This window comes from Ruegeria sp. CDSA241, assembly GCF_059611265.1.
The window spans coordinates 171,032-218,738 of the sequence record NZ_JBXWPF010000005.1; the positions used below are offsets into that span (position 1 = coordinate 171,032).

General features: G+C 54.6%; 45 protein-coding genes, 1 tRNA gene and 3 pseudogenes (1 of these 49 only partly in view). 22 read left to right on the top strand and 27 right to left on the bottom strand.

Features of this window, described 5'->3' with window-relative positions; translation table 11 throughout:
* The 5 genes from AC2FJV_RS06615 to AC2FJV_RS06635 form a co-directional block, all read right to left on the bottom strand.
* Positions 1–605 carry the 5' portion of a phytanoyl-CoA dioxygenase family protein gene (locus tag AC2FJV_RS06615; protein ID WP_142634772.1) on the bottom strand. It extends 346 nt beyond the left edge of the window, so only the first 605 of its 951 coding nucleotides appear in the window; the start codon lies at positions 603–605; its stop codon lies off the left edge, out of view.
* Positions 606–615: 10 nt separating this feature from the next.
* Positions 616–2,238 (bottom strand): TRAP transporter large permease, encoded by a 1,623-nt coding sequence (locus AC2FJV_RS06620; protein WP_142634770.1) that lies wholly within the window; start codon positions 2,236–2,238, stop codon positions 616–618.
* On the bottom strand, positions 2,238–3,080 hold the full coding sequence (locus AC2FJV_RS06625; protein WP_282027517.1) for a TRAP transporter small permease subunit: 843 nt from the start codon (positions 3,078–3,080) through the stop codon (positions 2,238–2,240). Before AC2FJV_RS06625 ends, AC2FJV_RS06620 begins: the two co-directional genes overlap by 1 nt.
* 16 nt (positions 3,081–3,096) lie before the next feature.
* Positions 3,097–4,266, bottom strand: a complete 1,170-nt coding sequence (locus AC2FJV_RS06630) for a mandelate racemase/muconate lactonizing enzyme family protein (RefSeq protein WP_142634768.1) — start codon at positions 4,264–4,266, stop codon at positions 3,097–3,099.
* 79 nt (positions 4,267–4,345) lie between these two features.
* A complete protein-coding gene (locus tag AC2FJV_RS06635) occupies positions 4,346–5,359 on the bottom strand; it encodes a TRAP transporter substrate-binding protein (RefSeq protein ID WP_142635164.1) in 1,014 nt (337 codons plus the stop codon).
* 198 nt (positions 5,360–5,557) lie between these two features.
* Here AC2FJV_RS06635 and AC2FJV_RS06640 point away from each other — a divergent pair, with 198 nt between their 5' ends.
* Positions 5,558–6,208 carry a GntR family transcriptional regulator gene (locus AC2FJV_RS06640; RefSeq protein WP_142634766.1) on the top strand — a complete coding sequence of 217 codons (651 nt, stop codon included), beginning with the start codon at positions 5,558–5,560 and terminating at the stop codon, positions 6,206–6,208.
* Here AC2FJV_RS06640 and denD read toward each other — a convergent pair.
* Complete coding sequence (denD, locus tag AC2FJV_RS06645; RefSeq protein WP_496713125.1) at positions 6,205–7,140, bottom strand: D-erythronate dehydrogenase; 936 nt, start codon at positions 7,138–7,140, stop codon at positions 6,205–6,207. The genes AC2FJV_RS06640 and denD overlap by 4 nt on opposite strands.
* A gap of 29 nt (positions 7,141–7,169) precedes the next feature.
* Complete coding sequence (locus tag AC2FJV_RS06650; RefSeq protein WP_496713127.1) at positions 7,170–8,054, bottom strand: NAD(P)-dependent oxidoreductase; 885 nt, start codon at positions 8,052–8,054, stop codon at positions 7,170–7,172.
* A gap of 190 nt (positions 8,055–8,244) precedes the next feature.
* Here AC2FJV_RS06650 and AC2FJV_RS06655 point away from each other — a divergent pair, with 190 nt between their 5' ends.
* From AC2FJV_RS06655 to AC2FJV_RS06675, 5 genes are read left to right on the top strand one after another with little or no spacing between them, the layout of a single operon-like run.
* Positions 8,245–9,003 carry an SDR family oxidoreductase gene (locus AC2FJV_RS06655; RefSeq protein ID WP_142634760.1) on the top strand — a complete coding sequence of 253 codons (759 nt, stop codon included), beginning with the start codon at positions 8,245–8,247 and terminating at the stop codon, positions 9,001–9,003.
* Positions 9,000–10,796 (top strand): IlvD/Edd family dehydratase, encoded by a 1,797-nt coding sequence (locus AC2FJV_RS06660; protein ID WP_496713129.1) that lies wholly within the window; start codon positions 9,000–9,002, stop codon positions 10,794–10,796. Before AC2FJV_RS06655 ends, AC2FJV_RS06660 begins: the two co-directional genes overlap by 4 nt.
* Before the next feature lie 11 nt (positions 10,797–10,807).
* Positions 10,808–11,656 (top strand): fumarylacetoacetate hydrolase family protein, encoded by an 849-nt coding sequence (locus tag AC2FJV_RS06665; RefSeq protein WP_496693907.1) that lies wholly within the window; start codon positions 10,808–10,810, stop codon positions 11,654–11,656.
* 31 nt (positions 11,657–11,687) lie between these two features.
* Complete coding sequence (locus tag AC2FJV_RS06670) at positions 11,688–12,572, top strand: 2-hydroxyacid dehydrogenase (protein WP_496713131.1); 885 nt, start codon at positions 11,688–11,690, stop codon at positions 12,570–12,572.
* Between the two features lie 16 nt (positions 12,573–12,588).
* Positions 12,589–13,179 carry a LysE family translocator gene (locus tag AC2FJV_RS06675; protein WP_271946164.1) on the top strand — a complete coding sequence of 197 codons (591 nt, stop codon included), beginning with the start codon at positions 12,589–12,591 and terminating at the stop codon, positions 13,177–13,179.
* 47 nt (positions 13,180–13,226) lie between these two features.
* Here AC2FJV_RS06675 and AC2FJV_RS06680 read toward each other — a convergent pair whose 3' ends face one another.
* Complete coding sequence (locus AC2FJV_RS06680; RefSeq protein WP_496713133.1) at positions 13,227–13,994, bottom strand: SDR family oxidoreductase; 768 nt, start codon at positions 13,992–13,994, stop codon at positions 13,227–13,229.
* A gap of 69 nt (positions 13,995–14,063) precedes the next feature.
* Here AC2FJV_RS06680 and AC2FJV_RS06685 point away from each other — a divergent pair, with 69 nt between their 5' ends.
* The 3 genes and pseudogenes from AC2FJV_RS06685 (at position 14,064) to AC2FJV_RS06695 (ending at position 16,712) form a co-directional block, all read left to right on the top strand.
* Positions 14,064–15,122, top strand: a complete 1,059-nt coding sequence (locus tag AC2FJV_RS06685) for an L-idonate 5-dehydrogenase (RefSeq protein ID WP_496689789.1) — start codon at positions 14,064–14,066, stop codon at positions 15,120–15,122.
* Positions 15,123–15,126: 4 nt separating this feature from the next.
* Complete coding sequence (locus AC2FJV_RS06690) at positions 15,127–15,936, top strand: phytanoyl-CoA dioxygenase family protein (RefSeq protein WP_496713135.1); 810 nt, start codon at positions 15,127–15,129, stop codon at positions 15,934–15,936.
* 68 nt (positions 15,937–16,004) lie between these two features.
* Positions 16,005–16,712, top strand: a pseudogene (locus tag AC2FJV_RS06695) (IS6 family transposase).
* Positions 16,713–17,030: 318 nt separating this feature from the next.
* On the opposite strand, the gene AC2FJV_RS06700 reads toward AC2FJV_RS06695, so the two are convergent.
* Entirely contained in the window at positions 17,031–17,465 is a 435-nt protein-coding gene (locus AC2FJV_RS06700) for a hypothetical protein (protein ID WP_496706434.1), read from the bottom strand.
* 313 nt (positions 17,466–17,778) lie between these two features.
* On the opposite strand from AC2FJV_RS06700, the pseudogene AC2FJV_RS06705 reads away from it, so the two are divergent.
* Positions 17,779–18,083 (top strand): annotated as a pseudogene (locus AC2FJV_RS06705) (transposase); the annotation flags it as partial.
* Here the strand turns inward: AC2FJV_RS06705 and AC2FJV_RS06710 are convergent.
* From AC2FJV_RS06710 to AC2FJV_RS06750, 9 genes are all read right to left on the bottom strand, one after another.
* Positions 18,074–19,195, bottom strand: coding sequence for a Gfo/Idh/MocA family protein (locus tag AC2FJV_RS06710; protein ID WP_496689790.1), 1,122 nt, complete (start codon positions 19,193–19,195; stop codon positions 18,074–18,076). The pseudogene AC2FJV_RS06705 and the gene AC2FJV_RS06710 overlap by 10 nt on opposite strands.
* Positions 19,192–20,268, bottom strand: coding sequence for a Gfo/Idh/MocA family protein (locus AC2FJV_RS06715; RefSeq protein WP_496689791.1), 1,077 nt, complete (start codon positions 20,266–20,268; stop codon positions 19,192–19,194). The genes AC2FJV_RS06710 and AC2FJV_RS06715 overlap by 4 nt, the downstream gene beginning before the upstream one ends.
* A 12-nt stretch (positions 20,269–20,280) precedes the next feature.
* Entirely contained in the window at positions 20,281–21,288 is a 1,008-nt protein-coding gene (locus tag AC2FJV_RS06720; protein ID WP_496713137.1) for an ABC transporter permease, read from the bottom strand.
* A complete protein-coding gene (locus AC2FJV_RS06725; RefSeq protein ID WP_496713139.1) occupies positions 21,285–22,226 on the bottom strand; it encodes an ABC transporter permease in 942 nt (313 codons plus the stop codon). Before AC2FJV_RS06725 ends, AC2FJV_RS06720 begins: the two co-directional genes overlap by 4 nt.
* Positions 22,223–23,707 (bottom strand): sugar ABC transporter ATP-binding protein, encoded by a 1,485-nt coding sequence (locus tag AC2FJV_RS06730; protein ID WP_496693904.1) that lies wholly within the window; start codon positions 23,705–23,707, stop codon positions 22,223–22,225. Before AC2FJV_RS06730 ends, AC2FJV_RS06725 begins: the two co-directional genes overlap by 4 nt.
* Before the next feature lie 73 nt (positions 23,708–23,780).
* Positions 23,781–24,818 carry an ABC transporter substrate-binding protein gene (locus AC2FJV_RS06735; protein WP_496713150.1) on the bottom strand — a complete coding sequence of 346 codons (1,038 nt, stop codon included), beginning with the start codon at positions 24,816–24,818 and terminating at the stop codon, positions 23,781–23,783.
* Between the two features lie 45 nt (positions 24,819–24,863).
* Complete coding sequence (locus tag AC2FJV_RS06740) at positions 24,864–25,778, bottom strand: sugar phosphate isomerase/epimerase family protein (RefSeq protein ID WP_496689795.1); 915 nt, start codon at positions 25,776–25,778, stop codon at positions 24,864–24,866.
* A 10-nt stretch (positions 25,779–25,788) separates the two neighbouring features.
* Positions 25,789–26,943 (bottom strand): Gfo/Idh/MocA family protein, encoded by a 1,155-nt coding sequence (locus AC2FJV_RS06745; protein ID WP_496689796.1) that lies wholly within the window; start codon positions 26,941–26,943, stop codon positions 25,789–25,791.
* 12 nt (positions 26,944–26,955) lie between these two features.
* Positions 26,956–27,684: an SDR family NAD(P)-dependent oxidoreductase gene (locus AC2FJV_RS06750; protein WP_496713152.1), complete on the bottom strand. Its 729-nt coding sequence runs from the start codon at positions 27,682–27,684 to the stop codon at positions 26,956–26,958.
* 177 nt (positions 27,685–27,861) lie between these two features.
* Between AC2FJV_RS06750 and AC2FJV_RS06755 the strand changes: the two genes are divergently transcribed.
* From AC2FJV_RS06755 to AC2FJV_RS06775, 5 genes and pseudogenes are all read left to right on the top strand, one after another.
* Positions 27,862–28,890 (top strand): LacI family DNA-binding transcriptional regulator, encoded by a 1,029-nt coding sequence (locus AC2FJV_RS06755; protein WP_281972354.1) that lies wholly within the window; start codon positions 27,862–27,864, stop codon positions 28,888–28,890.
* Positions 28,891–28,966: 76 nt separating this feature from the next.
* A complete protein-coding gene (locus AC2FJV_RS06760) occupies positions 28,967–30,127 on the top strand; it encodes a fatty acid desaturase family protein (protein ID WP_281994830.1) in 1,161 nt (386 codons plus the stop codon).
* Positions 30,127–30,438 (top strand): MocE family 2Fe-2S type ferredoxin, encoded by a 312-nt coding sequence (locus tag AC2FJV_RS06765; RefSeq protein WP_271946204.1) that lies wholly within the window; start codon positions 30,127–30,129, stop codon positions 30,436–30,438. The genes AC2FJV_RS06760 and AC2FJV_RS06765 overlap by 1 nt, the downstream gene beginning before the upstream one ends.
* A gap of 22 nt (positions 30,439–30,460) precedes the next feature.
* Entirely contained in the window at positions 30,461–31,510 is a 1,050-nt protein-coding gene (locus tag AC2FJV_RS06770) for a hypothetical protein (RefSeq protein ID WP_496713154.1), read from the top strand.
* A 105-nt stretch (positions 31,511–31,615) separates the two neighbouring features.
* Positions 31,616–32,160: pseudogene (locus AC2FJV_RS06775) on the top strand (DDE-type integrase/transposase/recombinase).
* Between the two features lie 217 nt (positions 32,161–32,377).
* Here the strand turns inward: AC2FJV_RS06775 and AC2FJV_RS06780 are convergent.
* The 8 genes from AC2FJV_RS06780 to AC2FJV_RS06815 all read right to left on the bottom strand — a co-directional run bounded on the left by AC2FJV_RS06780 (position 32,378) and on the right by AC2FJV_RS06815 (position 39,919).
* Entirely contained in the window at positions 32,378–33,475 is a 1,098-nt protein-coding gene (locus AC2FJV_RS06780) for a M56 family metallopeptidase (RefSeq protein WP_496713156.1), read from the bottom strand.
* The gene (locus tag AC2FJV_RS06785) at positions 33,462–33,857 is read right to left on the bottom strand and encodes a BlaI/MecI/CopY family transcriptional regulator (protein ID WP_496713158.1); all 396 of its coding nucleotides are present in this window, start codon (positions 33,855–33,857) and stop codon (positions 33,462–33,464) included. The genes AC2FJV_RS06780 and AC2FJV_RS06785 overlap by 14 nt, the downstream gene beginning before the upstream one ends.
* 65 nt (positions 33,858–33,922) lie before the next feature.
* On the bottom strand, positions 33,923–34,327 hold the full coding sequence (locus tag AC2FJV_RS06790) for a DUF2160 domain-containing protein (protein ID WP_142634713.1): 405 nt from the start codon (positions 34,325–34,327) through the stop codon (positions 33,923–33,925).
* 8 nt (positions 34,328–34,335) lie between these two features.
* Positions 34,336–35,133, bottom strand: coding sequence for a carbohydrate ABC transporter permease (locus AC2FJV_RS06795; protein ID WP_496713160.1), 798 nt, complete (start codon positions 35,131–35,133; stop codon positions 34,336–34,338).
* A complete protein-coding gene (locus tag AC2FJV_RS06800; RefSeq protein ID WP_142634709.1) occupies positions 35,130–35,993 on the bottom strand; it encodes a carbohydrate ABC transporter permease in 864 nt (287 codons plus the stop codon). Before AC2FJV_RS06800 ends, AC2FJV_RS06795 begins: the two co-directional genes overlap by 4 nt.
* Positions 35,990–37,066 (bottom strand): ABC transporter ATP-binding protein, encoded by a 1,077-nt coding sequence (locus tag AC2FJV_RS06805; protein ID WP_496713162.1) that lies wholly within the window; start codon positions 37,064–37,066, stop codon positions 35,990–35,992. Before AC2FJV_RS06805 ends, AC2FJV_RS06800 begins: the two co-directional genes overlap by 4 nt.
* A 1-nt stretch (position 37,067) precedes the next feature.
* Positions 37,068–38,117, bottom strand: a complete 1,050-nt coding sequence (locus AC2FJV_RS06810) for an ABC transporter ATP-binding protein (RefSeq protein WP_142634705.1) — start codon at positions 38,115–38,117, stop codon at positions 37,068–37,070.
* A 62-nt stretch (positions 38,118–38,179) separates the two neighbouring features.
* A complete protein-coding gene (locus tag AC2FJV_RS06815) occupies positions 38,180–39,919 on the bottom strand; it encodes an ABC transporter substrate-binding protein (protein WP_271946219.1) in 1,740 nt (579 codons plus the stop codon).
* A gap of 319 nt (positions 39,920–40,238) precedes the next feature.
* Here AC2FJV_RS06815 and AC2FJV_RS06820 point away from each other — a divergent pair, with 319 nt between their 5' ends.
* Genes AC2FJV_RS06820 through AC2FJV_RS06850 form a run of 7 tightly spaced genes read left to right on the top strand, consistent with a single transcriptional unit; the run spans position 40,239 to position 47,625 of the window.
* Complete coding sequence (locus AC2FJV_RS06820; protein ID WP_282021390.1) at positions 40,239–41,600, top strand: V-type ATP synthase subunit B; 1,362 nt, start codon at positions 40,239–40,241, stop codon at positions 41,598–41,600.
* Positions 41,578–42,183, top strand: coding sequence for a V-type ATP synthase subunit D (locus AC2FJV_RS06825; RefSeq protein WP_271946224.1), 606 nt, complete (start codon positions 41,578–41,580; stop codon positions 42,181–42,183). The genes AC2FJV_RS06820 and AC2FJV_RS06825 overlap by 23 nt, the downstream gene beginning before the upstream one ends.
* Entirely contained in the window at positions 42,180–43,976 is a 1,797-nt protein-coding gene (locus tag AC2FJV_RS06830) for a V-type ATP synthase subunit I (RefSeq protein ID WP_496713164.1), read from the top strand. The genes AC2FJV_RS06825 and AC2FJV_RS06830 overlap by 4 nt, the downstream gene beginning before the upstream one ends.
* The gene (locus AC2FJV_RS06835; protein ID WP_281972343.1) at positions 43,973–44,416 is read left to right on the top strand and encodes an ATP synthase subunit C; all 444 of its coding nucleotides are present in this window, start codon (positions 43,973–43,975) and stop codon (positions 44,414–44,416) included. The genes AC2FJV_RS06830 and AC2FJV_RS06835 overlap by 4 nt, the downstream gene beginning before the upstream one ends.
* Complete coding sequence (locus AC2FJV_RS06840) at positions 44,416–45,093, top strand: hypothetical protein (protein WP_496693897.1); 678 nt, start codon at positions 44,416–44,418, stop codon at positions 45,091–45,093. Before AC2FJV_RS06835 ends, AC2FJV_RS06840 begins: the two co-directional genes overlap by 1 nt.
* Position 45,094: 1 nt before the next feature.
* On the top strand, positions 45,095–45,787 hold the full coding sequence (locus tag AC2FJV_RS06845) for a hypothetical protein (protein ID WP_496689807.1): 693 nt from the start codon (positions 45,095–45,097) through the stop codon (positions 45,785–45,787).
* On the top strand, positions 45,784–47,625 hold the full coding sequence (locus AC2FJV_RS06850) for a V-type ATP synthase subunit A (RefSeq protein ID WP_496713166.1): 1,842 nt from the start codon (positions 45,784–45,786) through the stop codon (positions 47,623–47,625). Before AC2FJV_RS06845 ends, AC2FJV_RS06850 begins: the two co-directional genes overlap by 4 nt.
* Positions 47,626–47,630: 5 nt before the next feature.
* Here AC2FJV_RS06850 and AC2FJV_RS06855 read toward each other — a convergent pair.
* A tRNA-Glu gene (locus tag AC2FJV_RS06855) sits at positions 47,631–47,705 on the bottom strand.
* Positions 47,706–47,707 lie beyond the last annotated feature (2 nt).

Genomic DNA, 47,707 nt, shown 5'->3' on the forward strand with positions numbered 1-47,707 from the left:
GTCCGCGCGCAATGCGGCAGGATGGATTGGTCTTGTGCCTTTGGCAGCACTTGCAAGCAGCCGTTTTCAACCGTTGCATCGTTGACGGCAATCCAAACCGTGACCATGTCGGTCTGGTCCGCATCCTCCAACGCAACCGCCCGGTCCTGATGCCAGTCCGTTGCGGTGATATGCGCGCGCACCTCGTCCTTGCACAGCTTAAGGGCAGGGGGCTTCAGCCGAACGTGCTGGATCGGATTGCTGACCAACTCTGGCCCGATCAACTGCTCGACAACGTCAAGCATGGGCTGGGCCGTCAGCAAGTCGAACACTGCGGGCCCAATATGTAACGGTGTGTCCGCCATGATCCGATCACCGGGCAGCGAGATGTCCAGCGGCTGGAAATAGTCGCAACCGGCCTGATAGGCGGACAGAAGTTTGTCCCAGAAGGTCATTCTCGACGGCTCGTTCTTGACCAGCCCTTTGTTGTACCAACCGTCATAGAGCCGGTTCAGGACATCCGAGTATTCGGCCTGTACCCGATCCAGGACATCGCCGGGAATTACATCCTCGACCACGAGGTATCCGTCCGTCCGGAACTTGCCAATCTGATCTTGTGTCAGCATGGGTGCAACCTCACAACAGCAGCGCGATGATGCCCGGCCAGATCAGAAGAACGGAAAGCGCCAGCAACTGGATCCCGATGAATGGCAGGAAGCCGCGGAAGATATCCGTCAGGCTGATATGCGGCGGGGCTACCGACTTCAGGTAGAACGCGGCCGGTCCGAAAGGTGGCGAGAGGAAGCTGACCTGCATGTTCATACAGAACACGACGCCGAACCAGATGGCGACATGACTCGGCTCTAGCTGGCCAAAGACCCCGATTTCCTCAATGGGAAGGCGCAGGACGATCGGTAAAAAGACCGGAATGATCAACAGAACGATGCCGACCCAATCCATGAATGCGCCCATGAACAGCAAGATCAGCATCATCACCAGAATGACCAGCATGGTCGGCAGCTCCTGGCCGACGATCAGGTCGGCCACGTATTGGGGCCCGCCAGCAATGGTGTAGGCACCCGCCAGCGCGGCGGCCCCGATCGTAACCCAGATAATGGTACCTGTGGATTTTAACGTCCGCATCAAGCTGTCCCAAACCAGCTCAAACGATCCCTCGCCCCGCAGGATAGCGATGATCAGGACGGCGAAGGCGCCCATGCCTGCTGCCTCGGTGATGCCTGTGATCCCGCCATAGATCGAGCCGAGAACGACGCCGATGACGACCAGCGGTGCAACGAGGCCTTTGCCCATTTCCCACCCTATTTTGGCGCGCTCTCTGCCAAAGACGAAGAAGATCAGCAGTAGGGCGACGATCGTGATGCCGGCAAACCAGGGCAGGTAGTCAGCTGTCCCCAGCCGCGCTGGTTCACCCTGGCTGGCAGCGTTTGATCCGGAAAGCTCGAAGAACGCAGCCCGGATAAACAGAACGGTGGAAAATCCAGCGACGACGATGCTCATGAAAGCCCCAAACAGTTTGCGTTTTTCAGCCGGTTCGGGGTCGTTCGGGTCCGGCTCCGGCAGCGGAGCGTGATGAGGATTCAACTGCGTGCGGATGATGATGTACAGGATGATCATTGAGGCCAACATGAAGCCGGGAATGAAAGACGCGGTGAACAGCGACTTGATCGAGGTTTCGGTGATCAGCCCATAGATGATCAGAACGATCGAGGGAGGGATCATAGTGCCAAGCGACCCCGAGGCGCAGATGACGCCGATCGCGAGATTCTGATCGTAGCCGAGGCGCAGCATCTGGGGCAGGGCGATAAGGCCCAGCAGGACAACCTCACCGCCGATGATGCCGGACATGGCCGCCATGATCACCGCCATGATCGAGGTCACGATTGCGATGCCGCCGCGTGTTCTGGACAGCCAGACATTCAACGACGAATACATGTCCCGCGCGATCCCGGACCGCTCTAGCAGCGACGCCATGAAGATAAACAATGGAACTGATATGAGCACGTAGTCCGTTAAGAGCCCGTATATCTTCTGCGCCAGGATATAGAGCGGCCCAGTGCCTGGCCGACCGGTGAGAACCCCGTCGCCGAATGAAAACGGGTTCAAAAGCAGTGTCGGTTCAAACTTCAGGACCAGAACCAGAACAGCAAGAGAAGCCGAGGCCAGACCCAAGGGCATTCCGATCGCCAGAAGCACGATCAGGGCGACCATCAGGATGAGTGAGATTGTTCCAATATCCATCAGTCTTGTCCCACCGCTCGTTTGATCATTTCAATTTCGTCTTCGTCCGGTTCATCTGTGTGGATTTCCGGTTCTTTGTTCCAATCCGCGATCAAGTTCAAAATTGCTTGCATTGCGACGAGCGTAATCACGATCAGCACCATCGGCTGCAACGTCGCCGGGATCGGAGGATTGAAGGCGGAGCCATAAAGCTCCCATTTATAGAGCTTGTTGACGAACACCTGTTTGTAGCTGCCGTAGACCAGAAAGAAGGCAAACAGTACGATCAGGATTGTCGAAACCGTATCAAAAACACGCTGAAGCCAACGTGGAACTGCGTCGTACAGCAGGAATATTCGAATGTGACTGCGTTGTTGCATGGCGTAGTAGCCAGACATCAAAAACACAAAGCTGGCGAACCAGAGTGTCATTTCGTTGGCCCACTCGGTCGGCTTTTCCAGGATATAACGCATGAAGACTTCGTAGAGCATGACGACAGTCATGATTGCGATCATCATCATGGTAACTCGGCCTATGAACAGGGCGAAACGATCCATAACCGTCGAGCCTTCGAACTCCATTGTCGCTGGGCGCACGGTCTTGGTGCCAAACACTGCAAGAAACGGTAGAAGGACGAGCGCGGCCATGTCGATGATGTCGACATACCCCCCGAACACTCCAGGTAATTCGGGCGTGACGTCGCTGCGCAGATATATTTCCGTTACCTGGCTTTTGAGGGATTCAGAGGTGTAAGGCAGCCAATCCAATAGGAATGCCGGGAGATGCCAAACAAGCCAACTGGCAGTCGCGACGAAGGCCAACGGTATGAGCCATTCAATTGGTCCGCCTGAATTCTTGTGCATCGCGTAACCCTCGTCCCTATCCTTCGATCCTGTAGTGATCGATAAAGTCTCGATCCGGCTCGACCCCCAGTCCGGGGCCAGTCGGGATCATGACACGGCCGTTGTTGGCCTTGACCTGATTTTGAATTTCCAGCGGTACGGTCAGCAGATCGTCCCGAAACTTGTTGTCCGTCGTGTCGAACTCCAGCATAGGCTCCCAAGGATGCAAGCCGCCTGGAATTGGGGGCATGGCCGCCAGTAAATGCAGATTAGTTGCGACAGCGATGGCGCTACCCCAGACGTGATTTACGACCGGAGTGAAATGTGCGTGGCATAGTGCTAGTATCCTGAGATACTCTGAAACACCGCCCAAAGCGCATACTTCTGGCTGCGCTATATCGATGCCGCGATTTTCAAGAAGATTGCGCCAAGCCCAGCGATTGAAAACTGCCTCCCCGCCCGAGATGTTGACTTTCAGCGAAGTGCGCAATTCGCGGTACCCGTCAATGTCTTCTGGCGCGACAGGTTCTTCGAACCAATATACGTCCAGTTCTTCCAACGCCCGACCGACAAAAAATGCGTCCGAAGTCGTATAAGCATGGTTTGCATCGACCATATAAGGAAAGTCGTCACCAACTCCGCGTCGAACTGCTTCGCACAGCTTCACATCAGGCTTCGGGCCAAAGCCCGTTTTCATTTTGGTGGCGGTAAATCCCATTTCTTTGATCTTTGCGGCTTCCTCCTCAAAACGGCTGGCCAGACTAGAAATCGGTTCATCCCGAAGCATCATGCCGTAGCCGTAGCAAGGAACGCTTGTGCGATGCGCGCCGCCGACAAGCTTATGGAGGGGAAGGCCAGAGATTTTGCCGGTGATATCCCAAAGTGCGATGTCCACCCCGGACAAAGCCTGTATTGGCATTCCGCTTTGGCCATGGTCTCGCAGAAGGTTGTACACCTTGTGCCAGATCACGTCTTTGTCCAAAGGGTCCATGCCAAGGACCAATGGTTGGATTACCTTTTCTACGATAGACTTGTTGGCAATGGCTACGTTTCCGGGACCAAAACACTCCCCCCAACCGGTTACCCCTTCATCTGTCTGAATCTCGACCAGATGGGTTGTACGCTTGTCATAATACTGTTGCGAATAGCCCAAAACTTCCGGCATGTCGTACTGCAGTATGTGACTTATTATTCTGTTGATTTTCATGAAGTTCTGGATCCCGGCGCCAATCCGGAGGGGCCGCTAGTGCGGCCTCTCCGTGCGTCGTAATTCGGTCGAAGCCTGACTACTGCATTGCTCCCAGGTCACGCAGGAAGTTGATGTGGCTTTCCAAAAGCGCCTGTGCCTCAGGGGTCGTCGCGAATTCAGTCCAACCGACCTGAACGGCCGCGCGATACGCTGCCAGGTCTTCAGGCGACCATTCGTACAACTGAACACCTTTTGCTTTCAGGTCTTTTGCAGTCTGAGCGTTCTGCACTTCATTGATTGTGGCATTGTGCAAAGCCAAGCTATCCATTGCGACTTCCATGATCTTCTTGTGGTGCGCAGGCATAGCTTCCCAAACTTCTTTGCGACAGGCTAGGTGATCTGCCGGCATCGAGTGAAAACCGGGATAGTTTGTGTGACCTGCGATCTCGTACAGACCCAGTCCCACGTTGTTAGTCAGGTTCGCGGCATCCGCGCCATCAATGATACCGGTTTCCAAAGCCGTAAAGATTTCGTTGAAGTCCATAACGATCGGAGAAGCACCAAGTTCCGCGAACACTTTGGTCGCAAGGCCTGGAGGGGAGCGGAATTTCCAATCTTTGAAGTCGTCCACTTTTGCAATCGGCTTGGTCGAAGAAAGCGACTCCGGCCCGGGAATCCACCATCCGATGAACTCCATGTCGTAGCCGTTGTATAGATCATTCACAGCTTCTCTTCCGCCGCCATGAAGAAGCCAAGCCATTTGCTGATATGGGTTCTGATACCCGCCGAGCAGGTCGCCCGCAAACTGGAAGGCCGGATTTTTACCGGTCTGATAGCCGCCGCCCGTCATGTCGCAGTCCAAAATCCCCGTAGCAGCGGCATCGAAGGTTTCAACTGATTTGACCACCGAAGAGGAATAGAACATTTCAACTTCGATTTCGCCGTTCGACATCTCCTGAATGTCTTCAACGAATTTTGCAGCCATCTGACCAGAAAGAGTTTCGGGCGAAAAATGGGTTTGAATTCTAAGTTTCGTTGTTTCAGCCATCGCGAAACCGGCTGCCATTGTCGTGGCTACGGCCGCCACGGCCGCTGTCTTGACTATTTTCATGGTGTCCTCCCAGACGTTGAGCATTGCGCTTAGTGGGAGATCTTGTCGCCTCCGCTGCTGTCACGCAGATAGACGTTAAGCCGACGAATCGAATGCAACAAGAAAAATTTGAAATTTCTAAAAATTTCGAGATTATTGCATAAATTCGAAAAATTGCTTACGACGCTACTTGGACAAAAATTGAAGGCGCATACCTGGATGAAAGAAGAAATCGATATTTATCAAGACCTTAAAATGCGCCTAATCTCTAATGGATTTGAGCATGGAGCCAAGGTGAGAGCCGAAGAACTTCGTAATGAGTATGGCTGTTCTGCGAGTGCGGTTCGGGAAGTCCTTTTTCGTTTGGCCGCTGTTGGATTGGTGGACTTTCAGGAACAAAAAGGTTTCCGCGTGCCGATGCGTTCGCCGCAGAAGCTTATCGAATTGACACACGTCCGTGTTTTGTTGGAGGCCGAAGGCACTGCGATGTCGATCCGCAATGGCGGAGTGGATTGGGAAGCAAGATTGACGGCCGCTCATCACAAACTTAGCCATATCGAAAAACGCATACACTCCACAGACGACCCGAGCGGCCTTATCGAGATATGGTTTGCCTCGGAGAAGGAGTTTCACCAAACGCTTATTTCTGCCTGTGGCTCGGAAACCTTAAAACAAATGCATAGCCGAGTTTACGCGCAATTCAGACAGCAATTGATGGTGGCAGATCGGAACTTTGAGTTCATTTCTCAAAACATAAGACACCATGCCGATATACTTGAAGCAGCATTGTCAGGGGATGAGCAGTTAACACGAGAAAAGATTCACGATCATCTGAAACGCCACCTAACTGGAAAGACGATGGGCGACTAAAGCCGAAAATCGTCTTCCAAATACACCTGAATGATTTCGTCGAAGCTTGATTCCGCCTTGAACCCCAACTCCCGAGCGCGATCTGTTTGAAAGTCGCGCGGCCAATTCTTGACTATTCGTTCGATTGCCTCGTCGGGTTCTCGCCTGATGAGGCCAACTGCATCTTGACCGGCCACATCGCGCAGCGCTTCGATTTGTTCGGCGACGGTGCAACTTACGCCCGGCATGTTTAATGCGCGTCTGTCATTCAAAAGCTGCGTGTCCAGTGTTGCTGCATGGGTCAAAAAAGTCGCAGCGGCGCGGGGGCTGGCGTGCCAGTGGCGAACAGTTACGGCAACTGGTAAGACAGCCTCATCCCCATTCAGTGGCTCTCGGATTATACCTGAAAAGAAGGAAGAAGCGGCAGCGTTGGCCTTGCCCGGGCGTACACACAAAGTGGGCAAGCGCAAGGAAATACCGTCGATGTATCCTTTCCTGCTGAAATCCGTGATCATCAACTCAGACGCTGCTTTCTGCGCTCCGTAACTGGTCAAAGGTGCCGAGAGGAACTCATCGCCAATCTTTTCAGGGAACGGTGCTCCGAAAACTGCTATGGACGAGGCAAAAACCAGACGAGGCGTGTACTCGCCTCCTGATGCCGCGTGTTCATCTCTGAGTGCATTCAGCAGTGCCCAGGTCGCCATAAGGTTGACATCCCAGCCCAACGCAAAGTCTTTCTCAGCTTGGCCTGAAACGATAGCTGCAAGGTGGAATATGACGACCGGGCGCTGAGCTGCAACAGACTTGGCGATGCCTGGCGCAGTCAAGTTCGCCACAATTTGCTTACCTGGCGCACTGTCGAGCGGGAACGAGAGATCGAACAGTGAGATTTGGGCTTCTGGTCCAAAAGTTTCTTGGGTCGAAATTCTATGAGCCAGTTTCTGGCCCAGCATTCCTCCACCGCCTAACACAAGGATCCTCGTCACAGCATCCCGTTCCGTTTTTTAAGTTCCAAATACAAGGCCGAATGATCCAGCTCAGCCCCATCCATTTCGTCTATCAAATATTCGAAACGGTCGCGCACAGATTGGGTGCTGGGTAGCTCAACGCGAAGGCTGCGCGCTTCCTCTAGTGTGTTGTCCAAATCCTTTATTTGAAACTTAGACAAACCTCCGGGTACAAAATTTCCGTCAGACATGCGTTCGCCATGTTGTTGCAAAATAATGCTATCCGCAAAGCCCCCCTTCAGCGCGGCCCTCAACGCGGTTGGGTCTGCACCGCCTTGCTGAGCCAGTAGTGTCGCTTCGGCGACAGCAGATATTGTCACAGCGACAATTGTTTGATTGGCCAATTTGCACAATTGACCGGAACCACTTGGGCCAACATACACAGGCCGGCCTATTGCTGTCAGAACCGGTCGCATGCGCTCCATAACGTCCTTATCACCACCGACCATGATCGCAAGGGTGCCAGCTTCGGCACCTTTGGTGCCACCGGAAACCGGGGCGTCCAGATGCTGCACCCCCATCGAGGATAATTGCGCGGATTGCTCTCTGGCGTGTTCGGGTTTAGCGCTGGACATATCAATCCAGATCATCCCCGGTTTGAGTTGTTCGCGGAAAGCCTCGTCAGAAAGTAGCGCGCCGGTCGCGTACCCATCCGACAGCATGGTTACTATTACGTCTGCACCCGAAACCGCCAGCGGGGCAGTTTCCGCCAATGTCGCGCCTTCTGCCGTCAACGGTTTTGCCTTTTTCAAGCTGCGGTTCCATACGGTTAGCGGAAATTCGGCGCGCAAAATATTCCTCGCCATAGGAGCGCCCATCAGGCCGGTTCCCAATAGAGCTACTTTTAACTGCTTGCTCATAATCCTCTGTCCTTCCGAAGGTGCGCCACGCATGGTTATGGCCAAACCAAAATCTCTGTCATACGCTAACGGCTCTGGGCCCACATGCCAGAAGTCGTTGCAAATCCGCCAAGGTTTCTCTGCTTCTCGGTTGATCTGTGGGACGAAGTAACACTTGTCCAGTCGCCACTTTTAGGGTCGGAAAATATATATGTCAGAGAGACTTAAGGGAAAAAACGTCCTGGTCACAGCCGCCGCGCAAGGGATCGGACTTGCAAGCGTAATTGCGATGGCAAGAGAGGGTGCGAAAGTCTATGCGACGGATATTAACCCTGGAAATTTAAATTTGATTCGCGATCAGAATCACGAAAATCTCGAAATTTTCGAGATGGATGTGACGAATAATGACAGTATTCATCATGGGGTCGCGCGAGCGAAGCCGGACGTTTTGTTCAACTGCGCCGGGTTCGTGCATCACGGAACGATTCTGGATGCGACCGATGAAGAATGGGACTTCGCCATGGACCTTAATGTGCGCTCAATGGTGCGCACGACAAAGGCTGTATTGCCGGGGATGCTAGAGCGCGGAGGAGGCTCGATAATCAATATGTCTTCCGCACTGGGTTCCATAATCGGTGCGCCAAATCGTTGTGTATATGGAACGACAAAGGCTGCTGTTGTTGGGCTGACTAAATCAGTAGCCGTTGACTTCATAACACAAGGAATTCGGTGCAATTGCATTTGTCCGGGAACAGTCGACAGTCCCAGCTGGCGTGACCGCGTAGATGCGTTGGGAGAGCAACTGGGCAGCAGAGAAGAAGCCCTTGCACAATTTGTGGCGCGTCAGCCTATGGGGCGTGTGGCGAAGGCAGAAGAGATTGCCGCATTGGTCGTCTATCTGGCAAGCGATGAAAGTGCATTCACCACGGGACACACGCACATAATTGACGGGGGATGGTCAGGCCAATGACTAAAATATCAAAAAATGATCTGCGATCTCGCAAGTGGTTCATGAACTCTGAGAACCTTGAGATGACGGCATTGTATTTAGAGAGATACCTGAACTACGGGTTGACCCGCGCAGAACTGCAATCAGGCAAGCCGATCATTGGGATTGCTCAGACCGGCAGTGATTTGAGCCCCTGCAACCGGCATCATATCGAGTTGTCCAAACGCGTTCGCGACGGAATCATCGCCGCCGGGGGAACGTGCATCGAAATACCAGTCCACCCGATACAAGAGACCGGTAAACGGCCAACGGCCTCTCTCGACCGCAATCTAGCTTATCTGTCCCTCGTTGAGAGTCTATTCGGGTACCCGATTGATGGCGTTGTTCTGAACATTGGTTGCGACAAGACAACGCCCGCTCTTCTTATGGCCGCTGCGACCGTCAACATCCCAGCGATTGCGCTGTCGGTCGGCCCAATGCTCAACGGCTGGTGGAAAGGTGAGCGCGCCGGATCAGGAACGGTTATTTGGAAAGCGCGCGAAGACCTTGCGGCTGATGAAATCGACACCGATGAGTTCATGGAGATCGCAGCCGCCGCGGCACCTTCGGTGGGTTATTGCAATACGATGGGAACAGCAACGACCATGAATTCGCTTGCTGAAGCCTTGGGAATGCAATTGCCGGGATCAGCAGCCATACCTGCCCCGTATCGAGAGCGCGGTCAAATCAGTTATGAAACGGGTAAACGCATTGTGGACATGGTCTGGGAGGATTTACGCCCCAGCGATGTGATGACACGTCAGGCTTTTGAGAATGCGATTGTCATAAACTCGGCGATTGGCGGATCGACGAACGCGCCGATTCACCTGAATGCAATCGCCCGGCATCTTGGTATTCCATTGAACAACGATGACTGGCAGAAACTTGGCCACGAAGTTCCTCTGTTGGTTAACATGCAGCCTGCGGGCAAATATCTGGGCGAAGATTACCAGCAGGCCGGGGGTGTTCCCGCCGTTGTCGGAGAGCTTCTTGATGCTGGATTGCTGCCGCATCCCGATGCGATAACGGTGAACGGTATGACGATGGGCAATAACTGCTCGACGCGCCGGTCTCAGAATAGCGACGTAATCAAGCCTGTCAGTAGCCCGGTTAAGCAACAGGCGGGGTTCATCAATCTCTCGGGCAACTTGTTCGAGAGTGCGATTATGAAGACATCTGTGATCTCACAGGCATTTCGAGAGACCTACCTGTCGAACCCGGATGATCCTAATGCATTCGAGGGCAGGGCGGTTGTGTTTGATGGGCCCGAGGATTTTCACCATCGGATCGATGATCCCGCAGAAAAAATAGACGCAAACTGTATTCTGATTATGCGCGGAACAGGACCAAGAGGGTACCCAGGTGCCGCAGAGGTCGTGAACATGCGACCACCTGCATATTTGTTGAAACAAGGCATCGAAGCCCTTCCTTGCATCGGTGATGGCCGGCAATCCGGCACATCAGGAAGCCCGTCTATCCTGAATGCTTCACCCGAAGCAGCAGAGGGCGGTGGGTTGGCCTTGGTGCGAACTGGCGACCGACTGCGCATCGATCTAGGTAAAGGCACAGCAGATATGCTGGTTTCGCTTGAAGAACTGCATGAACGCGCCCGCGATCTGGAGGCAAAAGGTGGGTATTCAATGCCGCCCAACCAATCCCCGTGGCAGGAAATATTTCGCGAAAAAGTAGATCGGTTGGATCGCGGTATGACGCTCAAAGGTGCAGAAAACTACCGCGATATTGCGCGAGGCTTCATGCCACGCGACAATCACTAAAAGGAAAAGAAATGAAACTAGTTCGTTACGGAGCCGAGGGCTCGGAAAAGCCTGCCCTGGTCGACTCTGAGGGGCATTTGCGGGATCTGTCCGCTCACATCAATGATATCACCGGCGAGATTTTAGATGACGGAACTCTTGATAGTCTGCGCTCATTAGATCCGAGTAACCTGCCAATTGTGGAGGGTGATCCTCGTATCGCACCGTGTGTCGGCGACATCGGTAAATTTCTTTGCATCGGTTTGAACTACTCGGACCATGCTGCAGAAACCGGCGCAGATATTCCCGAGCATCCGATCCTTTTTTTCAAGGCTAACTCAGCGGTCATTGGGGCATATGACGAGGTTGTCATGCCGCGGGGATCTACACACACCGACTGGGAATGCGAACTGGGCGTCGTCATAGGCAAAACAGCCAAATACGTTTCCAAGGCCGACGCACTCGAATATGTTGCGGGCTATTGCATCGTAAATGACGTGTCGGAAAGGCATTTTCAAACTCAACTGACCGGTCAATGGACCAAAGGAAAATCGTGCGACACATTTGGCCCTACCGGCCCGTGGCTAGTGACCCGGGATGAGGTGCCTGATCCTCAAAGCCTTGGAATGTCACTGGATGTAAACGGTCAGCGCATGCAAACCGGGAATACTGCTACGATGATCTTTTCCGTTACCGAGATCATAGAGCATCTTAGCCAACTATTCACACTGCACCCCGGTGACGTAATTTCAACTGGAACACCGCCCGGTGTTGGAATGGGGATCAAACCGGAGCCAATTTATCTGAAAAAAGGCGACGTCATGGAGCTTCGCATCGATGGGCTTGGTGTTCAGCGGCAAAAGGTTGGTCAAGATGACTGACTTGTTGCAAATCGGAGGGATCACTGAACGGATGCGAGAGCGCCTGTCCGCAGCGTTCGACATTCATCAATTGGACAATTTCAACGCGGAAAGTGTTACGCATATTGTAACGAACGGACATGATGGTGTTCCCCATGACCTGATGACATCACTCAGTAACCTGAAGATGATCAGTGTCTATGGGGTCGGTTACGACGCTGTCGACGCAAATGCTGCGGTTGAGCGTGGGATTGTTGTTACGCACACACCCAATGTTTTGAACAAAGAAGTCGCAACCACCGCCGTTCTGCTGTTTCTGTCATGTTATCGAGAGCTCATACGTGACGATGATTACGTTCGGTCCGGACGGTGGGAAGTTGAAGGTAATGCCCCTTTGACGCGATCAGCGGACAATCAAAAGATAGGCATTCTTGGTCTTGGTCGCATTGGTCAGGCGATCGTTGATAAGTTGGAGCCGTGGGCCCCCGAAATTTCTTATCACACCCGCAATCAAAAGGATGTCCCGTACCCGTATTTCGACAATTTGGTTGAAATGGCAGAACATGTGGACGTCCTCATATGCATCACGCCCGGCGGTCCTTCGACCAACAAGTTGGTCAACGCTGAGGTGCTGCACGCGTTGGGGGCAGGCGGCACTCTGATAAACGTTAGTCGAGGTTCGATCGTCGACGAAACTGCCCTCATTAATGCATTGCAAAACGGTGAGCTCGGGTGGGCAGGGCTTGATGTTTTCGAGGACGAACCGCGTGTTCCAAAAGCATTGCGCGAGCTGTCCAATGTCGTTCTGCTCCCTCACGCTGGTAGCGCGACTATTGAGACGCGTGCAGCTATGGGTGACCTAACTGTCGACAATCTCCTGCAACACCTTAAGGACGGATCGGTGATCACAGCTGTGCCGGAATGCAGAGATCTGTAAAAGGTCAATCTGAAAAGTGTTTGAGTTTGCTGTTGCGGTTTTCTTTCTGCTGATTACGCCGGGCCCAGGTGTCTTAACAACTGCGGGCATTGGATCAGCATTTGGTTTTCGAGCTGGACTCGCTTTTGTGGCTGGTTTGATGCTGGGCGGGTTCATCAACATGATGTTGGTTGTTTCTGGAGTCGCTGCAGTAGCTTTGGCTATACCGGTACTTAGAACTTTGCTGCTATTTGCCTCTGTCGGGTATTTGGGATTTCTCGCCTGGCGTATTGCAAGCGCTGGCTCAAAGGTCGGGTTTTCCCCCGCGGTCTCGCCACTTGGTTTTGCGAACGGGCTGACACTTCAGTTCATTAATCCCAAGGCTTACGTGGTCGGCACTGCATTGTTTTCAGGGTTTGCCTTTATGCCCGATGCGCCCGTTTGGGAGGTCGTCATAAAAATCGTAGTATTCAATATGATTTGGGTGCCAGTTCACATGATCTGGCTGGGTGCTGGCGCAAAGCTGGGCAGCCTTGATTTAAGTGAGAGTTCACATCAAAGGATCAACTTTGCGATGGCGGCTTCATTGATGGTTGTTGTGGTGATTGCTTTGGCGTCGGCGCTTTAAACGAAACCTGCGTCAGTCGTACCTAGCAGACGGTTGAAAGACACAAATCAAAGTGACGCCGTTATTCCGCCATCAACGTAGAGAGTATGTCCATTGACGAAACTGGATGCAGGGGAGGCAAGGAATATGGCGGCGCCGACAAGTTCTTCTACATTGCCCCAGCGACCGGCTGGGGTGCGTTTCTCAAGCCATGCACTGAACTCTGGGTCAGCAACCAATGCGGCGTTCAAAGGTGTATCGAAATATCCAGGCGCAATGGCATTGCAGTTTAGACCATATTTAGCCCAATCAGTTGCCATTCCCTTTGTAAGGTTGGTCACGGCGCCTTTTGTCGCCGTGTAAGGCGCAATACCCGGTCTTGCTAATGCGGATTGAACCGAAGCAATGTTAATGATCTTGCCTGACTTTCTTTCAATCATGTGCCGCGCCACAGCCTGACCGACGTGAAAGACGGACGCAACATTTGTCTGTAGTAGGCGCTCGAACGCTTCAGCGGGGAAATCCTGTAACTCCGTCCTGTGTTGCATTCCGGCGTTGTTTATCAGGATGTCTATGGGGCCGGCGTGCTCTTCAAAGTTGTCCACGGCAGATCGGACACCTTCATGATCGGTTACATCGAACGAAAGTTCACGTACCGAGGCGCCTGTTTCCCTCAACTCGGATGCTGCTGCCGCTAGCTTCGCGGTGTCGCGCCCGTTCAAAACGACCTGAGCACCGGCGGCAGCCAAGCCACGGGCCAACGCAAATCCAATGCCTTGGCTAGAGCCTGTTACTAGTGCGCGTGTTCCCTTTAGGTTGAACATTTCAAGCGTCATGCAAAAACCCCTTGGTTGTCAGCACCGACTATCCGTATCTTTTGGCAATCTGTATAGGGAGTCTGTGCAATGTCTTCGGCCAGTGTTGCTGTTGTTATCCATGCCGCAAAAGATCTGAGGTTGGAAAACCGAGACGTACACGATGTGGGGCCAGACGAAGTCTTGATTGCCATGCGCGCGGGTGGGATTTGCGGATCTGACCTGCATTACTACAACCACGGTGGTTTCGGTGCGATAAAGTTGCGTCAACCGATGGTACTTGGACACGAAGTCGCCGGGGAAATCGTGAAAGTTGGGTCAAGTGTGCAGGGGGTGCACTCAGGTCAACTCGTTGCAGTTTCTCCATCCCGCCCTTGCCAAGCCTGCATTTATTGTCTGAACAGGCAGCAAAACCACTGTCTTGATATGAAGTTCTATGGCAGCGCGATGCCGTTCCCGCATATCCAAGGCGCTTTTCAAAGCAAACTCGTGGCAAAAGCAGGTCAATGTGTTCCGGCAGATGGGTTGAGCCCCGCGCAGGCCGCTATGGCCGAACCTCTGGCGGTCTGTTTGCACGCGATTAAACAAGCTGGGAGCCTCTTAGGTAAAACGGTACTTATCACGGGATGCGGTCCGATCGGCTGCCTCACGATCTTGGCAGCACGTCGTTCAGGGGCGGCCAGAATAGTGGCGACCGATATCTCGGACCAGACCCTCGCTTTGGCGCGTGAATGCGGGGCAGACGATGCCATCAACACTTACGCCGATCCGCAAAAACTGGAGACGTTTGAAAAGGACAAGGGCCAGATTGATGTCCAACTGGAGTGTTCCGGGGCTCAATCTGCTCTGGCTTCTGGAGTCGCATGCTTGCGACCGGGTGGAACATTGGTTCAGCTTGGTCTGGGCGGAGATATGACAGTGCCGATGCAAGCGTTGACTGCAAAAGAGATAGTGCTTCGCGGGTCTTTCCGTTTCCATTCCGAGTTCTCAGTCGCGGTCGAGATGATGAGAAGCGGACTAATAAACGTCGACCAGTTGGTGACGCATTCCTTCGAAGTTGGCGAGGTTGTCACTGCCTTTGAGGTCGCGTCTGATCGAAGCCAATCAATGAAGGTACAGTTAACGTTTCCGGAAAATGACGATGGATAGACGAATGCGTGATACTGCAAAGGCTTATGAAAGAGACGGTTTCGTAGCGCCGCTGGATATCCTGACAGCTTCCGAGGTCCAAACGCTGCGCGATGGTTTTGAGAAAGCAGAGCGCATTCTCAGAGACGACCCGGAGAAACTCAAGCTTCTATATTCTTATCCGGACAGGCTAATACCATCATTCGATGTACTTCTTCGCCATCCGAAGCTGATTGAGGCTGCTTCAACAGTGTTAGGGCCGGACCTCATGGTTTGGAGCGGAGCACTTTTCGTAAAAGAAGCGCGATCATCAAAGATAGTCTCGTGGCACCAAGACTTGACCTATTGGGGTTTGGATGATGCTGAAGAGGTAACCTGTTGGGTTGCGATTTCAGAAGCGTCTGAGCAAAGCGGGTGTATGAGGTTTGTTCCTGGCAGCCATAAAAGCCGTATCGTGCCTCACGTGGACACCTTCAGCGAAAACAACCTGTTGTCACGAGGGCAGGAAATCGCAGTCGATGTGAAGGAAAAAGATGCGGTCGCTGCCGAATTGCGTGCGGGGCAGGCATCCATGCATCACGGGCATCTCTTTCACGCATCAGGGCCCAATAACACAGACGATAGACGCATTGGTGCGGCGTTGCGTTTCATAAAGCCCTCAATGAAACAGCAAAACGGCGTGAAGACTTTGGTTGCGCTAGTCGCAGGCCGAGATGATTATGGGCATTTTTTAGTTGCGCCCTCCCCTCAGGGTTTTTTGCATGAGAACGATTTCGATTTGTGTCAAAGGGATGCAGATCGCAAGAAACAAATACTCTTCGCGGGAGTGAAGTGACACCCCTGGCAGGTCTTGTCAGAAGAACTTTGCTTGAGCGGGGCAGGGCGGTTGCGTAGTTTTTGCACATGACCAAACCTGCCTCTTTTAAAAACTTCAAGACCAGTCCCGATATCATCCGCCTTGCTGTGATGCTGTATATTCGATTTCCGCTCTCGCTTCGGAATGTCGAAGATCTGCTGCATGAACGAGGCATCGACGTGAACCACGAAACTGTCCGGTATTGGTGGAACAGGTTCGGCCCGATGTTTGCTGCTGAGATAAGGCGGAAGCGAGTCCAGCAACTGCGGGCATTTTCGAAATGGAAGTGGCACGTGGACGAAGTTTTTGTGAAGGTGAATGGCAAAAGGTACTACCTCTGGCGGGCCGTAGATCATGAAGGCGAGGTGCTGGAAGCCGTTGTCACCAAGCGCCGAAACAAAGCTGCAGCACTGAAATTCCTCAGGAAACTGATGAAGCGGCACGGTTGCGCCGAAGAGATCGTCACAGATCGCTTCGCTTCCTACAAGGCTGCGCTCAGAGAAATGGGCGCGCTCAAAAAACAACAGACGGGCAGGTGGCTCAACAACCGCGTCGAGAATTCGCATCTTCCGTTTCGACGACGCGAACGCGCGACGCAACGGTTCAGGCGCATGCGAAGTTTACAGAAATTCGCTGCCGTTCATTCTTCCGTCTAAAACCACTTCAACCAAGAAAGATCGCTCACCAGCCGAGACACCTTCAAGCTGACCCGCGCCGCCGCTCTTAGCGAGTGGCGTCAACTTTGTTCCGGATAAGAATTGCGGATCCCGCGGCACACTGAGACTGGTTCGAATTAGTCTGGCAGCACCGCCACTCATACCTGTCTCACTTCAGTTGTGTTTTCTGATCCGGAATTGAGTCGCAATTCCCGCGAGTTGGCGCATGCGCTTTCAATCAGAGACGGAGCAAACCGTACACTCAGAACGCAATTCAGGCCTCAGTCTCAGTGGCGCATTTTGGCGGGGTCGCTTTGGGAGGGATTTCCCTGATACCCGGCAATTTACAGGGAATTTTCGTGAGATGGGTCTGGAACCCAGAGTTTCTCCTCTCAGAAATGTATGTTTTTCAGAGGTCTATGCTGCAAATTCCCAAAAAGGTGGAGCAGGGAATTGTTCCCACAGATCAAGGAGGGCGAACCCTGTATCTGGGAGGCCGGTTCTTGAGGTGTCAAAAGTCGAACGACATTCCTGTTCGGCCCAATCAATTGCGTGGGTAACGCTGACCAGACGCTTGAGTGTGAGTTCGGGCGGCTGGGTGCTGTCGAGAATCGTGGCCTGAATCTTCGGTGAGAGAAAGGCAGTCAGGTCGCAACTCCCGATGAAGCGAGAGAAATCCTGGACTTGAATGGAGGGGACCGCGTCGCGTTTTGAGGATAGGATGACTGACATCAACTCCCATCGAGCAACATTTTTTTGGATTTCTGAAAACCCTAAGGAGATCGAACCATGCGAGTGAGTGTTTTGACATTCAGCGCGCTTCTTACAGGGTTTACTTCCGTTCAAGCTCATGCTCAGAACGCGGCTGAGGACATCACCAATCTTTTGCTCAGCAACCGGTCTGGAGACTGCGCGGACTATGCTGGAGTATATTCTGCTTCAGTGGAAGACATCACGCGACAACAACAATTTAGGCCCATTGATTTCCGTTTGGCTGCGTGAATCATCGCGCTCAAATGAGCGGTGCACATGTCTGATCGGGCGCACCAAGGGCGGCATGAACACATAGTTGCATGCGGTTTGTGACAGATGAGCCCCTTTGCGCTATTGGTTCAAGCACAATGGCGAATGAAGCCCCTGGGATCTGTCTGTCACTGCCGGATAGGTCAGCAACTACATTAGCGCGAGGGCATTGGTCAGCAGCCCGCCAAATGTCGAATGGTAGCTGGGTGAGCGCGGATATGATGCCGATTGGTTCAGAGAAGCGTTGAAAGACAAAGGGATACGCGCGTGCATCCCAGGCTGCAAACAGCGCAAGACAACTGTCCGATACGACAAGTGCCGCTACAAACGTCGCAATCGGATTGAGATCATGTTTGGCAGATTGAAGGACTGGCGACGCGGTTCGACAGGTGTCTCAAAGTCTTCCTCTCAGAAATCGCTCTCGCCGCTTTGGTCATCTATTCGCTATGTGTCCTGAGCCTAATGCTTCCTATCTCGACCTCCCTTTTGCGTTTAGACGAAGCAACCGCGGCGAGAACGATGGCCAATGATTTTAGGTTGGTTCTTGCAGATGTTGAGGGCTCTCGGTCGTCTTCAATTGAACAAAGAAGCTCCCCCATGGCGCCACGAAACCCGTCGTTGAACCATTGTCCTTCGAGTGCAGGCCGCGCAATGCCATGCGCTGTCTCAAGTGTCACAGATTGCGTCGACAGATCCGGTCCAACTGATGTCAGGCTACCGGTCGTACCTGCAACGTATGTTGTATCGCGAGGCCCAAAGGGAACGCCCCCGTCAAAAACCAGGCTTGCTTGGCCTTGGTCCAAACGAACCAGAGCCTGCGACATCAGAGGCACTTTGTTGGCCTGGCCGCGTGCAGATGTAGCAGCTGCAAAGACGCTTTCTGCTCTATCTCCGACAAGAGACGCAAGAAAGTCGAACCAGTGAATTCCAAAGTCGTAAAGTATCAGCTGGTCGATTTCGTCAAACGGGGTACCTGCAGTCCAGCTGTGATCCCAGTGAATTGAGATATGGGCCGACAGAACATCACCGATCAATCCGGCTGAAACCGCCTCACGCATCCAGGACAGGTGCGGGGCCCAACGACCGTTCTGGTTTACCGCTAGTTTAACGCCTTGATCATCTGCCAGCTTCACAAGGTCATTACCCAGATCGAGGTCGGTAACAAAAGGCTTCTGGCTGAGCACGTGTTTGCCTGCTTGCAGGGCAGCTCTGATGATTGGCACACGATGTTCGGGGTGCAGCGTGACATCGACAACGTCGATCTCGCTATCGGCAAGAAGCGCCTCCCAGTCATCTTCGATGCGTGCAGAGGGGCAGTATTCAGCAGCTTTCTCTTCAGCCTTTGAGCGCGTACGGTTCCAGATTGCGGCGACGTCCCAGCCTGCTGTTCGGTAGGCATCAAGATGGCTTGCAGAAATCCCACCCGTACCAATAACCCCGATCCGGGGTTCATAGCGTCGAGGCATTGGTGGAAGATACTGCAGATCCGGCGCATCGATTTCGTGCAGATGAGCAGATTTTAGTGCGTACTGGTCTGTATTGGCACTGTCTGAGGTCATGCGAGTAATCGAAGTGTTCGTTTTTCATATGCCGAGCGGAGCGCTGTATCGACGATCCGTTGCGCTGTCAGGCAAAGTGCTGGATCCAGTGGCCCTTTGACCGGGACTTCTCTGGATATGCAGTCAAGGACGTACTCAATCGCATTTCGTTCACCTAACGGTAGCGGAGTCACTGGTATCTCGTGCCGGTCAGGTCGTGTGCGGGTTTGAACCGTTATGTGATCGGCATAATCGGGCGATGAAATGGTGCCGTCTGTGCCCACAAAGACGAATCCGCAAGTTGGTTGAGGTTGCGTTGTCCACGGGTCGGTGAAGGTGCCCCAGCGCGTTTCCATTTTTGAGAGCCCGGTTTCATAACGGCAAACGGCAATGGCGTGTTGATCGACCTCAATCCCCGGTGTCTCATCGACTGTGCATGTCACCTCGATCGGCTCCTCGCCCCCCATATACCAGGTTCCAAGCGTCGCGCCGTAGCCAAGGTAATCCAACAGCGACCCACCGCCCGATGCACGCTTATACCACCATGAGTTCGGTTTCTGACGCTCAACCTCGTCCGGGGTGACTTCGACCTTGTCGGCCAGATGGTATAGAGGTCCGCGATTTCCGTCGTAGAAATGCACTTCGTGCAGGTCGCCGATCATCCCGTCATCAATCAACCGTTTGGCCGTCACATGGCTTTCGACCCATCGCAAAGGCCAGTTGATGATCAACTGCTTGTCGGTCCTATCCATTGCAGCCATCATGCGGCGCGCATCATCAGAAGATGCGGCAAAGGGCTTTTCGACAAAAACATGCAGGTCGTAAGAGGCCAGACGTTCGGTATATTCCGCATGCTGAGCCGTTGCCACACAAAGAATTGCCATGTCGTAGGGTCCCGCAGCCATGCATGTGTCGAAGTCGGTAAAGATCCGATCTTCGGGAACGCTGAAGGCCGTTGCCGCTGCCTTCATCTTGTCCCAATCAGGATCGAATATACCGGCGATTTCAGCGTCTGGATGATCGTGCACCATCCGAAGCAAGTCACCCATATGCATGTGATCGAAACTGATGCCGACGATCCGGAATTTGGCCATTGGAAACTCCCTTTAGCGCGTGCCGGTGATCCTGACGTAGAGTGCGGTAACTGCAAGAATGATCAGCCCAAACAGGGCCGTGCGCGCACCTTCCGGCATTTGCATCAATGTTAGCATAGTATCCAGCACACGCAGAATAAGTGCGCCCACAATCGCACCTGCGAAACTGCCACGACCTCCGAAGATTGATGTGCCGCCAATCACCGCCGCAGCGACAGAGGGTAACAATAAGGGGTTGGCAAGGCTCAGCGAAGTTTGACGGATCATGCCGAGATAGAGCAAGCCAGCCAGCGCAGCGATCAAACTTGAAAGCACGTAGAGCCCCAGATAGACCTGCCATGCTCGGACCCCGGACAGCTTAGCGGCCTGCTCATTGGAGCCTAGGGCGAACAGCAGCCGACCAAATCCTGTATAGCGCATCAGCCACAGGATAAAGAGCGCAAACGGGATGAATACAAAAAGGCCATTCGGCATTCCAGCGGTGCGGCCGGTTCCGAGCCAGGCAAGGAAGGCGGGTATTTCGGTGCCAGCATTGATAACGAGGCGTTGATAGACCTGCAGACATCCGGTGGCGATTAACCCCGATCCCAGTGTCATGATCAATGGATGGACCCGGACCAATCCCACACCGATGCCATTTACAACGCCCACAACTAGGCCAGCTGACAGCGCGATCAATACTGCAGGTGTCACGCCCCAAATCGTACTAAGTGTTGCGCAAACGAAGGCTGACACGGTGGCAACTACCCCGACCGAGAGATCAATTCCTGCGGTTAGCATTGTCAGCACCTGACAAGCCGCAAGCATCGCCAATGGAATTGCGAACTTGATCAGGTTGCCAACCCAAAAGGTTGAAATCAGCCCATCCCGACCTGCTCGGACCGGGGTAACGATACCTGGCCGCAATACTTCGAGCACAGCGATCATCAAGACAAGGAAGACCAATAGCGGGATGATCGGGTTGTCGCGCAGATAACGGCCAAAGCGGACCATCGGTGGATCTATGGTGTCCATGCTCATCGGCGGGCTCCTTTTAGTGAAGCCGCCGTGCCCAGCATAACGACGAGAACCATAATCGTGCCTTCGATAATCGTGGTCACGTTTGGATCGACGGCCAGCAATGTCAGGATCGTCCGAATGATCCGCAAAATGAACACCGCGATGATCGGCCCAAGCAGACCGCCTTTGCCACCGCCCAGCACGACACCGCCCAGAACTACGGCCGCGACCGAGGCCATAAGATATGGCCCCGGAACCGGCTCTCCAATCCCGGTCAGCGCAGCGAGGCTTAGACCGCCCATGGCGCAAAACAGCCCGCATAGCGCATAGGCCGTTATCTTTGTTCTTCCCACTGAAACGCCAGAGCGGAAGGCGGCAAGCTCGTCTGATCCGGTGGCGTAAATCGAGAGCCCGAGTTTGGAGCGCCGGATTGGCATCCAGACAACAGCGATGCCAAAGGCAATAATGAGCAGTGCTTTGGGCAGTCCGTTGAACAGAAAGTGACCGCGTATTGCCTGTTCCAGCCAATCTGCAGTCGCGCCGCCCGGTGTCTCTAGGATCAACAGCGCGACGCCTTCCCAGACAAACAGCATGCTGAGTGTCACAACGATGTCTGGCACGCGCGTTACAACGATCAAAAGACCATTGATCAACCCCATCAAAAACCCGACCCCCAACACGATAATCAAAGCCGGTACACCGGCCATGCGTTCCATCAGAACGGCAGCGGTCACGGCGCAGACCGCCATCATGGACGCAACAGACAGGTCGATACCGCCGACGATTACGACGATGGCCATTCCAGCGGTTGCGAAAGCAAAGGGCAGGGCGGCGCGGGCAATACTCTCCAGTCCTGACGCAGCGAAAGTCGGCTGTATCAATTTCGTGATGGTCAAAAGGACCATGAGAAGAACCGCTAACCCCATGACCCATGCGTGTTTTCGGATGGCCACGCTCACGCCGCGCCCTCCGTTTCGGTCAGGCCATAGGCCGCACGCATCAGTGTTTGTTCATCCGCGTCAGCGGCATCAATCACATCAACCACGCGACCGTTGAAGATTACGACCGCGCGGTCACAGGCAAGTGGGATTTCTTCCAACTCGGACGTGTAGAATAGAACCGCCGCTCCTTGATCTGCCAACTCACGGACAAGCGGGTAAATCTGGCGTTTTGTGCGCACATCGATGCCACGGGTCGGATCGAATAGAAGCAGGGTTTCGACACCTGTCGCGAGCCAGCGACCAATGGTGACTTTCTGTTGGTTGCCACCTGAAAGCCTTTGCACCTCGCCCTGCGCGCGTGTGTCGATCTGCAGCTTCTCAACCGCGTAAGCGACCCGATCGCGCTCATGCCGCAATTTTATTGGCCCCCAGTTCTTGAACCGGGCTGAAAATGGCAAAGCGATGTTTTCTTTAACTGACCTTTGCGCCAGCAGAGCGTCTGAACGATCGCCCGGAACGAAGGTTATCCCGACTGCAATGGCGTCGGCGGGGTGGGCGAAGTTTACGGGCTTTCCATCAACTTCCATCGATCCTGAAGACAGGCGATCAAAGCCCGCAAGAACCTCAAACAGTTCATCCTGCCCCTGACCCTCAAGCGCGACCACCCCTAGGACCTCGCCGGGGAATAAGTCGAACGAAACATCCGAAAAACTGGGCTCAAAAGCCAGTGACTTAATGGTCAGGCGCGGTGTCTTAGCCTGTGGTTTATTTGCTCGAAGGATCTGACGTGTTCCAATGTCAATCTTCTGACCCAGCATCAATTCGACCACGCGTTCTTCTACGCCGGGTTCAATGTCGAGATCTCCGACAGACATGCCATCCCGCAACACAGTGGCCCGATCGCACAGTTCCGAAATCTCGGTGAAACGGTGAGAAACATAGATCACACCCATCCCGTCATTTGCTTTGCGCCTTACGGTCTTCAATACGCGTTCAACCAGATCCGTCGGCAGCGCCGCGGTCATTTCGTCCAGCAAGAGGACATCTGGTTCAACAGCCAGCGCGCGCGCCAGATCAAGGATGCGCAGTGTAGCAAGTGGCAGGTCGCCAATCATTGCCGATAGTTTCAGACCTTCGATACCAAGTTCTGTAACCCAATTTTGAAACTGATCAACAGGTGTGTCTGTCAGCCGAAGATTGTCGGATACGTCGAGATCAGGTATGAGTGAGGGTTCTTGATAAACCGGCACCAAACCGGAACGGCGCGCCTCGGCGGGGCTTCCGACAAACGCATGTTTGCCTCTGATCAATACCTGTCCAGCGTCGGGTTTAAGGGCACCGGTAATGATCTTGACGAAAGTGGACTTGCCAGCACCATTTGCGCCCATCAAGGCGACGATCTCGCCTTCGGCAACCGTGAGGTGCGCATTGGTCAACGCCCGTACGGCGCCAAAACTTTTGGCCACGTCAGACGCGTCGAGAAGTGGTGTGCTGCTCATGGAAGTCCTTGAATGCCGAGTGGGTTGGTTTTGCCTTCCGCCCAGCTAAAGGCGGAAGGCCAGTCAATTCGGATCAACCTTCGCCGGGTCCCTTACAGTCGATGATTTGTTCCATCGTGTAGTCGGTCCAGCCGGGAACGGTCACTGATACGGGCCACTCTGGGTCAAGGTTAGGATTCTGAGCCGCTGTGATCGTTTCACGGCCTGCGTCCGTCGCATTCTCCCAAAGCACAGGATCTACAAGAACGGTTTTGTTCTCAGGTGCCTTGCCGTCAAGAATGTCGACAGCCAGAGCAATGCCTGCGCCGCCGACTGAGCCAGGATTTGTCACTGCCGCGCCGTTCAATCCCTCAACCTCGGTCAAGTATTGAACAAAGCCCGCGTTGTCTGCGCCGACGATCGGCACCAAAGGTGCCCCGGATTCGGTGAACGCATCGACGATTACGTTGTCGATGCCGCTGGTCCAGACACCGTCAAACGGGATGCCGGTGGCCAGGTAATCAAAGATCTGTTGCTTACCCTGGTCTTGCTGCCAGCCGGTGAAAACTTCATGCACCACATTGATATCGGGGTGTTCTGCCAACGCGCGTTTAAAGCCGTTGTCGCGGTCAGTATCGGCTGAGACGCCAGCAATGCCTCGCATATAGACAACGTCACCTTTGCCACCGAGCTGTTCAAATAACCACTTGGCGCCAAGATAGGCGTATTCTTCTTGATTGTTCGAAAGAATGTAGGCGCCTTCAGCCGAAACACCGGCATCCACGGCAACAATGACGATATCTTGCGCCATTGCTTTTTCCAGTGCCGAATTCAAAGCATCCGGGTTGGATGGGTTCAGCACGATGGCGTCTACACCCGCTTCGATGAGGTTGTTGATGTCTTCCAGTTGCCCGGCTGAATCAGTGTTGCGATGCGCGACGATCAGGTTTGTCACATCGGCTTCGACCAGAGCTTGGGCACGCATGGCGCAAATCATCTGTTCGCGCCAGCCATTGCCTTGAACGGTGTTGGACACTCCGATTGTGTATTGCTTGTGCCCGTCAGCCATCGCCACAGTTGAAAGAGACGCTGAAACTGCAAGAGCAGCAACACCATAAAGTAGGTTCTTCATTTTAGTTTCCTCCCAGTTTTAGTCATTTCAAATTTGATAATTTCTTCACTTGATGAATGGTGACAGGACATCCCGGGCCAGCAGAAAACCCCGCTTGACCTTTTCGTCAGTCCCTTCGAACAATCTGTCTTCATGTTCGATAATGATCGGACCGTCGTAACCGGCGCGGTACAGGCCGGAAAAGAAACCGGACCAATCCACATCGCCCAGCCCGCAAAGCCGTGGGATTTGCCATCCCATGCCGGTAGACATCACACCGTTGTCATAAAGCCCGTCCTCATCAACCATCACGTCCTTGGCATGGACATGAGCCATGTGAGAACCGAACTCCTTGATGAACCGTGTCTGATCGATGAACTGCCAGATCAGATGTGAAGGATCGAAGTTCATGCCAACCGCATCGCCCCATTCCTCGAATATTCGCCGCCAGATTCTTGGCGAGTAAGCAATGTTGTGACCCCCGGGCCATTCGTCATAGCTGAAGATCATCGGGCAGTTCTCAAAGCACAGACGCACACCAGAGTTTTGTGCATGCTTCACGATCGGATCGAAAATTTCGGTGGCACGCTCCCAGTTCGCGTCGAGATGCAGAGTGCGATCTCCGCCGACGAATGTGTTGACAACTTTGATGCCCATAACACCGGCGGCGGTGATTACTTTGTTAAGATGTCCAATAACTTCAACCCGATGCTCTTCATCGGCGTGGAGCGGATTGGGATAGTACCCCAGACCCGTAATCTCGACCCCCTGATCGCCGAGTTGCCCGACAATTTCATTGCCCTGATCCGCGGAAAGGCCATCTACGTTGATGTGGCTGGTTCCCGCATAGCGCCGTTGTTCGCCACCTGACGATGGCCAGCAGGCGACCTCCATCGCCGAAAACCCATTGGAACCAGCCCAGGCCGCCACCTCAGTCAAATGAAGGTTTTCGAATGGTGCAGTCAGTAAGCCCAGTTTCATGTCATCGCCCTCAAATCTCGCTCAAATCGACCCAGCGGCTCTCACTCGCCGACTTGACGACGGCATCGCAGAACTGCATCTCGTAGTGGCCGTCCTCAAATGTGGCCCATGTGCTGCCTTGTTGCCGCCCGCCTGCGATGACGTCGGCATAGACCGCCCGGAAAAAGTTGAAGAATGAATCTGCGAACCCTTCGACATGCCCGGGCGGCAAGGTGGCGGCTGCGATCCCCGGACCGTTCATCAAGGTGAAGTCACGCATCAGGGTCTGGTTGGGCGCGTCACGATGCCCAATGAACAGATGATCAGGAGTTTCACTGTCCCAAGCCGCGCTGGCATTTGCTCCGGCGATGTCCCATTGCAACGAGTTCTTTCGACCCATGTTCACCTGGGATGTGCTCATCACGGCCCGCGCTCCGTTCTCATATCGGATAAGGATCATCGCAGCATCGTCGGTGTCGATATGCACAGTTTCGGTTTCGCCGGTTCCGCTGGTAAATGTCTCAACCGGGCCAAGAGGTTTCTGGCGTTCCGGAAGGAAGGTTGTCAGCTCAGCAAAGACAGAGGTCGCCTTCAACCCGGTGACGAAGCTGGTCAGGTCAACCCAGTGCGTTCCGATGTCACCAACTGATCGCAGCGCGCCGCCCATTTCGCTTTCTAGCCGCCAGTTCCAGTCGCTAGGTTTGGCAAGCCAGTCCTGATGGTAGTGCCCGGTAACAAAACGGATATCACCCAGATCCCCGGCCATTACCATGCCGTGGGCTTGTTGGTTCAGCGGATAAAAGCGAATGTTGTAACAAACCGCTGCAACCTTGCCAGAAGCCTTGGCTAGGTCGACCATCTCGGCGCTTTCTACGGACGTCATGGCAAGTGGTTTCTCGCAGATGACGTGTTTGCCCGCAGCCAGGATCGATTTCACTTGCGGATAGTGTGCGTGGTTAGGGGTCGTTACGTGCACTATATCGATGTTTTCATCCGCCAAAAGATCCTCCAGAGAGTCATAAGCTCGGGCCACGTTCATTGCCCGCGCTCGTTCCCTTCCGCGCTCTGGCGATGACCCAAGAACACCTCTTACGTCCACGCCCAGACGCCGAAGCGCCTGAACGTGCACTGTTCCAATGAAGCCGGTCCCGATCACCGCAGCGCGGATTTTTGCGAAGTCACTCATCGTGCGCTCCTGTCAAACAACCGAATACCCTCCGTCCACGATCACGCAGGCACCGGTCACAAAGGCTGCCGCATCGGATGCGAGAAACAAGGCTGTTCCAGCGATATCTTCTGGGTGACCCCAGCGTGCCAAGGGTGTGCGTGCTTCTACAGCTGTTGAGAAATTGGCGTTTTTTCGGGCTTTCGCCGATTGCTCGGTCACGATGAACCCGGGCGCGATCGCATTCACCCGAATACCGTCTTTGGCCCACGCAATCGCCAGTGATTTTGTTAGTTGTTCCACGCCGGCTTTTGACGCGCCATAGGCTGGGTTGAGCGGTGAACCAAAGCGCGCATACATGGAGGCCACATTTATGACGCGCCCTTTCGCGACCGAAAGGGCAGGGTGCAGCGCTTCGGCGCAGCGAAAAGACCCGGTCAGATTTACGTCCAGCACGTGGGAAAAGAACTTAGGTGCCATTTCTTCACCGCGTCGAGTCACCGCCGCACAGTTTACCAAGACGTCAATATGGCCCCGTTCACCTGCAAATTTGTAGACTTCCTCGGTGTTGGTTACATCCAGTTGAATGTAGTCAAACCGGGCAGCGTCCTCTTCGATGCATTGCGGTTCCACACCGGTAATCTCCACTGTGGCACCCGAGTCCTGGAATTCTTTTGCAATAGCGGCACCAATGCCGGCTCGGCTGGCACCGATCACCAGGACCTTTGCCCCGGCAAAGTCGAATGTGACCTTCGAAACCATCAAAGAACCCGGCTTTTGTTGCGTTTGAATTCGGATGCCATCAGTTTCCCTCGTTTGGCGAAATCGTTACTGCAATCGATTACATTTTGGAAAATACCTACTTTCCAAATTGTGTAATCGATTACATAATCGGCATCACATGAGATTCGAGTCAAGCCAGAAATCGACTGCCAAGCAATGAGCAAGATACCCAAACCCGCCACAATACAGGACGTCGCACGTGTTTCGCAGGTGTCGACAGCCACTGTCAGTCGTGTTCTGTCCAATCCTGATCTGGTGTCAAAATCAACACGTGTTGCTGTTTTGGAAGCTATTCGCGAGACGGGATATCGCGTTAATCAGGCAGCCCGAAACCTGCGGATGAAAAGGGCGGGGGCCGTACTGATCCTTGTTCCCAACCTCGGCAAACCTTTCTATTCGGGCATACTTGCCGGTATCAGTGAGGGGTTTGCGGGATCGGACTATGCAGTTCTGATTGCCGATACCGAAAGTAATCCGCTGCAGGAAGAAACTCTTGCCGGGTACTTTCGAGACGGCCGGATAGATGGCGCAATCTCTTTGGATGGTGGCATTCCTTCGACCGCACTTCAGCAATGCGTCACATACGGCGCCGGCGACCGCATAGTATTTTTGTGTGAATGGGTGGAAGGCGAGGCCTTTCCGGTGATTTCCAGCGACAACGCCGAAGGTGCGCGATTGGCGATCAGGCACCTGCATGATTTGGGCCACAAAAAAATCGCGCATGTTACCGGTCCCGACGGGAATGTTCTGACGACCGCTCGGCGTAAGGGCGTGGTCGAAGAACGGACACGCTTGGGGCTTCCAGCGCGGCCCGAGTGGATTATCAGAGGCGACTTTTCGCTGGAATCCGGACATGAGGCCGCCAGACGAATACTTGCGATGGATGAGCGCCCAACGGCGGTGTTCTGCGCTGCGGATATGGTTGCCTTTGGGTTGATTTCTGGGCTGGTCGCGGGTGGGTTGAAGGTGCCCGGTGACATTTCGGTTGTTGGTTTCGACGATATTGAAATGTCAGGATCTTATGTTCCGGCTCTGACAACAATCCGACAGGACCGACACCAACTGGGACGCCGTGCGGCAGAGGTTTTGCTGGGCCAGTTGGCGAACACTGGCAAAGCGCTTCCAATGAAATCAGCGCTTCCCGTAGAGCTTGTAACACGGGCGAGCTCTGCGCCGCCCAATTAGCGAAGTCAAAATTCAGGCGCCTTTGCTATAGTCAACGAAGAAGCGGGTGGCGCTGTGAGCGATGGAGAAAGGGGAAATGAGTAAGTCGACCATACCCATTGGCTCTGAACTCACTGTTCGGGATTATTCCCTGACTGGTGCGAATACGCGTCAAGCGATAGAAAACGGTCTGTCGGCCGCAGAGTGGTACCACAGCGATGTTCCTCGTAAGAAGCTGAAATCGCTTATGAAGCGCAGGGATGCGCCGGCCATTCGTGACACAGTGATCTGGATCGCTTTGCACTTTGTATTTGCGGCTAGCGGGCTGTACTTCTGGGGTAGCTGGCTTTGCGTGCCTTTCTGGTTTGCATACGGTGTCGTGTATGGTTCGGCCTGCGACAGCCGTTGGCACGAATGCGGACACGGAACGGCGTTTCGAACCCGCTGGATGAACGACGTCGTGTACCACATCGCGTCCTTCCAGATTATGCGAAACCCGGTCAATTGGCGCTGGAGCCACGCTCGGCATCACACCGATACACTCATTGTTGGCCGCGATCCGGAAATAGCGTGGATGCACCCGATCAGCCTCGTCCTGAAAGCGCTTGCGTTTGTGGGGATTGTTGAAACGTGGACCTCGCTCAAAGTTCTGACGCGAAATGCGATGGGAAACTTGTCGCAAGAAGAGCGGGATTACATTCCGGAAAGCCAATGGCCCAAAGCGGTCCTTTGGGCGCGGATTCACATTGCAATCTACGTTGCCGTCTTGTTGATTTCATTTGTTTTGCTTGTCTCCGGGGCCGCATGGAAATCCCTGATCCCCATACTCTTAATCGGAGGTCCTCGGGTCTATGGGTGTTGGCATTTTGTAATGACGGGGTTGCTTCAGCATGGAGGGCTTGCGGAGAACGTTCTTGATCACCGTTTAAATTCACGTACACTTTATATGAACCCGATAAGCCGTTGGGTTTACTGGAACATGAATTACCATATTGAGCATCACATGTTCCCGATGGTTCCGTATTACTCTCTTCCAGCGCTTCATGATCTGATCAAGGATGATCTGCCGCCGCCGAATACTTCGATTTGGGACGGCTACAAAGAAATGATGGGTTCTGTCATGAAGCAGCGTGTTGACCCGAGTTACGCCATACGAAAGTCTCTCCCGCCGACGGCCCGCCCATATCGGGAACATTTTCACTTGGCAGTTCCGGAGAGAAACACGGGGTTAGAAATCGGTGATCGAGGAGGAACGTAATGCCTTGGGTTGACGCATGCGCCGTAGACGATGTTGAGGAAGAAGATCTCATTCGTTGGGACCACGACGGTAGAACCTACTTGATTGTTCGCAGTTTGGACAATGAGTTCTATTGCACCGACGGCCTCTGTACACACGAACAAGTGCACTTATCGGACGGTCTGGTGATGGACAATGAGATAGAGTGCCCCAAGCATAATGGGCTATTCGACTATCGCACGGGCAAAGCTTTGAGGGCGCCCGTATGCGAAGATCTTCGCACCTACGAAACCAGAGTAGGAAATGGTCGCGTCATGGTATTGGTGGAATGATTTTTTGGGCTAGGAGTGGTTTGTGATCGAGCTGTCCGCAACAGGCATCCGGCTTTCATTCGATTTGCAGTTGGGGTTGATCGAGAGTTTCAGTGTGTACGACGGTAACGCTGAGATTTCACCACTACATCGCGCACCTTGGGTCGGCACAGACGAAGTTATGCCCGAAGGTATAGCTCCTCATTTGGAAAAACTCGGCGGTGATTTCTTCTGCGCCCCATTCGGGTCAACTGAGGGGACATCGCCGCTGCATGGGTGGCCAGCTAACTCTCGTTGGAGACTAGAAGAAAAGACCGACAGCTATTTGCGCGCTGAGCTCGACAGAACGGTCTATGGAGCTAGGCTGCAAAAAGAGATTACACTGCATCCTGAGCATCCATTCGTCTACCAGCGTCACACTTTCATTGGTGGCGACGGCACAATGCCGGTTGCAAATCACGCAAATGTATCCTTGCCCAATGGTGGGATCATTCATACCTCTCGAAAGCAGTGTTGGAGAACGCCTAAGGTTGAACAGGAAGTTGATCCGGCCTTAGGCTATTCAGCGCTTAGATATCCGGCTGAAAGCCAAACGTTGGCGTCTTTTCCCGGGAAAGACCGCGAAGTGAATCTGTCAAACTACCCATGGTCTCCACAGAGTGAAGACTTTGTTGTTGGATTGGATTCGCCTGAAGAGAAATTGGGTTGGACCGCGGTAACTCGCCCGGTGGAGGGCGACATGTTCCTGTCGCTTAAATCGGCTCAGGCTTTGCCGATGACGATGTTGTGGCATTCGAACGGTGGTCGATACTATGCTCCTTGGTCGAGCCGCCACTTCGCCTGCCTTGGGGTTGAGGAGGGGGCCGCTTCGCCCATCCTGGGAAATGTCGAAAACAGTTTCCCGAACGATCACGGCGTCATTCATCTAAACCCCGTTCGCCAAGTTGAGGTTACACATGTCATCGGGGCGCTTCGTTGGTGTAGTGGAGCCAGGGTGATTGCAGTTGAAACTCTGGGAAACCAACTTTTGATTCGAGGTACAGAAAATCAGGAGATTCTTGTGCCATTCGATCCGCAAGCCCTGAACATTTGAACGGGTGGTGCAGGGGAAATTGGCTTGAGACAGGCAGGGCAGTTTCGTAGCTTCGCTTGATGACAAAAACGCTCACTTTTTTGCTGCTTCAAAACCAACCCTGAGATCATTCGTCTAGCAGTCATCGTGCGCGTTCGATTCTGGTTGAATAGGTTTGGCCCTATCTGTGCCGCAGAAATTAGCCGAAAACGCATAAATCGGATGCGATGTTTCGCGAACTGGTAGCGGCATCTAAATAAGGTTATTGTTGAAGATCAATGGCAAGCAATATCACCTGTGGCGGGTAGCCGACCAAGAAGGCGAGGTGCTGGAAATCTATTTCACGAAGCGCCGGGATCGTGTTGCGGCCCTTTTACACTTGAAGAAAGCGATGAAACGATGGGGCCAGTCAGGTTTCGTCGTCACTGACAAGTCGCACTCTTACGACGCCGCGATGAAAGTCATTGGGAATGCGTTAGGACAAGAAACTGGCCGTTGGAAGAACAATCTTGCTGAGTATTCCCATCTTCCGTCGGCGAAAAGAACGTGCGATGCTCTGCTTCCGGCAAATGCGGTGTTTGCAAAAGTTTGCCGCAGACGACACTTCCGTCCATAGTCACTTCAATCATGAACGGCAGCTTTACTCACGCGACAAGTTCAAACTCAGTTGAACCGCCGCTCTTTCGGTGTGGAGCCAATTTAGTTTCGCCTAATTTTCAGCTTTCTGAGGTAGACTGAGACTGGTTCGAATTTGCCTGACAGCACCGCCACTCAGCCTGTTTCACCAAGCAACCTGCGATTTCTTTCTTCTGCAAACGCGGATTGGCTTCGCTGCAAGAATGTGCGTCGCGCTGCAGATCCTTCGAAATTATTTCCCACGAATAAGGGTCAGTTGCCCTGATTGCGGGCTTCCAACCGTTCAAGGTTCACAACGGTCGACAGCATCAACCTGTCATGGCTCCAGTCGTCTACAGGCTGCAATGACGCAGCGCCTAACGCCAATATCACAGCAAAAGCCACGCTTAAGGCAAAGAACAGAGGGGGCATTGTGGGTTGGATTGCAGGGGCATCTGCCAGGGCAATCACACGTTGACGCAAGACGCGTTTGGCCTTGCCCCCTTTAACCAATGCTACGTTCAATACACGCGGGCTGCCGCGCATTACTGAATTGGAGCAATAGTTCAGCAGGCAGGACGTGTATTCGACCGCGTTGATTTCACGGCGCGAAACGACGGATTGATCACAGGCCAGCTCGCGCAGCCGATCGAATTGAAACTTGAGAATCAGATATGCCGGGTTCCAGAACAGGAACGGCCGCAAAAGCTCGAACCCCAGTTCCCATTCAACATCGGCAGCCCTTACATGTTGCAGCTCGTGTGCAAGGGCAAACCGCATATCGCTGGGGGTGTTGAGCAGATGGCTGGGCAATACCACATGCCTGCGCCACAAACCGCGAACGGCGAAGGGGACTGTGACCCGGTCGGACAGGCGGATATCGACCTTTTCCGAGCTTCGCCACAGATAGCTGGAGCGAACAATGCCTCGGATTGCCAAACCGTCACGGATAATGCGCAGGATGCAGACCGCAGAATAGAGCGCCATTACCACCAAGATTGCCGATACAATCGGGTTTTCTCCTGCAAGGGTCTGTTCGATCCACCTTTGCCGGGTATTGAGCAGGGCCTCGAACTGGGTGGCGGGCATGGCGATATCGCCACGCAGATAGGCGGCAACGGCAAGATCCCCAATGGCGACCCCGCCTTCAACGGAATACATCGCCATGACCAAACCAGCCCCGATTGCCAAAAGGGGGCTGAGCAGTACGCAAAGACACAGAATTTTCAATGCGCGCAGCTGTGCAACAAACCCGTGTCGCATCTGCGTCATTGAAACCACGTATCTTGCCGCGATCCATACAATCGCTGCTAGGGCAAGAACCAGATTCAGTTCGAGAAATGCGTCGAGAACCGGTTTAACCGCTGTCATTTTGCAGTCTCCTCTCTACCAGTGCCCGAATATCCTCAAGATCTGCCTCGCTCAGACCGGCGTCATCTACCAACCGTGCAACCAGCGTGGCTGGTGTGTCATCGAACAAGGTTCGTGACAGGTTCTGCAGTGAGCGCGCCTGATACCTATCCTTTTCCAGAAGCGGCGTATAACTCAGGGTCTTGCCGTTTTTGCGACTTTCTACAAAGCCTTTTTCGTCAAGAATGCGAAGGATTGTGGCCCCTGACGTATAGGCCAGGTTCCGATCTGGTGGCAGCCGGTCCAGTACATCACGCACCGAGCCCTGACGCAGAGCCCAGAGTTCGTTCATGAACTCCAGTTCGACCTCGGTCAGCAGGTTTGTCGTCTTTTTCTTTCGCATTGATCCCAGTGCCGTCATTTTACCTGTGCCTGACAGACAAGCATCCTTTGATGGTTTCGCAAAGCTTAAACTTTCCAGAACACGAAAACGCCCCAGCCGATGGACAGGAACAGCGGTGTCCAGACCGGTTGCCCGACTAGCCCTAACCAGGCCAGAAAAATGTAAGCTGCCCCAAGCAATGTGATGAACAGCCGGTCGCCCAATGTGGTGGTCAAGCCCAGAACGCCGCGCCGTTCAATCCCGTCGCGGTATTTGAACCCTTCCAGCAGACCGATCAGCGCGATGGCTGAAAAGATGCCGACAAATACGGCCAGGGTCGCCGGTGTCCACGCCATCCAGAAATCCGGCCACAAGGGCGCGGTCCAGGAAAACTCTTTTTCTTCGGGCTGACCCACACTTCCCCACCCGGCCTGTGCTTGCGCCAAGGCCGAACCGGGGATCAGAAAGGGGATCAAAAGCAGTTTACGCATATCGAACCTCATACACGCCCCATCGCGAAACCACGCGCGATGTAGTTGCGGACAAACCAGATGACGATGGCGCCGGGGATGATGGTCAGCGTCCCGGCGGCGGCCAGCAGGCCCAATTCGTACCCGGCGCTGGACGCGGTTCGGGTCATTACGGCAGCGATGGGTTTGGCCTCGACCGCTGTCAGAGTCTTGGCCAACAGCATTTCGACCCATGAGAACATGAAGCAGAAGAATGCCGCGACGCCTACACCCGCTTTGATATTTGGCAGGAATATCGTGACGAAAAAGCGCGGAAAGGAATACCCGTCCACATAAGCGGTTTCGTCCAACTCTTTGGGGATGCCACGCATGAACCCTTCCAAAATCCACACCGCTAGCGGCACGTTGAACAGCGTATGCGCCAGCGCCACCGCCAGATAGGTGTCAAACAACTGAATTGACGAATAGAGCTGAAAGAACGGCAAGGCGAACACAGCAGCCGGTGCCATCCGGTTGGTCAGCAGCCAGAAGAACAACTGCTTGTCCCCTAGGAACCGATAGCGTGAGAACGCATAGGCCGCTGGCAGGGCTACACAGACGGAAAGTATCGTGTTCAGCGTCACATAGGTGATCGAGTTGATGTAGCCCCAATACCACGTCGGGTCTGTGAAGATCGTGATGTAATTTTCCAGCGTAAAGGTCTGCGGGAACAGAGAAAAGCCCGACAGGATCTCGTTCGTGGTCTTGAAGGACATCGCCACTAGCCAATAGATCGGCAACATCAGGAACGCGATATAGAGGATCGGGATGAGGGAGCGCTTTTTCATTCGGCGTCATCCTTTGTCATCAGAGTGTAGAAGACCCATGAGACCAGCAGTGTGATGGCGAAATAGATCAAGCTCATCGCAGCCGCAGGGCCAAGGTCGAACTGTCCCAGTGCGATCTTTACAAGATCGATCGACAGTAAGGTGGTCGAGTTTCCGGGACCCCCGCCAGTCAAAACGAAGGGTTCGGTGTAGATATTGAAACTGTCCATGAACCGCAGCAGGATGGCGATTGTCAGAACCGTCTTCATCTTGGGTAACTGGATATACCGGAACACTGACCACGGGCTTGCACCGTCGATCTTGGCCGCCTGATAATAGGCGTCCGGGATCGAAACCAGGCCCGCATAGCACAGTAGAACCACCAGCGAAGTCCAGTGCCAGACATCCATGATGATGACAGTGATCCAGGCCGACAGAGGCTGTTGGGTCATGTCATAGTTGATGCCCAAAACGTCATTTAGGAAGTATCCAAGCAGGCCGATCTTGGGCAGCGTAAAGATGTTCCACATCGAGCCCACCACATTCCACGGTATCAGCATCGGCAGGGCCATCAGAACCAGACAGACCGGCACCCAAAAGCCTTTACGCGGCATGGATAGCGCGACGATGATGCCCAAGGGCACCTCGATGATCAGGATCATGAAGGTAAACAGGAACTGTCGCCCAAGTGCGGCCTGAAAACGGTCGGAGCGCAGGATCTGTTCGAACCATCCCAGCCCTTCCCAGAAGAACTGGTTATTGCCGAAGGTCTCCTGCACCGAGTAGTTGACTACCGTCATCATTGGCACCAGCGCGTTGAACGCAACCAGTGCCAGAACCGGCAGGACAAAGAACCATGCTCTTTGGTTTATTGTTCTCATTGGGCCCGCTCCTGCGTTGCGATCCAGCCGTCGCGATAGACGCGGGACTGCTCGGGTTTGAATTGCAGAAAGACCATCGAGCCTTGTTCGGGCGCATTGTGTTCGGTGACGGCCTTGATCGGTGTGTTCCCAACCATGGCACTGACCACGTAATGGCGCCCGATATCGGCTACTTTGGTGACATGTGCCGGTATGCCGGATTGGTCGAAGCCTACATATTCCGGGCGTATTCCTAGATCGGTGCGACCACCTTCACCATGGGTCGGACCTTCCAAGACCACCTCATGCCCTTCGAAAATAGCGCGATCGCCCTTGGTCTCGCAGGGCAAGACATTCATGCCGGGCGAGCCGATAAAGTGACCAACGAATGTATGCTGAGGCCGCTCGAACAGTTCAATCGGCGTACCAATCTGAACCACTTCACCATCCTGCATGACCACGACTTCATCAGCAAAAGTCAACGCCTCGGTCTGGTCGTGGGTGACGTAGATCATTGTGGCTTTTACGCGCTGGTGCAGCTCTTTCAACTTGGACCGCAGTTTCCATTTCAGATGCGGGTCGATCACGGTCAGCGGCTCATCAAACATCACCGCATTCACGTCATCGCGCACTAGTCCGCGCCCCATCGAGATTTTTTGCTTGTTGTCCGGGCTCAGGCCAGAGGCTTTGGTGCCCAGCATATCCGCGACATCCAGCATTTCGGCAATCTCATCAACACGCCGCTTGATGGTTGCCGCGTCAACGCCCCGGTTTTTCAGAGGAAAGGCTAGGTTCTCGCCTACGGTCATCGTGTCGTAGATCACTGGAAACTGAAAAACCTGCGCAATGTTGCGCTGATCAGGGGGCAGGGCGGTCACGTCGCGGTCATCAAACAGGATCTGCCCCTCGGAGGGTGTCAGCAGGCCCGAGATGATGTTCAGCAGCGTAGACTTGCCGCAGCCTGATGGCCCCAGCAGCGCATAGGCCCCACCATCGCGCCAAGTGACGTCGATTTCCTTCAGCGCATAATCCTCGGGGCCTTGCGGCGATGGCATATAGCTGTGTCGAAGGTTTGAAAGCTTGATCTGTGCCATGTCAGGCCACCCTTTTGCCGTCTTGGCCGAAATACCGGCAATGGGCCGGATTCATATAGAAACTATGGTCTTCGCCAACCTGATAGGGATGTACGCCCGCCGCCAATGAAACCCATGCGTCGTTCCCATGTTGGAAATGCGCACTGGAGTCAGATCCGGATAGCTCGGTCACGATCACACGCCCGGTCAGTTCTACATCTGCGTCCGATGTGCGGAATGGCGTCACGCGATGCGGGCGTACCGCAACTGTGTATTCACCGTCTGCGATGCCGGTGACGGCCCATCCACCGCCCCCTGCAAGTTGCGCCTGCGCACCCGAGACGGTGATATGCGCGACGTTGATGGGCGGATCCGAGAACACACGTGCGGCAGCGATGTTTTCCGGATTGCGGTAGATATCAGCGGTTGGCCCAAATTGGGTGACCCGGCCGTCTGCCATCAGAGCGGTATGACCACCGAGCAGCAATGCTTCTTCCGGTTCTGAAGTCGCATAGACCACAACGGCCCCGCGTCCGGCAAAAAGATCAGGAAGTTGCTCGCGTAGCTCTTCGCGCAGTTTGTAGTCCAGATTGGCAAGGGGTTCATCAAGGAACACGGCCCGGCTTTCCTTGGCAATCGCGCGGGCCAAAGCGGTGCGTTGTTGTTGTCCACCCGACAGCTCGTGCGGGCGGCGCTGCAGCATCGGGCGCAGCTGCAGCAGATCAGCGGCCTCTTCCACGCGGCCTTCGATTTCGCTTTTCGCCATGCCTGCTACGCGCAGGGGCGAGGCAATGTTGTCGAAAACGCTCATATGGGGGTAATTGACGAAAAACTGGTGCACCAGACTGATCTTACGCTTCTGCGTATTCAGCCGGGTCACGTCCTGCCCGTCCATCAGGACCTTGCCTGCGGCGATCGGATCCAGTCCGGCCATCATCTTGATCAGTGATGTTTTCCCGGAACCGGTGGCACCCAGTAACACATTGAAATGGCCTGTTTGCAGCGTCAGATTCGTGGGTTTGATATGGATGACGTTGCCGACTCGTTTGGTCGCGTCTTGAAGTTCGATCATCTGGTGTTCTCTGGGGGTATTTGGGGGTAGGCCGGGTCTGAGCCCGGCCTACGAGTTTACGCTTACTGGGACTGCCAGCGCTGAACCAGTTCGTCATAGTTGACGGTCTGACCTTGCGGCTTTTCGTTCTCCAGCTTGGCTTTTGGCGAACCCGGCTTTTCCAGCCAGAAGGACGCATCCTGCGGCTCGTTCAAGCGCGGACCACAACCGCCGTAGACACCGGCGCTTTCATCCGCGGCCTGCATCCGGCCCATTGTGATGTCCATCTCTTCGGCCAGACGATCCATCGCTTCTTGCGGAGTGAAGGCACCCGAGTTCACGTCACCGATCTGCTGCCACCAGATCTGGGCCAGCTTTGGATAATCCGGCACGTTGATGCCGGTCGGCGACCATGCCACGCGGTCAGGTGAGCGATAGAACTCGACCAAACCACCCAGCTTGGGCGCGCGTTCGGTGAACGACTCGTGGTTGACCGAGCTGTCGCGAATGAAAGTCAGACCCACATGGGACTTCTTCACGTCGACCGTCTTGGATGTCACGAACTGGGCATACAGCCAAGCCGCCTGAGCACGATCCGCAGGGGTCGACTTCAGGAAGGTCCAGGATCCCACGTCCTGATACCCAACCTTCTGACCATCTTCCCAATAGGGGCCATGCGGGCTCGGCGCCATCCGCCAAAGCGGTGTGCCTTCGTCGTCGACGGTGTTGTTGCCTTCGGACTTCGGCTTCACCATGTCGGCGGTAAAGGCGGTGTACCAGAAGATTTGCTGGGCCACGTTGCCTTGACTAAGCGCCGGCAGCGACTGGTAGAAGTCATAAGACGCGGCACCTGGAGGTGCATAGTTGCGCAGCCATTCGTCCCATTTGCGGATCGCATAGACCGCAGCTGGACCGTTCGCAGCACCGCCGCGCGACACAGAAGCGCCAACAGGGTTACAGGTGCCCGCTTCCATACGGATGCCCCATTCGTCAACGGGGATACCGTTCGGCTCACCCTTGTCGCCAGCACCAGCCATCGACAGCCACGCGTCGGTCATACGCCAACCCAGGTCAGGTGCGCGCTTGCCGTAATCCATGTGGCCATAGATCGCGGTACCGTCGACTTCTTTCACATCGTTGGTAAAGAAATCGGCGATGTCTTCGTAAGCGGACCAGTTGACCGGAACGCCCAGATCATAGCCGTACTTCTCTTTGAACGCGGCTTTGTTTGCCTCATCGTCGAACCAGTCCTTGCGGAACCAGTAGAGGTTCGCAAACTGCTGATCAGGCAGCTGATACAGCTTGCCATCCGGACCGGTGGTGAACTGAATGCCCATGAAGTCATCCAGATCCAGCGTCGGAGAGGTCGTGCCCGCCCAGTCGCCACCCATCATGTCGGTCAGCGGATACGCCAACTGCAGACGCGAGTGGGTGCCGATCAGGTCACTGTCGTTCACGTAGCCGTCATACAGGTTCCGACCTGTTTGCAGCTGGGTTTGAACGGCTTGAACTACTTCGCCTTCACCCAGAATCTGGTGATTGACCTTGATGCCGGTAATTTCTTCGAACGCCTTGGTCAGAACCTCAGATTCGTAAGAGTGCGTAGGGATGCCTTCGGACAGGACGTTGATTTCCATGCCATTGTAAGGCTGTGCAGCTTCGATGAACCATTGCATCTCAGCCATCTGTTCGTCTTTCGACAGGGTTGATGGCTGGAATTCGTCGTCGATCCAGCGTTGTGCTGCGGCTTCGTCGGCCCAAACGGGACCGTGCCCCGCAATGACGGCAGCCGCCGCCACTGCGGAAAGTAGATGTCTCCGCATCTGTTTCCTCCCAAAGATAATGTGATCCGGCGCAGACCGGATGACGATCAGCATCAGCGATTTGCCTCCTGCGTGTCAAACTAAATTTTTAGTAATTGAGGTGATGGCAGGGATAAATTTCTGAAAATGAATTGATTTACATCATGTTTTAAAGCACCATTTGCCCATTAATTTCAGTTCGCAGACCCCTTGAATGCAGGGTCGCGCGCGTGGTTTTTCGGCAGACGCTGTGATGTGGGTCCATTTGAAAAGCAGACCTTTGTGACCGTTTGCTGCACGATTTGAGTTCAATCAAGTTTTCAGGCTAAGAGGATCAGCAATGTCCCGAAGTCTTCTGAAATTTACCCGCGTTCTCGAGATCGTGGGGGATACGCTAAAGATAAAAGTTCCGAGTGACGGGTCCGCTGACGCGACGGTGCGTTTCAACGATCTGGCCGTGATCGAAACGGTCGATGGGCACAGAACGCTGGCGCAAGTCATCTTCATCGACCGCGATGTGATAACCTTGCAAGTGTTCTCGGGTACCAAGGGGATTTCGACCGAGGCGACAGCAACGTTCCTTGGTCATCCGATGCAAACCCCGTATTCGGCCAATATTCTGGGCCGGGTGTTTGACGGCGCAGGCGAGGCGATTGACGGCGGTCCGGACTTGTCTGCCGAACCGCGCATCGACATTGGGGGACCGACGGTGAACCCGGTTGAGCGGTCGGTTCCCAACAAGATGATTCGCACGGATGTGCCGATGATCGACGTGTTCAATACACTGGTCGAAAGCCAGAAGATCCCAATTTTTTCGGTATCCGGCGAGCCGTTCAACGCGTTTCTCAGCCGCATCGGCATTCAGGCGGATGCGGATATTGTTGTGTTTGGCGGGCTAGGGCTGATTTTTGACGACTACCACACGTTCAGAACCTCGTTCGAGGATGCGGGCGTGTTCTCGCGGACCGTGATGTTCGTCAATCAGGCCATGGACCCGTTGGTCGAACGCCTGCTGGTGCCGGATATGGCGCTGGCCGTTGCCGAGAAATTCGCTGTGGAAGAGGGCAAGCGTGTTCTGGTCCTGCTGACGGATATGACCGCCTATGCCGATGCGATGAAAGAGGTTGGGATCAGTCAGGAACGCGTCCCATCGCAGCGTGGATATATGGGCGATCTCTACTCGCAACTGGCACGACGGTATGAGAAAGCTTGCGACTATGCCAAGGGTGGATCGGTTACTGTGCTGACTGTCACAACCATGCCCGGGAATGACGTGACCCATCCGGTCCCGGACAACACCGGGTATATCACTGAAGGCCAGTTTTACCTGCATTCCGGGGTGATCGACCCGTTCGGCAGTTTGTCGCGCCTCAAGCAGAATGTAATCGGCAAAACCACACGCGAAGACCACGGCCAGATCATGAACACGATGATCCGGTTCTATTCCGAAAGCCGAGATGCTGCGCAGAAACAGGCCATGGCGTTTGACCTATCGGATTATGACAACCAGTTGCTGAAATTCGGCGCTTTGTTCCGTAAACGCTTTATGGACATCAACGTCTCGATCCCGCTGGAGGATGCGCTAGATCTGGGATGGAAGACACTAGCTGAATGCTTTGCCCCCGAGCAGTTGCTGATGAAGCAGGATCTGATCGACAAATACTTCCCAAAGGATGCACATGGCGCGGTTGCAGCTGAATAAATCGTCGCTTGCACGCGAGCAGACGCAGCTGAAAAGCTATGAGCGGTTCTTGCCGTCTCTGGACCTGAAGCGTCAGCAACTGATGGCTGAACGGGCCAAGGCACGTAAAAATGTGCAGTACCTGCAGGAGGAGGTGACGCGCTTGGCACAGCAGGTCGGGGAAAAGCTGCCCATGCTGGCGCAACAAGGTGTCGACCTGGAAGGGTTGGTCGAACTAAAGGATTACCGGCTGAAGAAGGTCAACGTGGTTGGCGTTACCATGCCCGATCTGGACCGGATCGAGGTCGCGGTACGTCCGTATTCCCTTTTGGCCAAGCCACATTGGGTGGATGCAGTGGCGCGTTTGTTGCATGACATGATCGAAGCTCGATTGCGCGTGAAAGTGGCCGAAGAAAGGGTCAGGATTTTTGACAAATCAGTGGCCACGATCACCCAGCGCGTCAATCTGTTCGAGAAAGTGTTGATCCCGCGCGCCAGGGCCAACATCAAGAAAATCCGCATCTATCTGAGCGATGAACAGATGCAATCCGTTGTGCGCTCGAAAATCTCCAAACGCAAACATGCGAAGGAGGTTGCGGCATGAGTGTTGCAAGGCTGAAAAAACTGTCTTTGGTCGGCCGCGCCGCGAACAAGGGGGACACTCTGGGCGCGCTGCAGACATTGGGATGCATGCATGTTTTACCTTTGGCACCGCCGCCGGCAGAGCCAGAGCGGATCAACGAGCGTGGAGCCCGAGATGCGTATAAAGCATTGCGGTTTTTGAAGGAATCGTCGGAAACGCGCCGTCAGGTTCGGCGCGATTCTGGTTTTGATATGGACCAGTTCGTCGGTGAAGTCCTGGACTTGATGCAGCGCATAAGGGATATGACCGACCACCGGGATTTTTTGGCCCACCGGATCGCTCAGGTGCGCCCGTGGGGAGATCTGGATTTTCCGCCGAGTGATGTGTTGGCAGGCAACCGGCTTTGGTTCTATCAACTGCCGCTAAAACACCGTGAGGCACTGGCGGAGCTTCAGTTGCCCTGGGCCATCCTGCAAGAGGATCACCGGTTTCTCTACGCCGTTCTGATCGCCCCGGAAGATCCCGAAGACGACATCCTTCCAGTGCCGCGCACCCATACGGGTTCGTTGCCCATTCACGAGCTTGAAGCTCAGCTGGAAGAGGCCGAAATCGCCATTGAGGCGCTGGAAGCCGAGCGTATCGGGCAGACCCGTTTTCTGACGTTGATGCGGCGTAATCTTGCCGCCGCCGAAAGCGCAGCCGAACTGGCCCATGCCACGCAAAAGGTCCGCGACGAAGGCGAAGTGTTTGCCCTGCAGGGTTGGGTGCCCAGCGATCAGGTCGAGGCTGTCCTGGACATGGCCAATTCGCAGAACGCCGCTGTTTTGATCGAAGACCCGGGCCCGAACGAGATACCTCCGACGCTGCTTGAGCAGCCGGAAAATCGCAGTGCAGCGGTAGACCTTGCCCTGTTCTATCAGGTTCCTGGGTACCGAGAATGGGACCCCAGCATAATCGTGTCCGTCTCGTTCGCGATCTTCTTTGCGATGATCGTTGCGGATGCCGGCTATGGCCTGGTTATCCTGCTGGGGCTGTTGGCCTTCTGGAAACGTCTCGACAATACACCAGCGAAAAGATCGTGGCGGCTTTATGGTCTGATCATTTCGGGCGCGACGTTCCTGTACGGGATTTTGGTTGGAAGCTATTTTGGCGCTTCCCCGGCCTCGAGCACGATCTGGGGGAAACTCAAGCTGTTGGACCTGAACAATTTCGACTCGATGATGATGATTTCAATCGTGGTCGGCGTTCTGCACCTGATATTGGCGAATGCGCTTGCAGCACGCGCGTCTTGGGGGCGGCGCAGTTCCGTTGCCAATCTTGGCTGGATCGCGGTGTTGATCGGCGGGTTCATACTGTGGCTGAGCTATATGAAAGGCGGACCCACAGCACCGGGTGCTGCGATTATGATCGCAGGCGCTTTGGCGATCCTTCTGTTCACCAGCGAGCGCGAGATTGCCAAACCGTCAGACTGGCTTTGGCGCCTTATAGAAGGAGTGCAGGGGCTGGCCGGGGCGATGGGCGCCTTTGGAGATGTGCTTAGCTATATGCGCCTGTTTGCACTGGGACTGGCCTCGGCCTCACTGGCGATTACGTTCAACGAATTGGCGGTCTCGGTGATGCAGTCTCTGAAAGGGCTGGGCCTTCTGTTTGGCGTGCTGATCCTGATCGCCGGGCACATCCTTAATTTCGCGCTCGCCATGATGAGTGGCGTCGTTCACGGATTACGTCTCAATTACATCGAATTCTTTAAATGGGGTCTGCCGGATGAAGGCATCGTCTTTCGCCCGTTCGCCCGCAAGGAGGTTCAGGAATGAATGAGCTTGTACTTACATTGGGCTGGTTGGGAATCTATGCCCCCATGGCGCTGGGCGCCGCAGCAAGCGCGATTGGCTGTTCCATTGCTGGACAGGCCAGTATCGGAGCGATGACGGAAACCGAAGGCGGGTATGGCCGGTTTATCGGCGTGTCGGCCTTTCCCTCGACCATGGTGATCTACGGCATCGTCATCATGTTCACGCTGAACCGCGATGTGACGCCTGAAAATGCAGGCGGGCTGTTCGGGATCGGTATCCTGTCGGGCATCGCCCTGATGTATTGCGGCATCTGGCAGGGAAGGGCCTGTGCTGCAGCGATCAACGCAACCAAGGAAAAGCCCGAGATTTTTGGCCTGGCACTTGCGCCGGCTGCAATCATTGAGGGCTTTGGCGTATTTGCCTTTGTCTTTGCTTTGGTCATCAGCGCGGGGATTAGCTGATGGCACAGGACGGGATTATTTCGCATGGGGTGGATGCGCTGATCGACAAGCTGCGCAGCGATGGTGTGGCTGCCGGTCAGGCCGATGCAGACAAGCTGCGCGCTGAAGCCAAAGCCGAGGCGGCCAAAATTCTTGCCGATGCCAAGCGCGACGTAGATGAGTATCGGAAAAAGGCCCGTGCCGAGGCGGATAATTATCGCACAGCCGGAGAAGAGGCGCTGAATACAGCGATGCGTGATGCGGTGCTTACAATGAAGGCCGGTCTGACAGATCGATTCCGCAAGGATGTTGAACGGCTGGTCACCCAAGAAATGACTGATCCTGAACTGCTGAAACAAATGATCCTTGAAGTCGTCGGTCGCGCCGCGTCAGACGCCAGACTGGAAGGGCCCGCGCAGGTCATACTGCCTCCCAGGGTCGCCACTCAGGATGACATCAAACAGAACGCCGATGATATTCAGTCGGGAAAGCTGACGCGTTACGTTCTGGGACTGACGGCTGAAATGCTGAAGGAACAGGTTGAGCTGCACAGCGCGGATGACACCCAGAATGGCATCCGCATCCGGGCTGATGAACAGGGGGTTGTTCTGGATCTGACCGATAAGGCCGTCGCCTCGTTGTTGATGGAACATTTGCAGCCGCGCTTTCGTGCCGTTTTGGAAGGTGTGATCCGGTAACATGTCGGACCCTGACGCCTATATCGCGCTGATCAGCAGCCTGCCGGGCTCGGAACGGTTGTTCATCGCCAAACAACCTCCGCTGTCGCGGCTCAGGCTGGACCGGCGATTGCGGGTGCTGACACCAGCGGATGCGCGGGTTCTGGAGGTAATGGAACACGCTCTGAACTGGAACAACTATGATATGAACGTCTCGGATGCACAGACCATTGAGCGATGCAAAGAAGCGCTCCGGCACATTCCACAACCGACCTTGCGCAAGCTGTTCATGGAACGGATGGATTTGAGGACTGCGGTTGCCGCGCTGCGCCTGCGCAAACAGGGGGGTGCTGCACCTAGTGGCGTCTATGGCATTGGACGCTGGAGCCGACACATTCCAGCCAACTGGGGCGACCCTGCCTTTCGGCTGGAAACCCCAATGCCCTGGATCAAAGAAGCCAAACACTTGCTGGATGTCGATGACCCCCTGGGGCTTGAACGGTTGCTTTTGTCGGTCAGCCATATGCAACTGAAACGCTACGCCGCGCGCCATCTGTTCGATTTCGAAGCCGTGGCGATTTATGTTCTGATCTGGAATATTTTTGATCGCTGGGCGCAAAGCAATGCGCGTGACGCGGCAACGCGCTTTGAGAAACTGGCGCAACACGCCATGGCAAGTGCGATCGACTTGGATTTTGAGGGAGTAAGCGCATGACAGCCCCAACCTCCGCCACGCAGACCTCTACTGCCCGCGTCGTCTCGGTACAGGAAGGGCTGGTACAAATTCAGGCGAACCCTGATGCCACAGGCCATCCCGGACAGCTGGTCAAGAATGAGGTCGTTTTCATTCTGCCCACGCGGCCCGGCCCCGGTGGACGTCAGGAACGTCTGAAAGCCGAAGTGTTACGGGTGCGGGGCGACACTGCCGATGTGCAGGTTTACGAAAGCACTGATGGCGTCGCCGTGGGCGACCCGGTCGAACAATCCGGGCAGCTGCTCTCGGTCGAACTTGGTCCTGGGCTGTTGGGGCAGGTGTTTGACGGCTTGCAGTCGCCTTTGGCCAAAGTGGCGGCAGAATTCGGAATCTTTCTGCCGCGTGGGGCGGACGTTGCGCCGCTGGACACTCAGGCAAAGTGGTCGTTTACCCCATCGGTCAAGGTGGGCGACACGGTCACAGCAGGCGACAGCATCGGGGCGGTGCCCGAGGGGCATTTCACCCATAAGATCATGCTGCCCTTTAATTGGGTTGGGGACTACAAAGTCATTTGGGTTCAGAAGGGTGCGGCCATGATCCATGATATCGTCGCGCGGCTTGAAGATGCACAGGGGGGTGAGCACACGCTGACCCTGTCGCAGAAATGGCCGGTACGGCGGGCTTTGCCGGAAAACGTTCTGAAACGCACCTTGTCCGAGCGGCTCTATCCAACCGAACCTGTCCTGACCTCTCAGCGCCTGATCGACACGTTCTTTCCGATAGCCCGCGGTGGGACGGCCTGTATTCCCGGTCCGTTCGGCGCAGGCAAGACGGTGCTGCAGAACCTGATTGCACGCAACGCCAAGGTGGACATCGTGATCGTGGTGGCCTGTGGTGAACGCGCGGGTGAGGTTGTCGAGACGATTGCGGAATTCCCGAAGATGACCGACCCGACCACTGGCGGCAGTCTGATGGACCGGACGATCATCATCTGCAACACCTCCTCGATGCCCGTAGCCGCGCGCGAGGCGTCTATATTCACCGGGATCACCCTGGGTGAATATTACCGCCAGATGGGGTACGACGTGCTGCTGATTGCGGACAGTACCAGCCGCTGGGCTCAGGCCATGCGCGAGACCTCCGGCAAGCTCGAAGAAATTCCGGGGGAAGAGGGCTTTCCCGCCTATCTCGAAAGCTCGATCAAGGGGTTGTACGAACGCGCCGGAGCGATGAAGACCAATGATGGGGACACCGGCAGCCTGACCCTGATCGGGACCGTCTCACCCGCAGGTGGCAACTTTGATGAACCGGTCACGCAATCGACGCTGTCCACGGTGAAGTGTTTCCTCGGCCTGTCGTCCGAACGCGCCTACAAGCGGTTCTATCCCGCGGTCGATCCGATGCTCAGCTGGTCGCGTTATCTGGAACAGCTCTCGGACTGGTACGACACCAACGCCGAGGCCGGATGGACGGGCAAAGTACGCGACTTGCTGGCATTGATCGAAAGGGGTGAGCAGGTTGACCAGATGATGCAGGTGACCGGCGAGGAAGGGGTCACGATCGAGGATTTTGTGACTCAGCAAAAGGCGCTGTTTGTCGACATGGTCTATCTGCAGCAGGATGCCTTTGACCCGGTGGATGCGTCGGTTCCGCTAGAGCGTCAGAAGATGACGTTCAAACTGGTCTATGGCGTCACTCAATCCACCGCGCAGTTCACCGACAAGGCCGAGGTGCGCCAGGTCTTCACTCAGCTTACGGGATTGATGAAGAACTTCCACTATGCCGCCGAAAACACGCCGGAATTCAAATCTGTCTGGGGACAGGTGCAGGCCCTGTGTCAGGAAAAGTTCGGTGTGTGAAGAAATGGTAGCCCGTAGGGGAATCGAACCCCTCTTTCCAGGTTGAAAACCTGGCGTCCTAACCGATAGACGAACGGGCCAC

Coding starts and splice junctions, on each gene's coding strand:
- AC2FJV_RS06620 (WP_142634770.1), bottom strand. CDS start 2,238: ATGGATATTGGAACAATCTCACTCATCCTGATGGTCGCCCTGATCGTG.
- AC2FJV_RS06625 (WP_282027517.1), bottom strand. CDS start 3,080: ATGCACAAGAATTCAGGCGGACCAATTGAATGGCTCATACCGTTGGCC.
- AC2FJV_RS06630 (WP_142634768.1), bottom strand. CDS start 4,266: ATGAAAATCAACAGAATAATAAGTCACATACTGCAGTACGACATGCCG.
- AC2FJV_RS06635 (WP_142635164.1), bottom strand. CDS start 5,359: ATGAAAATAGTCAAGACAGCGGCCGTGGCGGCCGTAGCCACGACAATG.
- AC2FJV_RS06640 (WP_142634766.1), top strand. CDS start 5,558: ATGAAAGAAGAAATCGATATTTATCAAGACCTTAAAATGCGCCTAATC.
- denD (WP_496713125.1), bottom strand. CDS start 7,140: ATGCTGGGCCAGAAACTGGCTCATAGAATTTCGACCCAAGAAACTTTT.
- AC2FJV_RS06650 (WP_496713127.1), bottom strand. CDS start 8,054: ATGAGCAAGCAGTTAAAAGTAGCTCTATTGGGAACCGGCCTGATGGGC.
- AC2FJV_RS06655 (WP_142634760.1), top strand. CDS start 8,245: ATGTCAGAGAGACTTAAGGGAAAAAACGTCCTGGTCACAGCCGCCGCG.
- AC2FJV_RS06660 (WP_496713129.1), top strand. CDS start 9,000: ATGACTAAAATATCAAAAAATGATCTGCGATCTCGCAAGTGGTTCATG.
- AC2FJV_RS06665 (WP_496693907.1), top strand. CDS start 10,808: ATGAAACTAGTTCGTTACGGAGCCGAGGGCTCGGAAAAGCCTGCCCTG.
- AC2FJV_RS06670 (WP_496713131.1), top strand. CDS start 11,688: ATGCGAGAGCGCCTGTCCGCAGCGTTCGACATTCATCAATTGGACAAT.
- AC2FJV_RS06680 (WP_496713133.1), bottom strand. CDS start 13,994: ATGACGCTTGAAATGTTCAACCTAAAGGGAACACGCGCACTAGTAACA.
- AC2FJV_RS06685 (WP_496689789.1), top strand. CDS start 14,064: ATGTCTTCGGCCAGTGTTGCTGTTGTTATCCATGCCGCAAAAGATCTG.
- AC2FJV_RS06690 (WP_496713135.1), top strand. CDS start 15,127: ATGCGTGATACTGCAAAGGCTTATGAAAGAGACGGTTTCGTAGCGCCG.
- AC2FJV_RS06700 (WP_496706434.1), bottom strand. CDS start 17,465: ATGAGCTTGAACGGAAGTAAACCCTGTAAGAAGCGCGCTGAATGTCAA.
- AC2FJV_RS06710 (WP_496689790.1), bottom strand. CDS start 19,195: ATGACCTCAGACAGTGCCAATACAGACCAGTACGCACTAAAATCTGCT.
- AC2FJV_RS06715 (WP_496689791.1), bottom strand. CDS start 20,268: ATGGCCAAATTCCGGATCGTCGGCATCAGTTTCGATCACATGCATATG.
- AC2FJV_RS06720 (WP_496713137.1), bottom strand. CDS start 21,288: ATGAGCATGGACACCATAGATCCACCGATGGTCCGCTTTGGCCGTTAT.
- AC2FJV_RS06730 (WP_496693904.1), bottom strand. CDS start 23,707: ATGAGCAGCACACCACTTCTCGACGCGTCTGACGTGGCCAAAAGTTTT.
- AC2FJV_RS06735 (WP_496713150.1), bottom strand. CDS start 24,818: ATGAAGAACCTACTTTATGGTGTTGCTGCTCTTGCAGTTTCAGCGTCT.
- AC2FJV_RS06740 (WP_496689795.1), bottom strand. CDS start 25,778: ATGAAACTGGGCTTACTGACTGCACCATTCGAAAACCTTCATTTGACT.
- AC2FJV_RS06745 (WP_496689796.1), bottom strand. CDS start 26,943: ATGAGTGACTTCGCAAAAATCCGCGCTGCGGTGATCGGGACCGGCTTC.
- AC2FJV_RS06750 (WP_496713152.1), bottom strand. CDS start 27,684: ATGGTTTCGAAGGTCACATTCGACTTTGCCGGGGCAAAGGTCCTGGTG.
- AC2FJV_RS06755 (WP_281972354.1), top strand. CDS start 27,862: ATGAGCAAGATACCCAAACCCGCCACAATACAGGACGTCGCACGTGTT.
- AC2FJV_RS06760 (WP_281994830.1), top strand. CDS start 28,967: ATGAGTAAGTCGACCATACCCATTGGCTCTGAACTCACTGTTCGGGAT.
- AC2FJV_RS06765 (WP_271946204.1), top strand. CDS start 30,127: ATGCCTTGGGTTGACGCATGCGCCGTAGACGATGTTGAGGAAGAAGAT.
- AC2FJV_RS06780 (WP_496713156.1), bottom strand. CDS start 33,475: ATGACAGCGGTTAAACCGGTTCTCGACGCATTTCTCGAACTGAATCTG.
- AC2FJV_RS06785 (WP_496713158.1), bottom strand. CDS start 33,857: ATGCGAAAGAAAAAGACGACAAACCTGCTGACCGAGGTCGAACTGGAG.
- AC2FJV_RS06790 (WP_142634713.1), bottom strand. CDS start 34,327: ATGCGTAAACTGCTTTTGATCCCCTTTCTGATCCCCGGTTCGGCCTTG.
- AC2FJV_RS06795 (WP_496713160.1), bottom strand. CDS start 35,133: ATGAAAAAGCGCTCCCTCATCCCGATCCTCTATATCGCGTTCCTGATG.
- AC2FJV_RS06800 (WP_142634709.1), bottom strand. CDS start 35,993: ATGAGAACAATAAACCAAAGAGCATGGTTCTTTGTCCTGCCGGTTCTG.
- AC2FJV_RS06805 (WP_496713162.1), bottom strand. CDS start 37,066: ATGGCACAGATCAAGCTTTCAAACCTTCGACACAGCTATATGCCATCG.
- AC2FJV_RS06810 (WP_142634705.1), bottom strand. CDS start 38,117: ATGATCGAACTTCAAGACGCGACCAAACGAGTCGGCAACGTCATCCAT.
- AC2FJV_RS06815 (WP_271946219.1), bottom strand. CDS start 39,919: ATGCGGAGACATCTACTTTCCGCAGTGGCGGCGGCTGCCGTCATTGCG.
- AC2FJV_RS06820 (WP_282021390.1), top strand. CDS start 40,239: ATGTCCCGAAGTCTTCTGAAATTTACCCGCGTTCTCGAGATCGTGGGG.
- AC2FJV_RS06825 (WP_271946224.1), top strand. CDS start 41,578: ATGGCGCGGTTGCAGCTGAATAAATCGTCGCTTGCACGCGAGCAGACG.
- AC2FJV_RS06830 (WP_496713164.1), top strand. CDS start 42,180: ATGAGTGTTGCAAGGCTGAAAAAACTGTCTTTGGTCGGCCGCGCCGCG.
- AC2FJV_RS06835 (WP_281972343.1), top strand. CDS start 43,973: ATGAATGAGCTTGTACTTACATTGGGCTGGTTGGGAATCTATGCCCCC.
- AC2FJV_RS06840 (WP_496693897.1), top strand. CDS start 44,416: ATGGCACAGGACGGGATTATTTCGCATGGGGTGGATGCGCTGATCGAC.
- AC2FJV_RS06845 (WP_496689807.1), top strand. CDS start 45,095: ATGTCGGACCCTGACGCCTATATCGCGCTGATCAGCAGCCTGCCGGGC.
- AC2FJV_RS06850 (WP_496713166.1), top strand. CDS start 45,784: ATGACAGCCCCAACCTCCGCCACGCAGACCTCTACTGCCCGCGTCGTC.